Here is a 41,938-nt window from a genome sequence, read left to right as displayed (position 1 = left end):
GTCCATCTGTTTCAGGTCAGGCTGTTGATCCTGCCCCCAACAGGAAACAACTTGGCGGCAAGGGAATGTTTTTGCAGCGCATGAAGGAAGCCGGTTTATCTGTGCCTCCGTTTCAGTGTGTGACAACTACGGTCATGAATGCACTGGAAGAACACCCTCTGGATATCCAATGTCTGGCCCACTATCTCCCCGGGATGGTCGATGAACCGCAAGCAGAGATCAGTCTGGCGAACATCAGGGAACGGCTGAATGCTTTGCCACCTTCAGAGCAAACCAAAAGAGATAGCTGGCTGACGGGTGTGGCGAAATTTATTGCCAGTGAGGACTTTCATAAGCAGGTTAAAGATTCAGAAGCGGCCCGACACATCAGGGATCACGGGCTATTAACATCACAGCCGCTTATTGTCCGCAGTTCCGGGATCAATGAAGATAACTACGGCGATGCCGAGGCAGGCAAATACCTCTCTTTAGTCCAGGAAGAAGACGATATTTTACGAACCTGCCTTAAGGTCATGGCCTCAGGTTACCGGCCTGAAATTTGTTCCGAATTCATACCGCAACCCATGGCGCTGATCATTCAACAGTGCATCGACTGCCGATATGGTGGGGTCGCCATGAGCTTTCAGTCCTTTCAGGATAATACCGTCAGGATTGAATACACTCCCGGCCAACCCAGAGGTGTTGTGGCAGGGCAGTCCGGTAACACGCCTCACCGCATTGATATTTATCGTGAGGGTCGTACAGAAGAAGCTGGCAGCTCACAATATTTTCCCGGAACGATCTCAAGTCACTTTGTCCTGCACAAGAACAATAACGGCTATTCGGAAACAAGCATTGATGATGCCGATGCCCAATCAAACGACGTCGAACAACAACTCAGTGATGACATGGTTTCAGAGCTCAGGCGAGTGGTGACAGAGCTGGAAAACCTGCTGCTCTGCCCTGTAGACGTGGAGTTTGCCATCGATCATCAGGGGCGCCTGTTCCTGTTGCAGGTACGTCCTGTCACCCGACTCTCTGGCGGCATGGATTTTGCCATGTCCATACCCGAAGACAGTCTGGCCACTGGCGAGGGGGCCAGCGAAGGCTTTTGCACAGGACCACTCTGGCTGGCTAATAAGCGTGATTCAGGCGCTATGCCAGAGGGAGCCATTGTCGTGGCTCACCACGCTGAAGAGTGGATGCTTGAGCCTGAATGCCTGAATCGGGCAGGGGGGGTTGTCTTTACCGAAGGGGGATTCAATGATCATGTGGCGATCCTCCTGAGACAGAAAAAAATACCCTTAATGCTGGTCGGCGGCGAGTATGCGGCAATGGTCGCACAGAATGGCCAACCGGTCACACTGGCCTGCGCCCGTTTTAAAGATAAGCCCGGTGCCTTCGTTGTTGCCGGTGACATTACCGAAAATCTGGACAGTCACAGAAGCCTGTCCTCTGCTGTTTCTGATGTTTCATCTGTAAAAGCCATCCCGTTACGGGATGATTTGTCTCCCTCTGAAGGCGCATTCAGCCGGGTCACCAGCGGTTTTCAATGGCTCACAGATCAAAATGCCCGCCTGTTGGCATTTTTTGCTCCCGGCTACGGACTGGATTGTTTGGCAAACCCCATAAAGCTGAGCATGTCGCCACAACGATCAAAGTTACTGGCAGAGACCGGGGAGAGCGTAAGCAGGCTCATTCATGGAGCTGAAGCCATGTTGAAGGGTTACCAGAGCTTCTTGCTGCTGGCGGATAACAGTGGTTCATTCCAGCACAAGTCATTGCTGAATGAAGTACCGCAATTGAACAACCGGTTCGGGGCACTGAAAAAGACCATCCAATCACGGGTAGAGGCTGTCGTCCATCCAATGCAAGCCTCTGAAGAAGGGCAGGTATTCCCGTTTCGACAGTGGCTGGCAGAGTGCCATCAGCTTCAATCCAGTCTTCAAGCACTTCATTCCCGGAAGGCTGAGCAGTGCCAAAGTGTCCATGACTTGATTTTTGCCCTGCATCAGCGTTTTGTAGCGGCACTGGCGCCGGTCGCTCTGGCCTCCGGTCAGGGCAGGATATCCAAGGAACGGTACATGACCTATGTTGATTGCACGTCCCCGGGTGAAGAGGCACCGCTGTTGAGGGCGTCCGACAAAGCATCAATGAAAAAGTTAGGGCTTTCAGGGACTGTCGTCAGTATGGATGATGCCTTGATTGTTAACCTGAAGTTAGGAAGTCATGTGGGACTTGTTGAACTTCTTGAGCATGCAGATGGGGGAAAAGAACGAACCTTGCGGCTGAGATTTTCTGACCAATTTGAGGAACCTGATGGCGTTGATGAAGACGGCAAGTTAAAGCGTATGTGGTTTCTGGTGCAGTCTCTGAAAGCGATCGGACTGGATGAAAATTCTGATAGCATGAAGCTGGGTTGCAACGCCGTAGCGGGAGAAATTACCGTTGAATGCCCTCGAATGAAATCACGTAACAACATGCAGGGTGCCTTTGAGAAACTGATCATTGTGTTAGATGAAATGTATAATCTGGATAGTTTATTTGAATGCAGGGCCATTTTTGAAGGAGATCAGTGGGACTTCAACTTGCTTGCACAGCGCCTTAATGGCAATGTTGCAACAGAAGCTGAGAGATTTGCGTTTGAGCATTGCCTTTTTTTAGTGTTTTGTCGGAGAGTTTCATCTTCTTCTGACGCTTTCTGTCAGTTATTAAGCGACCATTACCAGCGGTTTATTCATCATGGACAGTGTTTAAGAGTGTGTGTGCGGCATGTGTTTATTGAGGGAAAATCGAAAGACAGTCTGCGGGAAATGTTAATGAGCGATGAGATAAGTGAGGACATGCGAAGGGAGCTCTTACAACATCTTTTATTGTTATATCCTGATGAAGCTACTCTATTGGTTGAGGATGTGTATCCCGATTTTAGAGATCAATACTTTGTTATCAGCCCATCAATGGACTATAAACTGAAGTTTGCAGTCCCACCGTTTGATCTCCCACCGTATAATCTCCGACCGACTCACTGGCTTGCGGAGCATAAAGAAAAGCTAAAGAAAGCCTTATTGAAGCATGGGCTGAAATATGGCAGTCAACGAGTTCGAGAGTGTCACTCTAGTTTTACAGACAGGCTCGGAAATTTGCGAATAACGTCTAATCTATTCTGACAGCGTTGACCATTACACACCGTGTTCCCAGCTCCTTGTTGTTTTTCCTGTTGCGTGCTTCAGCCCGATGGCTGAACTTTATAAAGATATCATGGTCAAAAGAAGTAATTGATTAACGCAACAGGCTCTTGGTTATTAAATCATGGATGAATATTAACTTTGGAGGGATGTCTTGATGTTATCTGCTGGATTTGACAAAGCATATCACCCCATCCTGACAAAGAATCCAACTCAGGAGACCGAGGCCGGGAGTTCATTTAAAAGTCAATTCGGAGGTCCTGATATCAGCGGCGTTCCGATCGACGAAACACCACTGGCCAAGCGCTTCTGCAGCGCTTGCAGTTTATCTTCTTCAGAGCAGGCTGCTGACTATTCTCCCGCCAGCCGGAAACAACTGGGTGGCAAGGGGATGTTTTTGCAGCTCATGCAGCAATTAGGATTGTCTGTCCCGCCGTTCAAATGTGTTACCGCTCAGGTAATGCAGGCTCTTGAACAACACCCGCTGGATAGCCAGAGTTTAACCCCCTATCTTCCAGAGATTGCCGCTAAGCCGTGGACAGAGTGCAGCCTGATTAAAATCAGGGAATACCTAAGCACCTTGCCACCTTCAGAGCAAAACCAAAGGGATGAATGGCTGGCGGGTCTGGCGAGCTTTGTTGCCAGTAATGACTTTTATGAGCAGGTTAAAGATTCTGAAGCGGCGCGACACATCAGGAATCTGCGCGGTCAGCTGGACGAAAAGTCCATATCACAGCCGGTGATTGTCCGCAGTTCTGGCATCAACGAAGACAACTACGGCGATGCCCAGGCGGGTAAATACCTCTCGGAAGTTCAGGGCGAAGAGGATGTTTTGCGTACCTGCCTTAAGGTCATGGCTTCAGGTTACCGGCCTGAAGTCTGTCCCCAGGGTATACCTCAACCCATGGCGCTGATCATCCAGCATTGCATTGATTGCAGATATGGCGGGGTCGTCATGAGCTTTAAGTCCTTTCAGGATAATACCGTCAGGGTTGAGTACACACCCGGTCAACCCAGAGGCGCAGTGGCAGGACAGTCCGGTAATACGCCCCATCGCATCGATATTTCCCGCAAAGAAGAAACTGACAGTTGGCAATACTTTCCCGGGACGGTTTCAAGTCGCTTCATTCTCCAAAAAAACACGGATAATAACGGCTATTCGGAAGCCATCATTCATAATACGGATGGCCGAACAGACGACGGTGGACTACAACTCACTGATGACATGGCGTCAGAACTCAGGAAGATGGTGGCAAAGCTGGAAGACCTGTTGCTCTGCCCTGTGGATGTCGAGTTTGCCATCGATTTTCAAGGGGGGCTGTTCCCGTTGCAGGTGCGCCCCATAACCCGGCTCACGGGCGGCATGGATTTTGCCATGCCCATGCCGGAAGGCATTCTGGCCACTGGCGAGGTCGTCAGCGAAGGCTATTGCACCGGCTCCCTCTGGCTGGCCAAAAAAGGCGAGGCAGACACGATGCCAAAGGGAGCCATTATCGTGGCCAACCATGCTGAAAAGTGGATGCTTGAGCCCGAATTCCTGAAGCGGGCAGGGGGTTTTGTTTTTGCCGAAGGAGGATTCAATGATCATGTGGCGATCCTTATGAGACAAGAAGAAAAAACCTTAATGCTGGCCGGTGAACAGTTTGCAGCAATGGCCGCTCAGGGTGGCCAACGGGTGACATTGGCCTGCGCCCGCTTTAATGGTCAGCCCGGAGCCTTTATTGTTGTCGGTGACATGACCGAAAAAATGGTCAGTCACAGAAGCCTGTTCTCTGCTGTTTCGGATGTGCCGTCGGCAAAATCCGTCCCATCACGAGATGATCTGTCGCTCCCTGAAGGCACATTCGGTCAAGTCGGCAGGGGTTTTCAGTGGCTCACCGATCAAAATGCCCGCCTGTTGTCGTTTTTTGCCCCCGGCGGTGGACTGGATTGTCTGGCAAACCCGATAAAATTAAGCATGTCGCCACAACGATCAAAGATACTGGCAGAGACCAGAGAGAACGTAAACCGACTGATTCATGGCGCTGAAGCACTGTTGGAGGGTTACGATGCCTTCTTGCGGCTGGCCGTTAAAAAGTGTTCGCGCGAGGTTCAGTCATTGCGGGATGAATTTCCGGAACTGAGTAACCGCTTCAAGACGCTGAAAGAAAGCATTCAATCCAAGTTAGAGAGTATTATTCTGCCAATGCAAGCCGCTGAAGAAGGGCAGGTATCCCGGAGAGAGTTTCTTCAGTGGGTGGCAGACTGCCAGCAACTGCAATCCTCTCTTCAGGCACTCAATCCCGGAGAGGCTGAGCAGGTTCGAAGTGTCCATGAGCTGATTTTTGCCCTGCATCAGCGCTTCGTAAATGCACTGGCGCCGGTCTCTCTGGCTTCGGGTCAGGGCAGGCTTTCTGAGGAAAAGCTTGTCACCTATGTTGATTTTACAACTTTGGTTAAGTCCGGTGAAAAGGCAATGCTATTGAGTCCGTCCGGTAAGGCAGTCATCGAAAAATTAAGGTGTTCAGAGATTACTGTCGTCAGTATGGATGATGCCTTGATTGTTAACCTGTTGCTTGGACGACATACAAGCGTTATCGAACTACTTGAAAACGCAGAGGGAGGGAAAGGACGAACCTTGCGGCTGAAATTTTCTGACGAATTTGAGAAACCTGATGGCAGCGGTCAGCCCGGGAAGTTACAGCGTATGTGGTTTCTGGTGCAGTTGCTGAGAGTCATCGAACTGGATAAACATTCTGATGGTATGCAGCTCAGTTGCAACGCCGTGGCGGGAGAAATCATTATCGAATGCCCCCGAATGACATCAACTCCAGATATGCTGGATGCCTTTGAAAAACTGATCACTGCACTGGGTGGTCTTGAAGACCTGGACATTTTCCTGCGCAGAGCCTTTTTTGAAGGGGAGCGGTGTAACTTCAACTGGCTTGCAGAACGCCTTGATAGCGATGTTGCGTCAGAAGCCAATAGATTTGACTTTCAACATGGCCTATTCACAATCGTTTATAACTCTTTATGCATAGATCCGCGTTTCTACTCGTTGTTGAGTAACCACCAACAGTTTATTCATCATGTTAAACGTTTGCGCGAGTGTCGGAGAAAATCAGATGACGAACTTCAGAAACTGTTAATGAGTGATGAGATCGCTGAGGACAAACGCAGGGAACTCTTACAGCATTTTTTATTGATAAACACTGAAATCGGTAATCGATTGGTTGTGCTTCTGTATCCCCATTTAGAAGGTCAATTCTTTGTTATCAAAACACCCTGCAGTGGCCGTCTGGAGTTTGATGTTCCACCGGTTCAGACGCTTGGGAATGATAAAGAAAAGTTCAGGAATACCCTGTTGAAGAATGGACTGGAATATGCCAGTCAACGGGTTCTGAATGATAGAGATCTTATATTACCGGCCATTTCAAAACATCCGGATGAACTGAAATATGTGAGTGAAGAGCTAAGGGATGATAGAGAGGTTGTCATCGCATCAGTCGCCCGAGAGGGTAATCAGCTGCAATATGCCAGCTCGAAACTTAAGGGTGATAAAAAGGTGGTAATGGCCGCTGTTAAAAACTATCCGAGAGCTCTGAGGTATGCAAGTGAAAAGAACCGAGGTGATAAAGATATAATTCAAATCGCAACTGATGGCGATATGCATTCCTTACATTATGCCACTGAAACGATATTGAATGATCGCGAGTATATGCTGGACTTAATCCAAAGAGATGCTTTGGCTTTCACTTATGCGGCTAAGGCACTTAAAAATGATGAGGCCTTTGTCGAGGCAGCAAGAAAAAGAAACCCCGAGGTTAGTCAACACATTCGAAACCTGAGAATAGTCTGATCTATTCTGACAGCATTGGTCAGAGCAAACCATGTTGCCAGCTTATCGTCGTTTTTTTACCGTGAAAAAAAATTCATTCCAGAACGTGACGAAGAATTGTTTCAGCCGCTCGTAGCTGATTTATTTCCTGCGTCAGGTTGAGGGGGAACTTTATAAAAACATCATGGTCAAAAGAAAAGTAAGCAATTAATGCGACAAGCTCCTGGCTATTAAGTCATGGATGAATGTTAACTTCGGAGGGATGCCTGATGTTACCTGCTCGATTTGACAAATCATATCACCTCATCCCGCCAACGAATCCAACTCAGGAGACCAAGGCCGGGAGTTCATTTAAAAGGCAATTCGGCGGTCCTGATACCAGTGGTGTCCCGATCGACGAAACACCACTGGGCAAGCGCCTCTGCAGCGCCTGCAGTTTATCTTCTTCAGATCAGGCTGCTGACTATTCTCCCGCCAGCCGGAAACAACTGGGTGGCAAGGGGATGTTTTTGCAGCGCATGCAGCAAACAGGTTTGTCTGTCCCACCGTTTAAATGTGTTACTGCTCAGGTCATGCAGGCTTTTGAACAACACCCGCTGGATATCGATAGTTTAACCCCCTATCTTCCGGAGATTGCCACTAAGCCTTGGACAGAGTGCAGCCTGATGAAGATCAGGGAATACCTCAATAGCTTGCCACCTTCAGAACAAAACAAAAGGGATGAATGGCTGGCGGGTCTGGCGACCTTTGTTGCCAGTAATGACTTTTACGAGCAGGTTAAAGATTCTGAAGCCGCGCGACATATCACTGAACTGCGCAGTCAGCTGATTGGATCCTCGACAACACAGCCGGTGATTATCCGAAGTTCTGGCATCAACGAAGACAACTACGGCGATGCCCAGGCGGGTAAATACCTCTCGGAAGTTCAGGGCGAAGAGGATGTTTTGCGTACCTGCCTTAAGGTCATGGCTTCAGGTTACCGGCCTGAAGTCTGTCCCCAGGGTATACCTCAACCCATGGCGTTGATCATCCAGCATTGCATTGATTGCCGATATGGCGGGGTCGTCATGAGCTTTATGTCCTTTCAGGATAATACCGTCAGGATTGAGTACACGCTCGGTCAGCCCAGAGGCGTAGTGGCAGGAAAGTCCGGTAACACACCCCACCGCATCGATATTCTTCGCAACGAAGAAACTGACAGTTGGCAATACTTTCCCGGGACGGTTTCAAGCCGCTTCATTCTTCAAAAAAACACGGATAATAACGGCTATTCGGAAGCCATCATTCATAATACGGATGGCCGAACAGACTACGGTGGACTGCAACTCACTGATGACATGGTTTCAGACCTCAGGAAGATGGTGACAAAGCTGGAAAACCTGTTGCTCTGCCCCGTGGATGTCGAGTTTGCCATCGATTTTCAGGGGAGGGTGTTCCCATTGCAGGTGCGCCCCATAACCCGGCTCACGGGGGGCATGGATTTTGCTGTGCCCATGCCGGAAGGCATTCTGGCCACTGGCGAGGTCGTCAGCGAAGGCTATTGCACCGGTTCCATCTGGCTGGCCAAAAAAGGCGAAGCAGACACGATGCCAAAGGGAGCCATTGTCGTGGCCAACCATGCTGAAGATTGGATGCTTGAGCCCGAATTCCTGAAGCGGGCAGGGGGTTTTGTTTTTGCCGAAGGAGGATTCAATGATCATGTGGCGATCCTTATGAGACAGGAGGAAAAAACCTTAATGCTGGCCGGTGAACAGTTTGCAGCAATGGCCGCTCAGGAAGGCCAACAGGCGACACTGGCCTGCGCCCGCTTTAACGGGCAGCCCGGAGCCTTTATTGTTGCCGGTGACATGACCGAAAAACTGCTTAGTCACAGAAGCCTGTCCTCTGATGTTTCTGATGTGTCGTTAACGAAAGCCGTCCCATCAAGGGATGATTTGTCGCCCCCTGAAGGCACATTCCGTCAGGTCGCCAGCGGTTTTCAATGGCTCACCGATCAAAATGCCCGCCTGTTGTCGTTTTTTTCCCCCGGCGGTGGACTGGATTGTCTGGCAAACCCGATAAAATTAAGTATGTCGCCACAACGATCAAAAATACTGGCAGAGACCAGAGAGAACGTAAACCGACTGATTCACGGGGCTGAAGCAATGCTTGTGGGTTACCGTGCCTTCTTGTTGCTGGCGGGTGACAAGGGTTCATCCGAGGTTCAGCCAATGCTGGATGAGTCACAGCAATTAATCAACCGGTTCGAGACGCTGAAAAAAACCATTCAATCCGGATTAGAGAGTATCGTTCTGCCCATGCAAGCCGCTGAAGAAGGGCAGGTATCCCGAAGAGAGTTTCGTCAGTGGGTGGCAGCCTGTCAGCAACTGCAATCCTCTCTTCAGGCACTCAATCCCGCTGAGGCTGAGCAGGTTCGAAGTGTCCATGAGCTGATTTTTGTCCTGCATCAGCGCTTCATAAAAGCCCTGGCTCCGGTCACTCTGGACTCGGGTCGGGGCAGGTTATCTGAGGAAGAGTTTGTCACCTATGTTGATTGCACAACTTCGGTTAGGTCCGGTGAAAAGGCAATGCTGTTGAGTCCGTCCGGTAAGGCAGTTATCGAAAAATTACGGTGTTCAGAGATTACTGTCGTCAGTATGGATGATGCCTTGATTGTTAACCTGTGGCTTGGACAACACAGAAGCGTTATCGAGCTACTTGAAAACGCAGAGGGGGGGAAAGGTCGAACCTTGCGGCTGAAATTTTCTGACCAATTTGAGAAACCTGATGGCAGCGATAAACCCGGTAAGTTACAGCGTATGTGGTTTCTGGTGCAGTTGCTGAGAGTAATCGAACTGGATAAATATTCTGATGGCATGCAGCTCAGTTGCAACGCCGTGGCGGGAGAAATCATTATCGAATGCCCCCGAATAGCATCAACTCCAGATATGCTGGATACCTTTGAAAAACTGATCACTGCGCTGGGTGGTCTTGAAGACCTGGACACTTTCTTGCTGCACAGAGTCTTTTTTGAAGGGGAACCGTGTAACTTCAACTGGCTTGCAAAACGCCTTGATGGTGATGTTGCGTCAGAAGCCGATAGATTTGACTTTCAACATGGCCTTTTCACAATCGTCTATAACTCTTTATGCATAGCGCCGCGTTTCTACTCGTTGTTGAGTAACCACCAACAGTTTATTCATCATGTTAAACGTTTGCGCAAGTGTTGTGGAAAATCAGATGACGAACTTCAGAAACTGTTGATGAATGATGAGATCGCTGAGGACAAACGCAGGGAACTCTTACAGCATTTTTTATTGATAAATCCTGAAATCGGTACTCGATTGGTTGAGCTTCTGTATTCCCATTTAGTAGGTCAATTCTTTGTTATCACCCCCCCCTGCAGTGGCCGTCTGGAGTTTGATGTTCCACCGGTTCAGACGCTTGGGAATGATAAAGAAAAGCTCAGGAATACCCTGTTGAAGAATGGGCTGGAGTATGCCAGCCAGCGGGTTCTGAATGATAAAGAGATGGTATTACCCGCCATTTCAGAACATCCAGATGAACTGCGATATGTGAGTGAAGGACTAAGGGATGATAGAGATGTTGTCATGACATCAGTCGCTCTATGCGGTAGTCAGCTGCAATATGCCAGCTCGAAACTTAAGGGTGATAAAAAGGTGGTAATGGCCGCTGTCAAACACTTTCCAGCAGCTCTGGAGTATGCAAGTGAAAAAGTCCGAAGTGATAAAGATATTATTCAAATCGCAATTGCTGGTTGTATTTATTCATTACGTTATGCCACTGACACGATATTGAATGATCGCGAGCATATGCTGGACTTAATTCAAAGTGATGCTTTGGCTTTCACTTTTGCGAATGAGGCGCTTAAAAATGATGAGGCCTTTGTCGAGGCAGCAAGAAAAAGAAACCCCGAGGTTAGTCAACACATTCGAAACCTAAGAATAAAGCCTTATCTATTCTGACAGCATTGGTCAGTGCAAACCATGTTGCCAGCTTATTGTCGTTTTTTTACCGTGAAAAAAAAATTCATTCCAGATCGTGACGTAAAATTGTTTCAGTCGCTCGTAACTGATTTATTTCCTGCGACAGGTTGAAGGGGGAACTTTATAAAAACATCATGGTCAAAAGAAAAGTAAGCGATTAATGCGACAGGCTCCTGGCCATTAAATCATGGATGAATATTAACTTTGGAGGGATGTCTTGATGCAACCTGCAAGATTTGACAAATCATATCACCACAACCCGACAAAGAATCCAACTCAGGGTAACGAGGACAGTAGTCCATTCAAAAGGTATTTCGACGATCCTGATACCAGTGGCGTTCCGATCGGCGAAACACCACTGGCCAAGCGCTTCTGCAGCGCCTGCAGTTTATATTCTTCAGATCAGGCTGCTGACTATTCTCCCGCCAGCCGGAAACAACTGGGTGGCAAGGGGATGTTTTTGCAGCTCATGCAGCAAACAGGTTTGTCTGTCCCACCGTTTAAATGTGTTACTGCTCAGGTCATGCAGGCTTTTGAACAACACCCGCTGGATATCGATAGTTTAACCCCCTATCTTCCGGAGATTGCCACTAAGCCTTGGACAGAGTGCAGCCTGATGAAGATCAGGGAATACCTCAATAGCTTGCCACCTTCAGAACAAAACAAAAGGGATGAATGGCTGGCGGGTCTGGCGACCTTTGTTGCCAGTAATGACTTTTACGAGCAGGTTAAAGATTCTGAAGCGGCCCAGCATATTAGGGATCTGCGCGGTCAGCTGGACGAAAAGTCCATATCACAGCCGGTGATTATCCGCAGTTCTGGCATCAACGAAGACAACTACGGCGATGCCCAGGCAGGTAAATATCTCTCGGAAGTTCAGGGCGAAGAGGATGTGTTGCGTACCTGCCTTAAGGTCATGGCTTCAGGTTACCGGCCTGAAGTCTGTCCCCAGGGTATACCTCAACCTATGGCGTTGATCATCCAGCATTGCATTGATTGCCGATATGGCGGGGTCGTCATGAGCTTTATGTCCTTTCAGGATAATACCGTCAGGATTGAGTACACGCTCGGTCAGCCCAGAGGCGTAGTGGCAGGACAGTCCGGTAACACGCCCCACCGCATCGATATTGCTCGCAAAGGAGAAACTGACAGCTGGCAATACTTTCCCGGGACGGTTTCAAGTCGCTTCATTCTCCAAAAAAACACGGATAATAACGGCTATTCGGAAACCATCATTCATAATGCGGATGGCCGATCAGACGACGGTGGACTACAACTCACTGATGACATGGTTTCAGACCTCAGGAAGATGGTGACAAAGCTGGAAAACCTGTTGCTCTGCCCTGTGGATGTGGAGTTTGCCATCGATTTTCAAGGGGGGGTGTTCCCGTTGCAGGTGCGCCCCATAACCCGGCTCACGGGCGGCATGGATTTTGCGATGCCCATGCCGGAAGGCATTCTGGCCACTGGTGAGGTCGTCAGCGAAGGCTATTGCATCGGTTCCATCTGGCTGGCCAAAAAAGGCGAGGCAGACACGATGACAAAGGGAGCCATTGTCGTGGCCAATCATGCTGAAGGGTGGATGCTTGAGCCCGAATTCCTGAAGCGGGCAGGGGGGTTTGTCTTTGCTGAAGGAGGATTCAATGATCATGTGGCGATCCTTATGAGACAGGAGGAAAAAACCTTAATGCTGGCCGGTGAACAGTTTGCAGCAATGGCCGCTCAGGAAGGCCAACAGGCGACACTGGCCTGCGCCCGCTTTAACGGGCAGCCCGGAGCCTTTATTGTTGTCGGTGACATGACCGAAAAAATGGTCAGCCACAGAAGCCTGTCCTCTGCCTTTTCTGACGAGCCGTTAGCGAAAGCCGTCCCGTCAAAGCGTGAATTGGCTCCCCTACATAGATGCTTATTACGTCACGTCGCCAGCTGTTTTCGCTGGCTTACAGATCAAAATGCCCTCCTGTTGTCGTTTTTTGCCCCCGGCGGTGGACTGGGTTGTCTGGCGAACCCGATAAAACTGAGCATGTCACCGCAACGAGCAAAGCTACTGGAAGAGACCAGGGACAACGTAAACCGGCTGATTTATGGGGCTGAAGAAATGTTGGAGGGTTACGAAGCCTTTCTGCAGCTGGCCGGTAAAAGCTGTTCGCGCGAGGTTCAGTCATTGCGGGATGAATTTCCGAAACTGAGCAACCGGTTCGTGACGCTGAAAGAAACCATTCGATCTGGGTTAGAGAGTATCATTACGCCCATGCAGGCCGCTGAAGAAGGGCAGGTATCCCCGAGAGTGTTTAGTCAGTGGGTGGCAGCCTGCCAGCAACTGCAATCCTCTCTTCAGGCACTCAATCCCGGAGAGGCTGAGCAGGTTCGAAGTGTTCATGAGCTGATTTTTGCCCTGCATCAGCGCTTCGTAAATGCACTGGCGCCGGTCTCTACGACTTCGGGTCAGGGCACAGTATCCCATCAGAAATGGGCAGTCACCTATGTTGATTTCACACCCCCGAGAAAAAAGGCGTCCCTATTGACGCCGTCCTTCAAAGCCGCCATCGAAGGAATAATGCGCCCTGTGACTGTTGTTAGCTTGGTTGACGCCTTAATTGTTAACCTGGAGTTAGGACTTCATGTGGGCCTTATCGAGCTGCTTGAAAACGCTGGGGGAGGAAAAGAACGAACCTTGCGGCTGAAGTTTTCTGACAGATTTCGTCGCCCTGATGGCAGTGATGGACCTCATAAATTGAAACGTATGTGGCTTCTGGTACGGTTATTGAAAGCGATCGGACTTCATAAAGATGCCGATAGCATGGAGCTGGGTTACAACCCTGCAGTGGGAGAAATTATCGTCGAATGCGTCCGAATAACATCCACTCAAGCCATGTTGGGTGCCTTCCAAAAACTGTTCACTGTGGTAACTGCAACTCGTGACCTGGATAGTCTATTGAGGGGCATAGCTATTTTTGAAGGAGATCAATGGAACTTTAGCTTGCTTGCAGAACGCCTTAACAGCAATGCTCCAGTAGAAACCGACAGGTTCGCCTTTCAACATTGTCTTTTCTTAATGGTTTATTGGAAGTTCAATAAGATGACTTTCAGTTGCTACCCGTTATTAAGTACTCCCCACCAAGAGTTTATTGATCATAGTCGGCAGTTGGTAGCATGTATGAAAAAATCGGAGGATCATCTTAAGGAAATGTTAATGAGTGATGAGGTCAGTGAGGACACCCGCAGGGAACTATTACATCATCTTTTATTACTAGATCCCAATAAAGCTAACGCCATCTCATTGATTGAGCATATCTATGGTTTGAGTGATCAATACTTTGTGGTTGAGCCATCCCACAATTACCGACTGAAATTTTATATTCCACCGTGTCAGCCGTCTATGGCTCATAAAGAAAAGGTCAGGGATGTTCTGCTGAAGCATGGGTTGAAATATGCCAGCCAACAGATTAGAAACGATAGGGATCTTGTATTAACAACCATTGCCGAAGCCCCGGATAATCTGGAATATGTTAGTGAAGAACTGAAGGGTGATAGACATGTTGTCATGACCGCAATCACGCGGGATGGGTATCAACTGCTCTATGCAGCTCCGAAATTTCAGGATGATGATGTTGTTGTAAAGACTGCTATCTCAAAGACTCCATCGGCTCTGAAGTATGCAAGTGAGAGATTACGAGGAGATAAAAACATTGTTCAAATCGCAGTTGCCAGAGATATTCGTAACTTAGATTACGCCAGTGAAGAGGTATTGAATGATCGCGAGTATTTGCTGAACTTAATTGAACATAATTCTCATGCTTTCATGTATGCGGCTACTGAGCTTCAGCATGATAATGCCTTTATCCGTTCAGCAACCCTCAGAAACCCTGAGCTTCACAGGCTTCTTAAAGCTCTGGGCCTGGAAAAAGTCGATGATGAACCTTAGTGACGGGTAATGGACTGCTGTTTACCGGACTTTTATGGCTCAATCTCCAAGTACCATCTGGTCAGGTGCTTATCACCGATAGTTAAAGCTATTCTCTAACGTTATTTAACCTTCATTTTAATCGTTGTAATGTGTAATCCGCCTGGATTATCTGATGAGCACTCTCACTGGCATTCAGACGACTAAGTCTTTTATATCCTGATCAAATGGTTTTTTCGGGCTGATGTGTGAACTTTATAAAAAAAACATAGTCAAACGAAATTAATTGATTAATGCGACAAGCTCCTGACCATTAAATCATGGATTAATATTAACTTTAAAGGAATATCTTGATGTTACCAGATCGTGTTGACACATCATTTCAGCATATCCCGCCAACGAATCCAACTCAGGATAGCGAGGTCAGTGATTCATTCAAAAGGCATTTCCGCGATCCTGATACCAGTGGCGTTCCGATCGGCGAAACACCACTGGCCAATCGCCTCTGCAGCGCCTGCAGTTTATCTTCTTCAGATCAGGCTGCTGACTATTCTCCCGCCAGCCGGAAACAACTGGGTGGCAAGGGGATGTTTTTGCAGCGCATGCAGCAAACAGGATTGTCTGTCCCACCGTTTAAATGTGTTACCGCTCAGGTAATGCACGCTCTTGAACATCACCCACTGGATATCCAGAGTTTAACCCCCTATCTTCCGGAGATTGCCACTAAGCCTTGGACAGAGTGCAGCCTGATGAAGGTCAGGGAATACCTCAATACTTTGCCACCTTCAGAACAAAACAAAAGTGATGAATGGCTGGCGGGCCTGGCAAGCTTTATTGCCAGTGATGACTTTTACGAGCAGGTTAAAGATTCTGAAGCCGCGCGACATATCACTGAACTGCGCAGTCAGCTGATTGGATCCTCGACATCACAGCCGGTGATTATCCGCAGTTCTGGCATCAACGAAGACAACTACGGCGATGCCCAGGCGGGTAGATACCTCTCGGAAGTTCAGGGCGAAGAGGATGTGTTGCGTACCTGCCTTAAGGTCATGGCGTCAGGTTACCGGCCTGAAGTCTGTCCCCAGGGTATACCTCAACCCATGGCGTTGATCATCCAGCATTGCATTGATTGCCGATATGGTGGGGTCGTCATGAGCTTTAAGTCCTTTCAGGATAATACCGTCAGGATTGAGTACACGCTCGGTCAGCCCAGAGGCGTAGTGGCAGGACAGTCCGGTAACACGCCCCACCGCATCGATATTGCTCGCAAAGAAGAAACTGACAGTTGGCAATACTTTCCCGGGACGGTTTCAAGTCACTTCATTCTCCAAAAAAACACCGATAATAACGGCTATTCGGAAGCCATCATTCATAATGCGGATGGCGGATCAGACGACGGTGGACTGCAACTCACTGATGACACGGTGTCAGAACTCAGGAAGATGGTGACAAAGCTGGAAGACCTGCTTCTCTGCCCCGTGGATGTGGAGTTTGCCATCGATCATAAGGGTTGCCCGTTCCCGTTGCAGGTGCGTCCCATAACCCGACTCACGGGCGGCATGGATTTTGCCATGCCCATGCCGGAAGACAGTCTGGCCACTGGTGAGGTCGTCAGCGAAGGCTATTGCACCGGCTCCCTCTGGCTGGCCAAAAAAGGCGAGGCAGACACGATGCCAAAGGGAGCCATTGTCGTGGCCAGCCATGCTGAAGATTGGATGCTTGAGCCCGAATTCCTGAAGCGGGCAGGGGGTTTTGTTTTTGCTGAAGGAGGATTCAATGATCATGTGGCGATCCTTATGAGACAGGAAGAAAAAACCTTAATGCTGGCCAGTGAACAGTTTGCAGCGGTGGCCGCCCAGAGTGGCCAACAGGCGACAGTGGCCTGCGCCCGGTTTAACGATAAGCCCGGAGCCTTTATTGTTGCCGGTGACATGACCGAAAAACTGCTTAGTCACAGAAGCCTGTCCTCTGATGTTTCTGATGTGTCGTTAACGAAAGCCGTCCCATCAAGGGATGATTTGTCGCCCCCTGAAGGCACATTCCGTCAGGTCGCCAGCGGTTTTCAATGGCTCACCGATCAAAATGCCCGCCTGTTGTCGTTTTTTTCCCCCGGCGGTGGACTGGATTGTCTGGCAAACCCGATAAAACTGAGCATGTCGCCGCAAAGATCAGAATTACTGGCAGAGACCAGAGACAACGTAAACCGACTGATTCACGGGGCTGAAGCAATGCTTGTGGGTTACGAAGCCTTTCTGCAGCTGACCGGTAAAAGCTGTTCGCGCGAGGTTCAGTCATTGCGGGATGAATTTCCGAAACTCAGCAACCGGTTCGTGACGCTGAAAGAAACCATTCGATCCGGGTTAGAGAGTATCATTACGCCCATGCAGGCCGCTGAAGAAGGGCAGGTATCCCAGAGAGTGTTTCGTCAGTGGGTGGCAGATTGCCATCAGCTACAATCCTGTCTTCAGGCACTCACCCCCTCGAAGGCTGAGCGGGTCCGAAGTGTCCATGAGCTGATTTTTGCCCTGCATCAGCGCTTCGTAGAGGCGCTGGCACCGGTTGCTCTGACTTCACGTCAGGGTAGGGTGTCTGAGGAAGAGAACGTCACCTACGTTGATTTCACAACTTCGGATAATTCGGGTGGACAGGAACCGCTGTTGAATCCGTCCGGCAAGGCATCCATCAAAAAATTACGGCTTTCAGGGACTGCGGTCATCATCGATGATGCCCTGATTGTTAACCTGAATCTTGGAGCTCATAAGGGTGTTGTTGAGCTGCTTGAAAACGCAGAGGGAGGGAAAGGACGAACCTTGCGACTGAAATTTTCTGACCAATTCGATAAAATTTCTGGTTGGGAAAAAGCTGGCAAGTTAAAACGTATGTGGTTTCTGGTCAAGCTTCTGAAAGCGATAGAGCTGCGTGAAGATGCTGGTCCCATGAAGCTAAGTTGCAACGGCACAGCGGGAGAGATTATCGTAGAGTGTCCCCGAATGAGTTCACGTCAATCCATGCAGGAAGCCTTCAAAAAACTGATGATCGTGCTGCATTCCATGGACTGGCTGGATATACACTTTGCAGGTCGCATTTCTAATGGAGTTCAGTGGAACTTTAACATGCTTGCACAACGCCTTAATGACGATGTTGCGACAGAAGCCGATAGATTCGACTTTCAACATTGCCTTTTCTCAATGTTTTATGGGGGTGGTTTCCATATTGATCGCGATTGTTGCCGATTGTTAAGCAACCCACTCCAACAGTTTATTCACTATGCACGGCGGTTAGCTGAGTGTGAGTTCCTGGTATCTCAGCAGGAAAAATCAGAGGACAGTCTGCATGAACTGTTAATGAGTGATGAGATCGCTGAGGGCACTCGATCGGAGCTCTTGCATCATTATTTATTGGAAGATACCGTTTACGCTCCCCAATTGATTGAGCAGGTGTATGGCCTGAGCAATCAATACTTTGTTATCAATCCATCCTGGTGTTACAGACTGGAGTTTTATCTTCCACCGGCTCATCCGCTTTCAGATGATAAAGACAAGGTCAGGAATATCTTGCTGAATCACGGACTGAAATATGCCAGTCAACGGATTCTGAATGATAGAGAGCTGGTATTAGCAGCCATTGCAGAATATCCAGATGACCTGATGTATGCGAGTAAAGAACTGAAGAATGATAACGATGTTGTCATTGCCGCAGTCAGTCGAAATGGCTTGGCGCTGGACTATGCAAGCCGGGAACTTAAGGGTAATACAAAGGTGGTCATGGCTGCAGTCAGTCAAAATGGCCTGGCGCTGATTTATGCAAGCCCGGAACTTCAGGATAATAAAGAGGTGGTCATGGCTGCTGTAGCAAATGAACCGGACGCTCTGAGATATGCCAGTAAAAGACTACGAAGCGATAAAAAAAATGATTCTAATGGCCATGGCTGATAGTACTTTTTACTTATCGTTGTTTTTTTCTATTGCGTGTTTCAGGCTAACGGAGGAACTTTATAAAAAGATCCCAGTCTAACGAAGTTAATTGATTGATTTGACAGCCCCTTGGCCATTAAGTCATGGATGAATATTAACTTTGAAGTGATATATTTATGTTACCCGCCGGATCTGAAAAAACATGTCATCAAGTCCCCGCAACGAATCCGAATAAGGATACCCGGGCCAGTAGTTCATCCAATAGGTATTTCAGGGATACTGACACCATCCCTGTCTGCACAACGCCAATTACCAAGCGCCTTTGCAGTGCATCTGTCCCGGGTCTGGCTACTGACAACTCTCCCCCATGCCGTGAACTGCTCGGGGGCAAGGGAATGTTTCTGCAGCTCATGCAGGCAATAGGTCTGTCTGTGCCACCGTTCAAATGTGTTTCAGTCCGGGCAATGAATGCGCTTGAACAACACCCTCTGGATACCCATTGTTTAGCCCGCTATCTTCCGGGGATGGCCCTTGAATCGGACGCAGAGTGCAGCCTGATGAAGATCAGGGAATACCTAAGCACCTTGCCACCTTCAGAGCAAAACCAAAGGGATGAATGGCTGGCGGGTCTGGCGACATTTGTTGCCAGTAATGACTTTTACGAACAGGTTAAAGATTCTGAAGCGGCCCGACACATCAGAGGCCTGCGCGGTGAGCTGGACAAACAGTCCATATCACAGCCGGTGATTGTCCGCAGTTCCGGCATCAACGAAGACAACTACGGCGATGCCCAGGCGGGTAAATACCTCTCTGAAGTTCAGGGCGAAGAGGATGTTTTGCGTACCTGCCTTAAGGTCATGGCTTCAGGTTACCGGCCTGAAGTCTGTCCCCAGGGTATACCTCAACCCATGGCGTTGATCATCCAGCATTGCATTGATTGCCGATATGGCGGGGTCGTCATGAGCTTTAAGTCCTTTCAGGATAATACCGTCAGGGTTGAGTACACACCCGGTCAGCCCAGAGGCGTAGTGGCAGGACAGTCCGGTAACACGCCCCACCGCATCGATATTGCTCGCAAAGAAGAAACTGACAGCTGGGAATACTTTCCCGGGACGGTTTCAAGTCACTTCATTCTCCAAAAAAACACCGATAATAACGGCTATTCGGAAGCCATCATTCATAATGCGGATGGCCGATCAGACGACGGTGGGCTGCAACTCACTAATGACACGGTGTCAGAACTCAGGAAGATGGCCACAAAGCTGGAAAACCTGTTGCTGTGCCCCGTGGATGTGGAGTTTGCCATCGATCATAAGGGTTGCCTGTTCCCGTTGCAGGTGCGTCCCATAACCCGACTCATGGGCGGCATGGATTTTGCCATGCCCATGCCGGAAGGCAGTCTGGCCACTGGTGAGGTCGTCAGCGAAGGCTATTGCACCGGCTCCCTCTGGCTGGCCAAAAAAGGCGAGGCAGACACGATGCCAAAGGGAGCCATTGTCGTGGCCAACCATGCTGAAGGGTGGATGCTTGAGCCCGAATTCCTGAAGCGGGCAGGGGGTTTTGTCTTTGCCGAAGGAGGGTTCAACGATCATGTGGCGATCCTTATGAGACAGGAAGAAAAAACCTTAATGCTGGCCGGTGAACAGTTTGCAGCGGTGGCCGCCCAGGAAGGCCAACAGGCGACACTGGCCTGCGCCCGCTTTAACGGACAGCCCGGAGCCTTTATTGTTGTCGGTGACTATTCCGGAAAACTGGCCAGTTGCAGAAGCCTGTCCTCTGCCTTTTCTGACGAGCCGTTAGCGAAAGCCGTCCCGTCAAAGCCTGAATTGGCTCCCCAACATAGATGCTTATTACGTCGGGTCGCCAGCTGTTTTCGCTGGCTCACAGATCAAAATGCCCTCCTGTTGTCGTTTTTTGCCCCCGGCGGTGGACTGGGTTGTCTGGCGAACCCGATAAAACTGAGCATGTCACCGCAACGAGCAAAGCTACTGGGAGAGACCAGGGACAACGTAAACCGGCTGATTTATGGGGCTGAAGAAATGTTGAAGGGTTACGATGCCTTCTTGCGGCTGGCCGGTAAAAGCTGTTCGCGCGAGGTTCAGTCATTGCGGGATGAATTTCCGGAACTGAGCAGCCGGTTCGGGACGCTGAAAGAAACCATTCGATCCGGGTTAGAGAGTATCATTACGCCCATGCAGGCCGCTGAAGAAGGGCAGGTATCCCCGAGAGTGTTTAGTCAGTGGGTGGCAGCCTGCCAGCAACTGCAATCCTCTCTTCAGGCTCTCAATCCCGGTGAGGCTGAGCAAGTTCGAAGTGTCCATGAGCTGATTTTTGCTCTGCATCAGCGCTTCGTGGAAGCACTGGCACCAGTCACTTTGGCCTCGGGTCAGGGCAGGTCATCCAAGATAGGCAGGATCTCTTATGTGGATTGCACGACCCCGTGTAAAAAGGATCCGCTATTGAGTCGATCCGGCGAAGAAACCATGGCACGGCTGGAGTTTCGGGGGACTGTCATCCATATGAATAATGCCTTGATTGTTACCCTGCCGCTTGGAAATCATAAGAGCGTTATCGAGCTACTTGAAGACGCAGAGGCGGGGAAAGGACGAACCTTGCGGCTGACATTTTCAGATACATTTGATGCTGAATGGGATTTTAATGCCGGCAAGTTCATGCGTGTGTGGTTTCTGGTAGCGTTACTGAAAGCGATTGAACTTGATAAAAATTCTGATGGCATAAAGACCCGTTGCAACGCCATAGCAGGTACAGTGACCATCGAATGTTCCCAGATGAAATCACGTCCATCCATGCGGGAAGCCTTTGAAAAACTGATCGTTGTATTACGTGATATGAAAGATTTGGATCATCGTTTTGAGAAAAGCCGCATTTGTGAAAAAAATCAGTGGAATTTTGACTCGCTTGCACAACGACTTGATAGCGGCCTTGCGACAGAAGCCGATAGGTTCGTCTTTCAACATTGCCTTTTCACAATCAGTTATACCTATCTACACAGAGTTCCCCGATTCTACCCGTTCTTAAGCGACCACCAACAACAGTTTATTGAACATGTTCAGTGTTTTTCGAGGTGCGTGAAAACATCGGAGCATAAGCTTCTGAAAATGTTAATGAGTGGTGAGATCGCTGAGGACACCCGCAGTGAACTCCTACAGCATTATTTATTGGAAGATCCCCAAAACGGTACTCGTTTGGTTGTGCTTTTGCATCCCCATTTGGAAGATCAATACTTTGTTATCAAAACACCTCGCAGTGGTCGTCTGGAGTTTGATGTTCCACCGGGGCAGCCATTTGGGGATTATAAAGAAAAAGTCAGGAATTCCCTGCTGAAACAGGGTTTGAAATATGCCAGCCAACGGGTTTTGAATGATAAAGACGTTGTGTTACCCGCCATTAAAGAACATCCGGGTGAACTGGAATATGTGAGTAAAGAACTGGGGGATGATAGCGATGTTGTCATTGCATCAGTCACTCGAGTGGGTGGCGAGCTGAAATATGCCAGCCATAGACTTAAGAATGATGAGAAGGTGGTGATGGCCGCTGTTGCAAACGATCCAGCAGCTTTGGGGTTTGCAAGTGAGAGAATCAAGAGCGATAAAGACATTGTTAATCGTGCAATTGCTCATAGTATCATTTACTTAAGGCATGCCAGTCATGCGGTGTTGAATGATCGCGAGTATATGTTGGAGTTAATTGAACAAAATCCTCGTGCTTTCGAATATGCGGCTTTTCAACTTAAAAATGATAAGTCTTTTATCGATTCAGCGAAGCAAAGAAATCCCGAAGTTAATAAATACGTCAGGACATTTTTGGCCAAGCTCTGATCAACTCTGACAACGATGGCAGTGAAAACCTTATTACCAACTTATTGCCGTTCTTTTAATGCGTTCTTCAGGCTGACGGGTGAACTTTATAAAAACATCATGGTCGAAGGAAAGTGATCGCTTTATGCGTTAGCGATTAAATCATGGATAAATAAAAACATCAGAGGGATATCTTGATGTTATCTGCTGTATTTGGCAAGTCAGATCCTCAAAGCCTGACAACTGATCCCAATCATAATTCTAAGGCTAATAGTTTACCTGAAAGGTATTTCAGTGATCTTGATCCCAGTGATGTTCCCGACCCAAGGCCGATAGGCGAGCGCACCTGCCGTTCAGCTGTTTTGGCTCAGGCTGCTGACTGTTCTCCCGCCAACCGGGAACAACTGGGCGGCAAGGGAATGTTTTTGCAGCGCATGCAGAAAGCCGGTCTGCCTGTTCCACCCTTCGAATGTGTTACTGCTCAGGTCATGAATGCGCTTGAACAACACTCTCTGGATACCCGTCTTATGGAGCGCTGCCTTCCCTGGATCGTCCTTGAACCGGGGTTAGAGATTAGTCTGGCGAACATCCGGGACCACCTCAATGGCTTGCCGCCTTCAGATCAAGCCAAAAGGGATAGCTGGCTGGCGGATCTGGCACAATTTGTTGCCAGTGATGACTATTACGAACAGGTTAAAGATTCCGAAGCGGCCCGACACATTAGGGAACTGCGTCGTCAGCTCCCCTCATCACAGCCGGTGATTGTCCGCAGTTCTGGCATCAACGAAGACAACTACGGCGATGCTCAGGCGGGCAAATACCTCTCTGTGGTTCAGGGAGAAAAGGATGTTTTAAGTACCTGCCTTAAGGTCATGGCCTCAGCGTACCGGCCTGAAGTCTGTTCCGAAGGTATACCGCAACCCATGGCGTTGATTATTCAACACTGCGTGGATTGCCAATATGGCGGGGTCGCCATGAGCTTTCAATCTTATCAGGATGATACCGTCAGGGTTGAGTACACACCCGGTCAACCCAAAGGTGTAGTGGCAGGGCAATTTGGCAACACGCCCCACCGCATTGATATTTTGCGCGAGGATCGTAAAGAAGGAACTGACCATTATCAATACGTTCCCGGGAAGGTCTCAAGTCACTTCATCCTGCACAAAGACGACAACGGATTCTCGGAAAGAGAGATTTTTGATGCTGATTTTCATTCAAACGACGGTGGGCAATCACTCAGTGATGACATGGTTTCAGAACTCAGGAAGGTGGTGACAGAGCTGGAAGACCTGTTGCTCTGCCCTGTGGATGTAGAGTTTGCCATCGACCATCAGGGTCAACTGTTGCTGTTGCAGGTACGCCCTGTCACCCGGCTCTCTGGCGGCATGGATTTTACCATGCCTATACCCGAAGAGAATCTGGCTAGTGGCGAGGGTATCAGCGAAGGCTATTGCACCGGCCCACTCTGGCTGGCCAAAAAACGACAAGCAGATTCTATGCCAGAGGGAGCCATTGTGGTGGCCCACCACGCTGAAGACTGGATGCTTGAGCCAGAGTTCATCAAACGGGCAGGGGGTTTTGTCCTTGCCGAAGCAGGATTCAATGATCATATAGCGATCTTCCTGAAACAGGAACAAATAACCTTAATGCGGGCCGGTGAACAGTTTGAGGCATTGGCCGCTCAGGATGGCCAACAGGCAACACTGGCCTGCGCCCACTTTAACGGTGAGCCCGGAGCCTTCATTGTTGCCGGTGACATTACCGAAAAACTGGCCAGTCACAGAAGCCTGTCCTCTGCTGTTTCTGATTTACCATTAACGACAGCTGTCCCGTCACGGGATGATTTGTCCCTCCCTGAAGGCACACCCCTTCAGGTCGCCAGCGGTTTTCAATGGCTCACAGATCAAAATGCCCGATTGTTGGCATTTTTTGCTCCCGGTGGTGGACTGGATTGTCTGGCAAACCCGATAAAAATGAGCATGTCGCCGCAACGTTCAGAGCTACTGGCAGATACCATGGACAGCGTAAATCGGTTGGTTTATGGGGCTGAAGCCCTGTTGCAGGGTTACAAGACATTCTTGATGCAGGCTGGAAACAAATGTTCACTCCAGGTCAAGTTATTGCGAGATGAATTACCGCTCTTGATCAACCGGTTTGAGACACTGAAGCAGACCATCCGTTCAGAGTTAGAGCCTATCACCCATCTCCTGCAAGCCGGTAAAGAAGGGCAGGTATCATTTTGTGATTGGGTGGCAGCGTGCCATCAGTTGCAATCCTGTCTTCAGGCACTTAACCCTAAGGAGGCTGAGCAGGTCCGGAGTGTCCATGAGCTGATTTTTGCCCTGCATCAGCGCTTTGTAAACGCACTGGCACCGATCGCATTGGCTTCTGGTCAGGGAGTGGTATCCAAGAATAAGTGCATAACCTATGTTGATTACACGACTCCGGGCGAGAATGTGTCGCTTTTGAGGCCATCCGACAAAGAATCAATTGAAGAAATAGGGGTTATAGGGACTGTCGTCAATATGAATGATGCCTTGTTTGTTAATCTGAATTTAGGAGTTCATGTGAGCCTTATCGAATTACTAGAACAGGCAGAGGGAGGTAAAGGACGAACCTTGCGGCTGAAATTTACTGACCAATTTGAATTTAGCTATTTTAAATCTGGCAAGTTAAAGCGTATGTGGTTTCTGACGCACTTACTAAAAGCAATTGAACTGGATAAAGATGCAGACACCATGAAAATAAGCTTCAACGCCGTAGCGGGCCAAATAGTCGTCGAATGCTCCCGAATGAAATTACGTCAAACCATGCATGCTGCCTTTGAAAAACTGATTATTGCGTTATATGGTATGAGTAATCTGGATATGTTTTTGGAGAAAATAGAGATTTTTAATCGAGTTCGGTGGGATTTTGATGTGTTTGCACAACAACTTAATAGCAACGTTACCACAGAAGTCGATAGGTTCGCCTTTCAACATAGCCTTTTCTCAATCCTTTATGTCGCTGATTTTCTCAGTGTTCCCGATTATTGTGGCTTATTAAGCAGCCACCAACAGCAGTTTTTTTATCATGCCAAGCAGTTAATATGCTTCAAGGAAAAATCGGAGGACAGCTTTTGGGAAATGTTTATGAGTGATAAGATGACTGATGACACCCGCAAGGAACTCTTACAGCACCTTTTATTGTTGGATCCCGAAAAAGCTGTTTCATTGTATGAGGATGTGTATCCCCACTTGAGAGGTAAATACTTTATTCTCAAACCAACATATGATTACAAGCCAGATTTCGTTGTTCAACCCGTTGAGCAGCATTGTGATCATAATGAAAAAATCGAGCAAGCCCTGCTGAAGTATGGGCTGGAATATGCCAGCAAACGTGTTCGAAAAGATTACTCTTACATCTTTAGATCCCAAAAGAGCTGTTGTTCCATTGCATGAGGATGTGTATCCCCATTTGAGAGATAAGTATTTTGTTATCAACCTTTAAACGTGTTCAATAATCTGCGGATCAACTCTGACATCGCTGACCGGCACAAATCGTTTTGCCAGCCTATTGCGTGCTTCAGACTGTCGACTGAACTTTATAAAAAAAACATTGTCTAAAGAAAGTGATCGCTTTATGCGTCAGCGGTTAAATCATGGATGAATAATAACATGGGTGGGATATCCTGATGTTAGTTGATACTACTTTTGACATATCAAATCCTCAAAGCCTGACAACTGAGCCCAATGAGAAGGCTGGGGTTGGCAGTTCATTCAAAGGGGCTAATAGTTCACCTGAAAGGTATTTTAGTGATCTTGATCCCAGTGGTCTTCCCGAGCCAAGGTCGATAGGCGAACGCACTTGCCATTCAGCTGTTTTGGCTCAGACTGTTGACTGCTGTCCCGCCAACCGGGAACAACTTGGCGGCAAGGGCATGTTTTTACAGCGCATGAAGAAAGCCGATCTTCCTGTTCCCCCCTTCGAATGTGTTACTGCTCAGGTCATGAATGCGCTTGAACAACACCCTCTGGATACCTGTCTTTTAGACCGCTGTTTTCCCTGGATCGTCCTTGAATCGGGGACAGAGACCAGCTTGGCGAATATCCGGAAATACCTCAATGGCTTGCCGCCTTCAGAGCAAGCCAAAAGGGATAGCTGGCTGCCGGATCTGGCACAATTTGTTGCCAGTGATGACTATTACGAACAGGTTAAAGATTCCGAAGTGGCCCAACAAATCAGGGATCTGCGCCATCAGCTCTCCACATCGCAGCCGGTGATTGTCCGTAGTTCTGGTATCAACGAAGACAACTACGGCGACGCCCAAGCGGGCAAATACCTCTCTGTTGTGCAGGGAGAAAATGATGTTTTGCGTACCTGCCTCAAGGTCATGGCCTCAGCTTACCGGCCAGAAGTCTGCTCCGAAGGCATACCGCAACCCATGGCATTGATTATTCAACACTGCGTTGATTGCCGATATGGCGGGGTCGCCATGAGCTTTCAATCTTTTCAGGATGATACTGTCAGGGTTGAGTACACAACCGGTCAACCCAAAGGCGTAGTAGCAGGGCAGTTTGGCAACACGCCCCACCGCATCGATATATTTCGCAAGGATCGCAAAGATGGAGCTGAGCATTATCAATTCGTTCCCGGGAAGGTCTCAAGTCAATTCATCCTGCACAGAGACAACAACGGCTACTCGGAAAAAGAGATTTATGAGGCCGATGTTCAATCAAACGACGGTGAACAGAAACTCAGTGATGACACGATTTCAGAGCTCAAGGATGCGTTGACAAAGCTGGAAGACCTTCTTCTCTGCCCCGTGGATGTGGAGTTTGCCATCGATCATCAGGGGCGCCTGTTCCTGTTGCAGGTGCGGCCTGTTACCCGGCTCTCCGGCAGTATGGATTTTGCCTTCCCCATACCCGAAGAGACCTTGGCCACTGGCGAGGGCATCAGCGAAGGCTACTGTGCCGGACCCCTCTGGCTGGCCAAAAAACGACACGCAGACCCTATGCCAGAGGGAGCCATTGTCGTAACTCAGCATGCTGAAGAGTGGATGCTTGAGTCTGAGTTCCTGAAGCGGGCAGGGGGGGTTGTCATTGCCGAAGGAGGATTCAATGATCATGTAGCGATCCTTATGAAACAGGAAGGAAAAACGTTGATGCTGGCCGGTGGTCAGTTAGCGGCAGTGGCCGCCCGGGACGGGCAACAGGCAACACTGGCCTGCGCCCGTTTCAACGGTGAGCCCGGAGCCTTCATTGTTGCTGGTGACATTACCGAAAAACTGGCCAGTCACAGAAGCCTGTCCTCTGCCGTTTCTGATTTAACGTTAACGACAGCTGTCCCATCATGGGATGATTTGTCCCTCCCTGAAGGCAGACTCCTTCAGGTCGCCAGCGGTTTTCGATGGCTCACGGATCAAAATGCCCGCCTGTTGGCATTTTTTGCTCCCGGTGGTGGACTGGATTGCCTGGCAAACCCGATAAAACTGAGCATGTCACCACAACGTTCAGAGCTACTGGCAGAGACCAGAGAGAGCGTAAATCGGCTGGTTTATGGCGCTGAGGCACTGTTGGATGGCTACGGGGCATATTTGCGGTTGGCGGGTAAAAGACGCTCAGCCAGAGTTAAGTTATTGCAGGAAGAATTGCCAAAATTAATCAACCGGTTTGAGACACTGAAGCAGACCATCCGATCAGGGTTAGAGAGTATCATCCCTCCCATGGAAGCCGGTAAAGAAGGGCAGATATCATTTCGTGATTGGGTGGCAGCCTGCCATCAGCTGCAATCCTGCCTTCAGGCACTCAACCCTAAGGAGGCTGAGCAGGTCCGGAGTGTCCATGAGCTGATTTTTGCCCTGCATCAGCGCTTTGTAGAGGCACTGGCACCGATCGCATTGGTTTTTGGTCTGGGCAAGGTGTCCAGGAAAAAGTACATCACCTATGTTGATTACACGAGCCAGGGTGAAAATGTGCCGCTTTTGAGGCCATCCGACAAAGAATCAATCGAACAAAATGGGCGTGTAGGAACGGTCGTCAGTATGAATGATGCCTTGATTGTTAATCTGATGTTAGGCGTTCATGTGGGACTTATCGAGCTACTGGAACAGGCAGAGGGAGGGAAAGGACGAACCTTGCGACTGAAATTTACTGACCAATTTGAATTTAGCTGTTTTAAATCCGGCAAGTTTAAGCGTATGTGGTTTCTGGCACAGTTACTAAAAGAGATCGAACTGGATAAAAATGCTGGCACCATGAAAATAGACTTCAATGCCGTAGCGGGTCAAATGACCGTCGAATGCTCCCGAATGACATCACGTCCAGCCCAGCAGGATGCCTTTGAAAAAGTGATTACTGCGTTAAATGGCACGTATAATCTGGATATGCACTTGAAGAACATAGCGATTTTTAATCGTGTTGATTGGGACGTTAATGTGTTTGCACAAAAACTTAATAGCAATGGTACGACAGAAGCCGATAGATTCGCCTTTCAACATATCCTTTTCTCAATCTTTTATGACCCCCAATTTATCGGTATTCCCTTTTTTTGTGAGTTATTAAGCAGCCACCAACAGCAGTTTATTCATCATGCTAAGGAGTTATTCCTCTTCAAGGAAAGATCGGAGAACAGTTTTCGGGAAATGTTTATGAGTGACAAGATGAGTGATGACATCCGCAAGGAACTCTTACAGCATCTTTTATTGTTAGATCCTAAAAGAGCTGTTCCATTGTATGAGGATGTTTATCCCCATTTGAGAGGTAAATACTTTGTTCTCAAACCAACACATGGTTATAAGCCAGATTTCATTGTTCAACCCATTGAGCCGCATTGTGATGATCATGAAAAACCCGGCAAAGCCCTGCTGAAGTATGAGCTGACATATGCCAGCAAACGCGCCCGAAAAGATCACTCTTACATTGTCAGATTCCAAAAGAGCTTTTGTTCCATTGTATGAGGATGTGTATCCCCATTTGAGGGATAAATACTTTGCTATCGACGTCCTCAGAAGTCCATGGATGGGTCGGTAGATCGCTTGCCAGAATGGATTTCAAATCAACGGCCAACTCCGCCTTTTCAGGTTTTTTTTACAGGTTGGTCTACCCTGAAGGTTTGCGTATCTTTTGAAGGGTATGGTGTGAATTTCAGCAAATTTCTGATGGTTCTGACAGTTATTCTCGGCAATTTTTCCGGGAGTAAATGTTTTTCAGTTTTGTTATTAGGTGGTTGTGTGGTACCCAATTTTCCCGTTTTGGCCATTCCTGGTCATGAAGCTTTCATGCAAGATCTGATGGCGGCTGCCCTTGAAGTCCTGAATCGTGATTCAGACGACGATGGTTATATAACTGACATGCTACCTGCCGTGCCAAAGCATGTTGTTCCCTATATTCCTTCCTTCAGACACCAAAATGCTGCACCCAAAACACTGGACGAGTGCAGTATTACCTTGCCTGAGGTGCCTGACGATCCTCCTGTTCTGGTTTGTGTTCGGGAGAAAAATGAACAGGCAGCAGCGGGAGCCTCAGAGGCAGAGGACCTTGAGAGTTCATCAGAATGCAATCTGTCGGATGAGCTTGCTGCACGTCAGGAAAAAAAAACAAAGCTGACCGACGCTATTCTCGAATTACGACTTGAGTGTCTCAAACTGAGTCATACATGGGACACCTGTCTCCCCCGGGTGGATATCGATTCGGAAACCGCCCGGGAGGTAATTGACTACGCCATGGCCATGCGCTGCGGTACCGTAAAAGAGTCACCCGTCGCATACTACACGGCGCAACTGAAAAAGCAGGTGGGTACTATTAATGTACAGTCTGCAAGGGATCGTGGCAGACGGGCTGTCAATCGGCAGCCTGAGGCTGGCCCTACACCCAAATTACTCAACAACGCCAGTATTTGCGTGGACTTAATGAAGGCATTGGAGTTGGCAAAAGATGCAACAGCCATTTATGATCCCGACAGAAGGTCACTTGAGGATGATGTCAGACTGAAAGAAATCATCAATACCTATGAAACTTATCAAAAATTAAAGGAGCAGTTGGCTGGCCTACAGGCAGCCCTGCAGGTGATTGATGATATATGTAAATAGATGATTGCGTTGATTTTATCAAAGTTATTGATGACCGGGACAAGCCGCGTTACCAGCTTATTGTTACTTTTGATATTGCGTGATTCATACTGGCGACTGAACTTAATAAAAATATCATTGTCAGAAGATAAACAAAGATATCGCATTATGTGTTAGCGATTAAATCACGGATGAATAGTAACATCGGAGGGATGTCATGATGTTATCTGCTACTTTTTGGCGTATCAGATCCCCAACGCCTGGGTCGTTATGTCCGTCGTGACACAATCCGGCATTGGCTTGCAATATGCCAGCGAGGAAATGCAGGATGATGATGAAGTTGTAATGACCGCTATCGATTCGCATCCGAGAGCTTTTTATTTTGCAAGTTTAAACATGAAAGTACCAGTTTACCGCCAGTACGGAAGCAATGGTCAGCAGGGCGCTGCCAAAAGTGACAAGGTATTGCCGGTTGATGGTGGTGTGGATTTCGGTTTTTAGTTCGGCGTATGCCCTCATGCTGTCCATTTTTACTTCGTGGTAGCGGGCGTCTGACTCGGCTTTCACTTCGTGGTAGCGGGCGTCTGATTCGGCTTTGCGAGCGTCAGACTCAGCTTTCTGTTTTTCGTAGCGAGCGTCAGACTCAGCTTTCTGTTTTTCGTAGCGGGCGTCAGACTCAGCTTTCTGTTGTTTGAATTCGGCATCAAACTTGGCATTCATGTCGGCCATTTTCTGATTGAAAAGCGCCTGGTGCTGAAAGATGGCCTCTTGCATGATGAGCACGTCTTTCTTGCTGGCGTTGTAGTCCGGATCGAGGGAGGCACTGACTTTTGCCGCCAGCTCCTCACTGATGCCGATGTTTTTCAGTTGGTTGAACAGCGTGTCCGACACACTCAGCTCCTGTTAACCGATGGAAGAGGTTGAAGCATAGACCATGGATGACTTTAACAACAAACCGCCTGGCTTGATTGACCCACCGGCCAGTGACGAGGATCAACTGACGCTGAAAACCTGGATGCGGCAGGTGACCGGGGCGGTGCGTCAGGGGTTTGGGCAGATTGGGCAGTCGTTTTATGCGCTGGCGATTAAATCATGGGTGAATATTAACATGAGAGGTTATCATGACGTTACCTGCCAGTTTTGGCACATTAGATCTTCAAAGCCCGAACAGTGATCGCAAACAGGATGCTGGGGCTTATAGTTCACTCAAAAGGTATTTTTGTGATCTTGATCCCAGTGGTGTTCCCGACCCTACGTCGATAGACAAGCGCACCTGCAGTTCAACTTTCTCGGATCAGCCTACAGACTGTTCTGCCGACAACCGGGAACAACTTGGTGGCAAGGGAATGTTTTTGCAGCGCATGAAGAGAGCCGGTCTGCCTGTTCCACCCTTCGAATGTGTTACTGCTCAAGTCATGAATGCGCTTGAACAACACCCTCTGGATACCCGGTTTTTAGACCTCTATCTCCCCGGGATCGTCCTTGAACCGGGGGCAGAGACCAGCCTGGCGAGCATCCGTAAGCACCTCATTGGCTTGCCGCCTTCTGAGCAAACCAAAAGGGATAGCTGGCTGGCGGGTCTGGCACAATTTGTTGCCAGTGATGACTATTACGAACAGGTTGAAAATTCTGAAGCGGCCCGACAAATCAGGGGACTGCGCCATCAGCTCGCCACATCACAGCCGGTGATTGTTCGCAGTTCTGGCATCAACGAAGACAACTACGGCGATGCCCAGGCGGGCAAATACCTCTCTGTGGTTCAGGGAGAAGACGATGTTTTGCGTACCTGCCTTAAGGTCATGGCCTCAGCTTACCGGCCTGAAGTCTGTCCCGAAGGGATGCAGCAACCCATGGCGCTGATTATTCAATACTGTGTTGATTGCCGATATGGCGGGGTCGCCATGAGCTTTCAATCTTTTCAGGATGATACCGTCAGGGTTGAGTACACGCCCGGTCAACCCAAAGGCGTAGTGGCAGGGCAGTTTGGCAACACGCCCCACCGCATCGATATTTTTCGCGAGGATCATAAAGAAGGAACTGACCATTATCAATACGTTCCCGGGAAGGTCTCAAGTCACTTCATCCTGCACAAAGACGACAGCGGCTACTCGGAACAAGAAATTTATGAGGCCGATGTTCAATCAAACGACGGTGGACAGAAACTCAGTGATGACACGATTTCAGAACTCAAGGACGCATTGACAAAGCTGGAAGACCTTCTTCTCTGCCCCGTGGATGTGGAGTTTGCCATCGATCATCAGGGTCGCCTATTCCTGTTGCAGGTGCGGCCTGTTACCCGACTCTCCGGCGGCATGGATTTTGCCATGCCTATACCCAAACCCGAAGAAACCCTGGCCATTGGCGAGGGTATCAGCGAAGGCTATTGCACTGGCTCCCTCTGGCTGGCCAAAAAACGACAGGCAGACTCTATGCCGGAGGGAGCCATTGCCGTGGCACAACACGCTGAAGACTGGATGCTTGAGCCAGAGTTCATCAAACGGGCAGGGGGGGTTGTGCTTGGCGAAGCAGGATTCAATGATCATGTAGCGATCTTCCTGAAACAGGAAAAAATAACCTTAATGCGGGCTGGTGAACAGTTTGCGGCAGTGGCCGCTCAGGATGGCCAACAGGCGACACTGGCCTGCGCCCGCTTCAACGGTGAGCCCGGAGCCTTCATTGTTGCCGGTGACATTACCGAAAAACTGGCCAGTCACAGAAGCCTGTCCTCCGCTGTTTCTGATGTATCGTTAACGACAGCTGTCCCCTCACGGGATGATTTGTCCCCCCCTGAAGGCACATTCAGTCAGGTTGCCCTCGGATTCCAATGGCTCACGGATCAAAATGCCCGCCTGTTGGCATTTTTTGCTCCCGGCGGTGGACTGGATTGCCTTGCAAACCCGATAAAACTGAGCATGTCGCCGCAACGCGCAAAGCTACTGCTAGAGAACAGAGACAGCGTAAATCGGCTGGTTTATGGTGCTCAAGCACTATTGGATGGCTACGGCGCGTACTTACGGTTGGCTGATAACAACATTGAACCCGAGGTCCAGACGTTGCTGGATGAATTACGGCTATTGATCAACCGGTTTAAGACACTGAAGCAGACCATCGGATCAGAGTTAGAGCGTATCAACCATCCCTTGCAAGCCGGTAAAGAAGGGCAAGTATCATTTCGCGAGTGGTTGGCTACCTGCCATCAGCTGCAATTCAGTCTTCAGGTACTCAACCCTAAAGAGGCTGAGCAGGTTCGGAGTGTACATGAGCTGATTTTTGCCCTGCATCAGCGTTTTGTAAACGCACTGGCACCGATCGCATTGGCTTCTGGTCAGGGCAAGGTATCCAAGAATAGGAGCATCACCTATGTTGATTACACAAACCCGAGTGAAGATCTGCCGCTATTGAAATCGTCCGACAAAGTATATATTGAAAAAACAACAAGGTATTCAGCCATCGTCGTCATTATGGATAATGCCGTGATTGTTAATCTGAAGTTAGGAACTCACGTGGGCCTTGTTGAGCTGTTAGAACATGCAGAGGGAGGGAAAGGACGTACCTTGCGGTTGAATTTTTCTGACCAATTTGAATCCGAAAGCAATCATAAATCCGGCAAGTTAAAGCGTATTTGGTTTCTGATACAGTTACTAAAAGCAATCGAACTGGATAAAAATGCTGACACCATGAAAATAAGCTTCAACGCCGTAGTGGGTAAAATGACCGTCGAATGCTCCCAAATGAGATCACGTGAAAGCATGCAGGGTGCCTTTAGTAAACTAATTGTAGTCTTGGCTGGTATGCGTGATCTGGATATGACCTTTGGGAAAATAGCGATTTTTGAAGGAGATCAGTGGGATTTTAATATACTTGCACAACGCCTTAATAGCGATGTAAAGACAGAAGCCGATAGATTCGCCTTTCAGCATGCCCTTTTCTCAATTTCTTATGTTGGGAATGAATTTATTTTTCCTTCTTTCTACCGGTTATTAAGCAACCACCACCAACAGCTTATTGAGTATTGTGATCAGTTAGCAAATTGTCGGTGTTTAATATCCTTGGAGAGAAGATCGGAGGATGATTTTCGGAAAATTTTTATGAATGATGAGATAAGTGATGATACCCGCAGGGAAATCTTACCGCATCTTTTATTGTTTGATCCCGAAAGAGCTACTCGATTGTATGAGGATGTGTATCCCCATTTGAGAGATAAATATTTTGTCATCAACCCATCACACAATTATGAGCTGAATTTTATTATTCCACCTGATGAGCCGCTCTGGGATCAAGAAGAAAAAGTCAAGAAAGCCTTGCTGGAGCATGGGCTAAAATATGCCAGCAAACGTGTTCGAAATGATCACCCTGACTTATAACGCGTTCGATAATTTGCAAATTAAGAACCGATCAACGCCGATTATTGATGACCGGCACAAACCGCGTTACCAACTTGTTGTTACTTTTCATATTGCGTGATTCAGACTGGCGACTGAACTTAATAAAAATATCATTGTCAGAAGATAAACAAAGATATCGCATTATGTGTTAGCGATTAAATCACGGATGAATAGTAACATCGGAGGGATATCATGATGTTATCTGCTGCTTTTGGCGTATCAGATCCCCAACGCCTGGAAAGTGATCTCAAACAGAATGCTGAGGCTGATAGTTCACGCAAAAGGTATTTAAGTGATCTTGATCCCAGTGATGATCCCGACCCAACGTCGATAAGCAAGCGCACCTGCCGTCCACCTGTTTCAGACCAGGTTGCTGATTGTTCTCCCGCCGACCGGGAACAATTTGGGGGCAAGGGAATGTTTTTACAGCGGATGAAGAGAGCCGGTCTGTCTGTTCCACCCTTCGAATGTGTTACTGCTCAAGTCATGAATGCGCTTGAACAATACCCTCTGGATACCTGTGTTTTAGACCGCTGCCTTCCCTGGATCGTCCTTGAACCGGGGGCAGAGATCAGCTTGGCGAACATCCGGAAATACCTCAATGGCTTGCCGCCTTCAGAGCAAGCCAAAAGGGATAGCCGGCTGGCGGATCTGGCACAATTTGTTGCCAGTGATGACTACTATGAGCAGGTTAAAGATTCCGGGGCGGCCCGACAAATCAGGGAGCTGCGCCGTCAGCTCCCGACATCACAGCCGGTGATTGTCCGCAGTTCTGGCATCAATGAAGACAACTACGGCGATGCCCAGGCGGGTAAATACCGCTCTGAAGTTCAGGGAGATGACGATGTTTTGCGTACCTGCCTGAAGGTCATGGCCTCAGGTTACCGGCCTGAAGTCTGCTCCGAAGGAATACCGCAGCCCATGGCGTTGATTATCCAACATTGCGTGGATTGCCAATATGGCGGGGTCGCCATGAGCTTTCGATCCTTTGAGGATAATACCATCAGGTCTGAGTTCACACGCGGTCAGCCAAGGGGGATAGTGGCAGGGCAGTCGGGTAACACGCCCCACCGCATCGATATTGCTCGCAAAGAAGGAGCCGAAAACGTTCAATACTTTCCCGGAACGATTTCAAGTCACTTCATTCTGCATAAAAACATCGATAATAGCGGCTATTCGGAAAGAATAATTTATGATGGAGATGCTCCATCAAACGACGATGGTCAACAGATTGGTAATAGCATAGTTTCAAAACTCACGGAGATGGTGGCAAAGCTGGAAGACCTATTGCTCTGCCCCGTGGATGTAGAGTTTGCAATCGATCATCAGGAGCGCCTGTTCCTGTTGCAGGTGCGCCCTATAACCCAACTCCCTGGCGACATGGTTTTTACCATGCCCATACCCGAAAACAGTCTGGCCAGTGGTGAGGGCATCAGCGAAGGCTATTGTACCGGACCACTCTGGCTGGCCAAAAAACAACACGTAGGCTTTATGCCAGAGGGAGCCATTCTCCTGGCCCAACATGCTGAAGACTGGATGCTTGTGCCTGAATGTCTCGATCGGACTGGAGGTGTTGTCTTCGCCTCAGGTGCATTCAATGACCACGTGGCCATCCTTATGAGACAGAAAAAAATACCCTTGATGCTGACCAATGAAGAGTTTGCGACCCTGGCCGCCCGGGATGGCCATCAGGCGACACTGGCCTGCGCCCGCTTCAAAGGTGAGCCCGGAGCTTTCATTGTTGCCGGTGACATTAGCGAAAAACTGGTCAGTCACAGAAGCCTGTCTTCTGCTGTTTCTGATGTGCCGTTAGTAAAAGCCATCCCGTTACCGGATGATTTGTCCCCCCCTGAAGGTACATTCAGTCATGTCACCAGCAGTTTTGAATGGCTGACGGGTCAAAATGCCCGTTTGTTGGCATTCTTTGTCCCCGGCCGGGGCCTGGATTGTCTGGCAAACCCCATAAAACTTTGCATGTCGCCACAACGATTAAAGCTATTGGCAGAGACCAGTGACAACATTAATCGGCTGATTCATGGGGCTGAAGCAATGCTGGAGGGTTACCGGGCCTTCTTGCAGCTGGCAGGTGACAAGGATTCACACAAGATCCAGCCATTGCAGGATGAATTGCAGCAGCTAATCAACCGGTTCGCGACGCTGAAAGACACCATCCGATCAGGGTTAAAAACGATCAGCCTTTCCCTGCAATCTGATGAAGAAGAGCAGGTATCCACAGGCGCTTTTCGTCAGTGGGTGGCTAACTGCCATCAGCTACAGTCCTCCCTTCAAGCACTTAACCCCTTGGAGGCTGAGCAGGTGCGGAGTATCCATGAGCTGATTTTTGCCTTGCATCAGCGCTTTGTAGAGGCATTGGCACCGGTCGCTCTGGCTTCGGCACAGGGCAGGATATCTATGGAAAAGAAGATCAACTATGTCGATTGCACGACCCCGGATGCAGAAGCACCGCTCTTAAGGCCGTCCGGCAAAGCATCCATCCAACGATCAGGGCGAAAAGGGACTGTGCTTAGTATGGATGATGCCTTGATTGTTAACCTGAGGCTTGGGTTTCATGTGGCCGTTGTTGAGCTATTCAGAGACGCAGAGGCGGGGAAAGGACATACTCTGCGGCTGAAATTCTCTGACAGATTTGGTAAACCTGATGGCAGTGATAACCCCGGTGCTTTAAAACGTATGTGGTTTCTGGTGCAGTTACTGAAAGCGATCGGACTGAATAAAGATGCCGGTACCATGAAGGTCAGTTTTAACGCCATAGCTGGAGACATGATCGTCGAATGGGCCAGAATGACATCACCTGAAACCATGCAGGAAGGTTTTGAAAAACTGATGACAGCGTTACTTGCTGTTCGTGACATGGATCTTGACTTGAAGGGCAGAGCTATTTTTGAAGGAGATGAAGGAGAACAGTGGAACTTTAACTTGTTGGCACAACGCCTCGATAGTGATGCGCTTACTGAAACTGACAGATTTTCCTTTCAGCATAACCTTTTCTTAATAGCCAGTGATATCCAGCATGACAAAACTCCCCTTTACTATCAGTTATTAAGCCATTACCAACAACAGTTTATTGATCAGTGTCGAAAGTTAGCTTTATTGGTGTATCCTGCGTCAGTGCTAATGAGTGATGATATTGGCGAAAACATCCGCAGGGAACTCTTACATCATATTTTATTATCAAGCCACTTTAACATTACTCCATTGGTTGAGGATGTTTATCGCTATTTGAGAAATGAATACTTTATTATTAACCCGGCTTTTGCTTACAAGCTGAGGTTTCATGTTCCGCCGGGTCAGTCGTTTCCGGGTCATAGAGAAGAGATCAAAAAACATCTGCTGAAGCATGGGCTGGAATATGCCAGCCAGCGGGTTCGGGATGATAAAGAACTTGTATCAGCAGCTGTTAAATTGCGTCCGGATGACTTGAAGTATGCTAGTGAAGAACTGAAGAATGATAGAAAGATCGTTATGTCCGTCGTGACTCAATCTGGCATTGGCTTGCAATATGCCAGCGAGGAAATGCAGGATGATGATGAAGTTGTAATGACCGCTATCGATTCGCATCCGAGAGCTTTTTATTTTGCAAGTTGGAGAATACGAAGCGATAAAAACATTATTCAAAGGGTAATTTCTGATGATATTAAGCGCCTGTCATGGGCTAGTCGCACGATATTGAATGATCGCAAGTATATGCTGAGCTTAATTAAAGATAACGCTCTTGCTGTCAAATATGCTGCCGCCGAGCTTCTTCGTGATAAGGCCTTTATAAAGGCAGCAATCCTGAGAAATGCCGAAGTTCTTAAATACGTGAGGAAGCCTGCGAGTTAGAACCGATTGATTCAGGCAAGAAGGTTGGCCCTTAATAAAAACATCATGCTCGAAAGCAAACCAAGCAGGCTATGTGTGAGTGAGCTGGGTGTGAGTGAGCTGGTTTAAACATGAAAGTACCAGTTTACCGCCAGTACGGAAGCAATGGTCAGCAGGGCGCTGCCAAAGGTGACAAGGTATTGCCGGTTGATGGTGGTGTGGATTTCGGTTTTTAGTTCGGCATATGCCTTGGTGCTGTCCACTTTCAGTTCGTAGTAGCGGGCGTCTGACTCGGCTTTCACTTCGTAGTAGCGGGCGTCTGATTCGGCTTTCAGTTTTTTGAAGTGGGCGTCTGATTCGGCTTTAAGTTCTTTGAAGTGAGCGTCTGACTCGGCTTTAAGTTCTTTGAAGTGGGCGTCTGACTCGGTTTTCTGTTGTTTGAACTGGGCGTCTGATTCGGCTTTCTGTTGTTTGAATTGGGCGTCTGATTCGGCTTTCTGTTGTTTGAATTCGGCGTCTGATTCGGCTTTCTGTTGTTTGAATTCGGCATCAAACTTGGCATTCATGTCAGCCATTTTTTGACTGAAATATGCTTGGTGCTGCAAGATGGCCTCCTGCATGATGAGCACGTCTTTCTTGCTGGCGTTGTAGTCCGGGTCGAGGGAAGCACTGACTTTTGCCGCCAGCTCCTCACTGATGCCGATGTTTTTCAGTTCGTTGAACAGCGTGTCCGACACACTCAGCTCCTGTTGACCGATGGAAGAGGTTGAAGCATAGACCATGGATGACTTTAACAACAAACCGCCTGGCTTGATTGACCCACCGGCCAGTGACGAGGATCAACTGACGCTGAAAACCTGGATGCGGCAGGTGACCGGGGCGGTGCGACAGGGGTTGGGGCAGATTGGGCAGTATGGGCAGTCGTTTTATGCGCTGGTGATTAAATCATGGGTGAATATTAACATGAGAGGTTATCATGACGTTACCTGCCAGTTTTGGCACATTAGATCTTCAAAGCCCGAACAGTGATCGCAAACAGGATGCTGAGGCTTATAGTTCACTCAAAAGGTATTTTTGTGATCTTGATCCCAGTGGTGTTTCCGACCCTACGTCGATAGACAAGCGCACCTGCAGTTCAACTTTCTCGGATCAGCCTACAGAGTGTTCTGCCGACAACCGGGAACAACTTGGCGGCAAGGGGATGTTTTTGCAGCGCATGAAGAGAGCCGGTCTGCCTGTTCCACCCTTCGAATGTGTTACTGCTCAAGTCATGAATGCGCTTGAACAACACCCTCTGGATACCCGGTTTTTAGACCTCTATCTCCCCGGGATCGTCCTTGAACCGGGGCAGAGACCAGCCTGGCGAGCATCCGTAAGCACCTCAATGGCTTGCCGCCTTCAGAGCAAACCAAAAGGGATAGCTGGCTGGTGGGTCTGGCACAATTTGTTGCCAGTGATGACTATTACGAACAGGTTGAAAATTCTGAAGCGGCCCGACAAATCAGGGGACTGCGCCATCAGCTCGCCACATCACAGCCGGTGATTGTTCGCAGTTCTGGCATCAACGAAGACAACTACGGCGATGCCCAGGCGGGCAAATACCTCTCTGTGGTTCAGGGAGAAGACGATGTTTTGCGTACCTGCCTTAAGGTCATGGCCTCAGCTTACCGGCCTGAAGTCTGTCCCGAAGGGATGCCGCAACCCATGGCGCTGATTATTCAATACTGTGTTGATTGCCGATATGGCGGGGTCGCCATGAGCTTTCAATCTTTTCAGGATGATACCGTCAGGGTTGAGTACACGCCCGGTCAACCCAAAGGCGTAGTGGCAGGGCAGTTTGGCAACACGCCCCACCGCATCGATATTTTTCGCGAGGATCATAAAGAAGGAACTGACCATTATCAATACGTTCCCGGAAAGGTCTCAAGTCACTTCATCCTGCACAAAGACGACAGCGGCTACTCGGAACAAGAAATTTATGAGGCCGATGTTCAATCAAACGACGGTAGACAAACACTCAGTGATGACATGGTTTCAGAACTCAGGAAGGTAGTGACAAAGCTGGAAGACCTGCTGCTCTGTCCAGTGGATGTGGAGTTTGCCATCGACCATCAGGGTCGCCTGTTCCTGTTGCAGGTGCGCCCTGTTACCCGGCTCTCCGGCGGTATGGATTTTGCCTTGCCTATACCCGAAGAGAATCTGGCTAGTGGCGGGGCCATCAGCGAGGCTAGTTTAAGAGTAATGAGATCGGTGCGGACATCCGCAGGCAACTCTTACAACATCTTTTATTCAGATATCCTTCAGGCGCTATGCAATTGGTTGAGCTTTTATATTCCCATTTGAAAGGTCAATTCTTTGTTGTCAAACCCTCCTGCAGTGAATATCTGCAGTTTTATGCGCCACCGGGTCAGTTGCTTGGGGATCATAAAGAAAAGGTCAGGAATGCCCTGCTAAAGCATGGGTTAAAATATGCCAGTCAACGGGTTCTGAATGATAAAGACTTAGTATTACCCGCGTTAGAAAAACATCCAGATCAACTGAAATATGTGAGTGAAGAACTGAGGGATGATAGCGATGTCGTCATGGCATCAGTCAGACGAGCCAGTCAAAAGGTATTGAAGGATCGCCAGTGTATGCTCGACTTAATTGAAATAAATCCTCAAGTTTTCAAATATGCTGCTTCAGAGCTTAAAGATGATGCGGCTTTTATCGAGGCAGCAAAACAAAGAAACCCCGAACTTCGTCAATACCTCAGATAATCTGCGAATAAGGTCTGATCGATTCAGACAACGCTGACCAGTGCAAACCCTGATGCCAGCCTAGCAGCCTGTCGGACTTAAGCGTCCGTAGCGAGGATTGCAAGAAATTGAGGATAAAAATTTCTGCTTCTGAGGAGAATAGCGAGCTATTTGACGAAGAAGCAGGAATTTTTAGACCAATTTATTGCAACCGCAGTAGGACAGCCTTAAGTTCGACAGGCTGCTAGTGTTGTTTTTTCTACTGCGTGCTTCAGGCTGGCGAGTGAACTTTATAAAAATATCATTGTCAAAACGTTTTATTCGTCATGCGATAGCGATT

General features: G+C 48.6%; 18 protein-coding genes. 16 read left to right on the top strand and 2 right to left on the bottom strand.

What is annotated here, in order from left to right:
* The 10 genes from KBW69_RS09995 to KBW69_RS23755 form a co-directional block, all read left to right on the top strand.
* Positions 1 to 3,146 (top strand): PEP/pyruvate-binding domain-containing protein (locus KBW69_RS09995; RefSeq protein ID WP_257280763.1); only part of this gene is annotated, 3,146 nt, incomplete at its 5' end.
* A 175-nt stretch (positions 3,147 to 3,321) separates the two neighbouring features.
* A complete protein-coding gene (locus tag KBW69_RS09990; RefSeq protein ID WP_257280769.1) occupies positions 3,322 to 7,002 on the top strand; it encodes a DUF4116 domain-containing protein in 3,681 nt (1,226 codons plus the stop codon).
* Between the two features lie 248 nt (positions 7,003 to 7,250).
* Positions 7,251 to 10,946 carry a DUF4116 domain-containing protein gene (locus KBW69_RS09985; RefSeq protein WP_257280762.1) on the top strand — a complete coding sequence of 1,232 codons (3,696 nt, stop codon included), beginning with the start codon at positions 7,251 to 7,253 and terminating at the stop codon, positions 10,944 to 10,946.
* Positions 10,947 to 11,187: 241 nt separating this feature from the next.
* Positions 11,188 to 14,892, top strand: a complete 3,705-nt coding sequence (locus tag KBW69_RS09980) for a DUF4116 domain-containing protein (protein WP_257280761.1) — start codon at positions 11,188 to 11,190, stop codon at positions 14,890 to 14,892.
* 332 nt (positions 14,893 to 15,224) lie between these two features.
* Positions 15,225 to 18,803 (top strand): DUF4116 domain-containing protein, encoded by a 3,579-nt coding sequence (locus KBW69_RS09975; RefSeq protein WP_257280759.1) that lies wholly within the window; start codon positions 15,225 to 15,227, stop codon positions 18,801 to 18,803.
* A gap of 158 nt (positions 18,804 to 18,961) precedes the next feature.
* Positions 18,962 to 22,624, top strand: coding sequence for a DUF4116 domain-containing protein (locus KBW69_RS09970; protein ID WP_257280758.1), 3,663 nt, complete (start codon positions 18,962 to 18,964; stop codon positions 22,622 to 22,624).
* A gap of 176 nt (positions 22,625 to 22,800) precedes the next feature.
* Positions 22,801 to 26,043, top strand: coding sequence for a PEP/pyruvate-binding domain-containing protein (locus KBW69_RS09965; RefSeq protein WP_257280768.1), 3,243 nt, complete (start codon positions 22,801 to 22,803; stop codon positions 26,041 to 26,043).
* Positions 26,044 to 26,276: 233 nt separating this feature from the next.
* The gene (locus tag KBW69_RS09960) at positions 26,277 to 29,543 is read left to right on the top strand and encodes a PEP/pyruvate-binding domain-containing protein (RefSeq protein WP_257280757.1); all 3,267 of its coding nucleotides are present in this window, start codon (positions 26,277 to 26,279) and stop codon (positions 29,541 to 29,543) included.
* A gap of 321 nt (positions 29,544 to 29,864) precedes the next feature.
* The gene (locus tag KBW69_RS09955; protein WP_257280756.1) at positions 29,865 to 30,674 is read left to right on the top strand and encodes a hypothetical protein; all 810 of its coding nucleotides are present in this window, start codon (positions 29,865 to 29,867) and stop codon (positions 30,672 to 30,674) included.
* 249 nt (positions 30,675 to 30,923) lie between these two features.
* Entirely contained in the window at positions 30,924 to 31,154 is a 231-nt protein-coding gene (locus tag KBW69_RS23755; RefSeq protein ID WP_373690687.1) for a DUF4116 domain-containing protein, read from the top strand.
* Here KBW69_RS23755 and KBW69_RS09950 read toward each other — a convergent pair.
* Positions 31,044 to 31,544: a hypothetical protein gene (locus tag KBW69_RS09950; protein WP_257280755.1), complete on the bottom strand. Its 501-nt coding sequence runs from the start codon at positions 31,542 to 31,544 to the stop codon at positions 31,044 to 31,046. The two genes, KBW69_RS23755 and KBW69_RS09950, sit on opposite strands and share 111 nt — an antisense overlap.
* A 43-nt stretch (positions 31,545 to 31,587) precedes the next feature.
* Between KBW69_RS09950 and KBW69_RS09945 the strand changes: the two genes are divergently transcribed.
* The 3 genes from KBW69_RS09945 to KBW69_RS09935 all read left to right on the top strand — a co-directional run bounded on the left by KBW69_RS09945 (position 31,588) and on the right by KBW69_RS09935 (position 38,881).
* Positions 31,588 to 31,827 carry a hypothetical protein gene (locus KBW69_RS09945; RefSeq protein WP_257280753.1) on the top strand — a complete coding sequence of 80 codons (240 nt, stop codon included), beginning with the start codon at positions 31,588 to 31,590 and terminating at the stop codon, positions 31,825 to 31,827.
* Positions 31,775 to 35,017, top strand: a complete 3,243-nt coding sequence (locus KBW69_RS09940; RefSeq protein ID WP_257280752.1) for a PEP/pyruvate-binding domain-containing protein — start codon at positions 31,775 to 31,777, stop codon at positions 35,015 to 35,017. The genes KBW69_RS09945 and KBW69_RS09940 overlap by 53 nt, the downstream gene beginning before the upstream one ends.
* Positions 35,018 to 35,230: 213 nt before the next feature.
* Complete coding sequence (locus KBW69_RS09935) at positions 35,231 to 38,881, top strand: DUF4116 domain-containing protein (protein ID WP_257280751.1); 3,651 nt, start codon at positions 35,231 to 35,233, stop codon at positions 38,879 to 38,881.
* 104 nt (positions 38,882 to 38,985) lie between these two features.
* On the opposite strand, the gene KBW69_RS09930 is transcribed toward KBW69_RS09935, so the two are convergent.
* Complete coding sequence (locus KBW69_RS09930; RefSeq protein ID WP_257280750.1) at positions 38,986 to 39,642, bottom strand: hypothetical protein; 657 nt, start codon at positions 39,640 to 39,642, stop codon at positions 38,986 to 38,988.
* Here KBW69_RS09930 and KBW69_RS09925 point away from each other — a divergent pair.
* The 3 genes from KBW69_RS09925 to KBW69_RS09915 all read left to right on the top strand — a co-directional run bounded on the left by KBW69_RS09925 (position 39,641) and on the right by KBW69_RS09915 (position 41,619).
* Positions 39,641 to 39,889, top strand: a complete 249-nt coding sequence (locus KBW69_RS09925; protein WP_257253204.1) for a hypothetical protein — start codon at positions 39,641 to 39,643, stop codon at positions 39,887 to 39,889. The two genes, KBW69_RS09930 and KBW69_RS09925, sit on opposite strands and share 2 nt — an antisense overlap.
* A 360-nt stretch (positions 39,890 to 40,249) precedes the next feature.
* On the top strand, positions 40,250 to 41,203 hold the full coding sequence (locus KBW69_RS09920) for a PEP/pyruvate-binding domain-containing protein (RefSeq protein WP_257280749.1): 954 nt from the start codon (positions 40,250 to 40,252) through the stop codon (positions 41,201 to 41,203).
* The gene (locus tag KBW69_RS09915) at positions 41,170 to 41,619 is read left to right on the top strand and encodes a DUF4116 domain-containing protein (protein WP_257280748.1); all 450 of its coding nucleotides are present in this window, start codon (positions 41,170 to 41,172) and stop codon (positions 41,617 to 41,619) included. Before KBW69_RS09920 ends, KBW69_RS09915 begins: the two co-directional genes overlap by 34 nt.
* Positions 41,620 to 41,938: the final 319 nt, after the last annotated feature.

This window comes from Endozoicomonas sp. ISHI1 (assembly GCF_024606225.1).
GTDB lineage: Bacteria > Pseudomonadota > Gammaproteobacteria > Pseudomonadales > Endozoicomonadaceae > Endozoicomonas_A.
This window is presented reverse-complemented; position numbering and strand designations above follow the sequence as displayed.

Coding starts and splice junctions, on each gene's coding strand:
- KBW69_RS09990 (WP_257280769.1), top strand. CDS start 3,322: ATGTTATCTGCTGGATTTGACAAAGCATATCACCCCATCCTGACAAAG.
- KBW69_RS09985 (WP_257280762.1), top strand. CDS start 7,251: ATGTTACCTGCTCGATTTGACAAATCATATCACCTCATCCCGCCAACG.
- KBW69_RS09980 (WP_257280761.1), top strand. CDS start 11,188: ATGCAACCTGCAAGATTTGACAAATCATATCACCACAACCCGACAAAG.
- KBW69_RS09975 (WP_257280759.1), top strand. CDS start 15,225: ATGTTACCAGATCGTGTTGACACATCATTTCAGCATATCCCGCCAACG.
- KBW69_RS09970 (WP_257280758.1), top strand. CDS start 18,962: ATGTTACCCGCCGGATCTGAAAAAACATGTCATCAAGTCCCCGCAACG.
- KBW69_RS09965 (WP_257280768.1), top strand. CDS start 22,801: ATGTTATCTGCTGTATTTGGCAAGTCAGATCCTCAAAGCCTGACAACT.
- KBW69_RS09960 (WP_257280757.1), top strand. CDS start 26,277: ATGTTAGTTGATACTACTTTTGACATATCAAATCCTCAAAGCCTGACA.
- KBW69_RS09955 (WP_257280756.1), top strand. CDS start 29,865: ATGCAAGATCTGATGGCGGCTGCCCTTGAAGTCCTGAATCGTGATTCA.
- KBW69_RS23755 (WP_373690687.1), top strand. CDS start 30,924: ATGTCCGTCGTGACACAATCCGGCATTGGCTTGCAATATGCCAGCGAG.
- KBW69_RS09945 (WP_257280753.1), top strand. CDS start 31,588: ATGGATGACTTTAACAACAAACCGCCTGGCTTGATTGACCCACCGGCC.
- KBW69_RS09940 (WP_257280752.1), top strand. CDS start 31,775: ATGACGTTACCTGCCAGTTTTGGCACATTAGATCTTCAAAGCCCGAAC.
- KBW69_RS09935 (WP_257280751.1), top strand. CDS start 35,231: ATGATGTTATCTGCTGCTTTTGGCGTATCAGATCCCCAACGCCTGGAA.
- KBW69_RS09925 (WP_257253204.1), top strand. CDS start 39,641: ATGGATGACTTTAACAACAAACCGCCTGGCTTGATTGACCCACCGGCC.
- KBW69_RS09930 (WP_257280750.1), bottom strand. CDS start 39,642: ATGGTCTATGCTTCAACCTCTTCCATCGGTCAACAGGAGCTGAGTGTG.
- KBW69_RS09915 (WP_257280748.1), top strand. CDS start 41,170: ATGCAATTGGTTGAGCTTTTATATTCCCATTTGAAAGGTCAATTCTTT.